The 55,040-nt window shown below is 72.3% G+C and carries 50 protein-coding genes and 7 tRNA genes; 19 read left to right on the top strand and 38 right to left on the bottom strand.

What is annotated here, in order from left to right:
- Positions 1-92: 92 nt before the first annotated feature.
- The 7 genes from ACFRU2_RS22050 to pgsA all read right to left on the bottom strand — a co-directional run bounded on the left by ACFRU2_RS22050 (position 93) and on the right by pgsA (position 8,105).
- Positions 93-632, bottom strand: coding sequence for a hypothetical protein (locus tag ACFRU2_RS22050; RefSeq protein WP_382974534.1), 540 nt, complete (start codon positions 630-632; stop codon positions 93-95).
- An 18-nt stretch (positions 633-650) separates the two neighbouring features.
- Complete coding sequence (locus ACFRU2_RS22045) at positions 651-1,679, bottom strand: aminoglycoside phosphotransferase family protein (RefSeq protein WP_382974532.1); 1,029 nt, start codon at positions 1,677-1,679, stop codon at positions 651-653.
- 2 nt (positions 1,680-1,681) lie between these two features.
- Positions 1,682-2,674 (bottom strand): phosphotransferase family protein, encoded by a 993-nt coding sequence (locus ACFRU2_RS22040; protein WP_382974530.1) that lies wholly within the window; start codon positions 2,672-2,674, stop codon positions 1,682-1,684.
- Positions 2,671-5,172: a hypothetical protein gene (locus ACFRU2_RS22035; protein WP_382974528.1), complete on the bottom strand. Its 2,502-nt coding sequence runs from the start codon at positions 5,170-5,172 to the stop codon at positions 2,671-2,673. Before ACFRU2_RS22035 ends, ACFRU2_RS22040 begins: the two co-directional genes overlap by 4 nt.
- Before the next feature lie 151 nt (positions 5,173-5,323).
- On the bottom strand, positions 5,324-6,487 hold the full coding sequence (locus ACFRU2_RS22030; RefSeq protein ID WP_382974526.1) for a glycosyltransferase family 4 protein: 1,164 nt from the start codon (positions 6,485-6,487) through the stop codon (positions 5,324-5,326).
- Positions 6,484-7,428 (bottom strand): phosphatidylinositol mannoside acyltransferase, encoded by a 945-nt coding sequence (locus ACFRU2_RS22025; RefSeq protein WP_382974525.1) that lies wholly within the window; start codon positions 7,426-7,428, stop codon positions 6,484-6,486. The genes ACFRU2_RS22030 and ACFRU2_RS22025 overlap by 4 nt, the downstream gene beginning before the upstream one ends.
- Positions 7,428-8,105: a phosphatidylinositol phosphate synthase gene (pgsA, locus tag ACFRU2_RS22020; protein ID WP_382974523.1), complete on the bottom strand. Its 678-nt coding sequence runs from the start codon at positions 8,103-8,105 to the stop codon at positions 7,428-7,430. The genes ACFRU2_RS22025 and pgsA overlap by 1 nt, the downstream gene beginning before the upstream one ends.
- Before the next feature lie 381 nt (positions 8,106-8,486).
- On the opposite strand from pgsA, the gene ACFRU2_RS22015 reads away from it, so the two are divergent.
- Both ACFRU2_RS22015 and ACFRU2_RS22010 read left to right on the top strand, forming a co-directional pair.
- A complete protein-coding gene (locus tag ACFRU2_RS22015; RefSeq protein ID WP_382974520.1) occupies positions 8,487-10,700 on the top strand; it encodes an elongation factor G-like protein EF-G2 in 2,214 nt (737 codons plus the stop codon).
- Positions 10,701-10,990: 290 nt separating this feature from the next.
- On the top strand, positions 10,991-12,661 hold the full coding sequence (locus tag ACFRU2_RS22010) for a hypothetical protein (protein WP_382974518.1): 1,671 nt from the start codon (positions 10,991-10,993) through the stop codon (positions 12,659-12,661).
- Positions 12,662-12,689: 28 nt separating this feature from the next.
- Here ACFRU2_RS22010 and ACFRU2_RS22005 read toward each other — a convergent pair whose 3' ends face one another.
- A complete protein-coding gene (locus ACFRU2_RS22005; RefSeq protein WP_274547960.1) occupies positions 12,690-13,250 on the bottom strand; it encodes an HIT domain-containing protein in 561 nt (186 codons plus the stop codon).
- 67 nt (positions 13,251-13,317) lie between these two features.
- On the opposite strand from ACFRU2_RS22005, the gene ACFRU2_RS22000 reads away from it, so the two are divergent.
- Positions 13,318-13,980, top strand: a complete 663-nt coding sequence (locus ACFRU2_RS22000) for a potassium channel family protein (RefSeq protein ID WP_382974516.1) — start codon at positions 13,318-13,320, stop codon at positions 13,978-13,980.
- A gap of 51 nt (positions 13,981-14,031) precedes the next feature.
- Here ACFRU2_RS22000 and thrS read toward each other — a convergent pair whose 3' ends face one another.
- Positions 14,032-16,008, bottom strand: a complete 1,977-nt coding sequence (thrS, locus tag ACFRU2_RS21995; RefSeq protein ID WP_274547962.1) for a threonine--tRNA ligase — start codon at positions 16,006-16,008, stop codon at positions 14,032-14,034.
- Between the two features lie 227 nt (positions 16,009-16,235).
- Between thrS and ACFRU2_RS21990 the strand changes: the two genes are divergently transcribed.
- The gene (locus tag ACFRU2_RS21990) at positions 16,236-16,859 is read left to right on the top strand and encodes a histidine phosphatase family protein (RefSeq protein ID WP_382974513.1); all 624 of its coding nucleotides are present in this window, start codon (positions 16,236-16,238) and stop codon (positions 16,857-16,859) included.
- Positions 16,860-16,889: 30 nt separating this feature from the next.
- Here the strand turns inward: ACFRU2_RS21990 and ACFRU2_RS21985 are convergent, their stop codons facing one another.
- Positions 16,890-18,110 (bottom strand): hypothetical protein, encoded by a 1,221-nt coding sequence (locus ACFRU2_RS21985; RefSeq protein WP_250744701.1) that lies wholly within the window; start codon positions 18,108-18,110, stop codon positions 16,890-16,892.
- On the bottom strand, positions 18,110-18,700 hold the full coding sequence (locus ACFRU2_RS21980) for a DUF4365 domain-containing protein (RefSeq protein WP_382974510.1): 591 nt from the start codon (positions 18,698-18,700) through the stop codon (positions 18,110-18,112). The genes ACFRU2_RS21985 and ACFRU2_RS21980 overlap by 1 nt, the downstream gene beginning before the upstream one ends.
- Positions 18,701-18,957: 257 nt before the next feature.
- Here ACFRU2_RS21980 and ACFRU2_RS21975 point away from each other — a divergent pair, with 257 nt between their 5' ends.
- Positions 18,958-19,683 carry a 3'-5' exonuclease gene (locus ACFRU2_RS21975; RefSeq protein ID WP_382974507.1) on the top strand — a complete coding sequence of 242 codons (726 nt, stop codon included), beginning with the start codon at positions 18,958-18,960 and terminating at the stop codon, positions 19,681-19,683.
- An 84-nt stretch (positions 19,684-19,767) separates the two neighbouring features.
- Here the strand turns inward: ACFRU2_RS21975 and ACFRU2_RS21970 are convergent.
- Positions 19,768-19,839: transfer RNA gene (locus ACFRU2_RS21970), tRNA-Val, on the bottom strand.
- Between the two features lie 38 nt (positions 19,840-19,877).
- Positions 19,878-20,423 carry an SRPBCC family protein gene (locus ACFRU2_RS21965; RefSeq protein ID WP_382974504.1) on the bottom strand — a complete coding sequence of 182 codons (546 nt, stop codon included), beginning with the start codon at positions 20,421-20,423 and terminating at the stop codon, positions 19,878-19,880.
- A 114-nt stretch (positions 20,424-20,537) separates the two neighbouring features.
- On the opposite strand from ACFRU2_RS21965, the gene ACFRU2_RS21960 reads away from it, so the two are divergent.
- A complete protein-coding gene (locus ACFRU2_RS21960; RefSeq protein ID WP_382974501.1) occupies positions 20,538-23,090 on the top strand; it encodes an SCO7613 C-terminal domain-containing membrane protein in 2,553 nt (850 codons plus the stop codon).
- Between the two features lie 84 nt (positions 23,091-23,174).
- Here the strand turns inward: ACFRU2_RS21960 and ACFRU2_RS21955 are convergent.
- Together ACFRU2_RS21955 and ACFRU2_RS21950 are read right to left on the bottom strand one after the other, a co-directional pair.
- A tRNA-Val gene (locus tag ACFRU2_RS21955) sits at positions 23,175-23,246 on the bottom strand.
- A 58-nt stretch (positions 23,247-23,304) separates the two neighbouring features.
- Positions 23,305-23,775: a TIGR02611 family protein gene (locus ACFRU2_RS21950; RefSeq protein ID WP_382974499.1), complete on the bottom strand. Its 471-nt coding sequence runs from the start codon at positions 23,773-23,775 to the stop codon at positions 23,305-23,307.
- Positions 23,776-23,952: 177 nt separating this feature from the next.
- Between ACFRU2_RS21950 and ACFRU2_RS21945 the strand changes: the two genes are divergently transcribed.
- The gene (locus ACFRU2_RS21945) at positions 23,953-24,366 is read left to right on the top strand and encodes an SsgA family sporulation/cell division regulator (protein ID WP_030011909.1); all 414 of its coding nucleotides are present in this window, start codon (positions 23,953-23,955) and stop codon (positions 24,364-24,366) included.
- 230 nt (positions 24,367-24,596) lie between these two features.
- Positions 24,597-25,223, top strand: a complete 627-nt coding sequence (locus tag ACFRU2_RS21940) for a CGNR zinc finger domain-containing protein (protein WP_382974496.1) — start codon at positions 24,597-24,599, stop codon at positions 25,221-25,223.
- On the opposite strand, the gene ACFRU2_RS21935 is transcribed toward ACFRU2_RS21940, so the two are convergent.
- Positions 25,164-25,337 (bottom strand): hypothetical protein, encoded by a 174-nt coding sequence (locus ACFRU2_RS21935; protein WP_382974493.1) that lies wholly within the window; start codon positions 25,335-25,337, stop codon positions 25,164-25,166. The genes ACFRU2_RS21940 and ACFRU2_RS21935 overlap by 60 nt on opposite strands.
- Positions 25,338-25,517: 180 nt before the next feature.
- Positions 25,518-25,961: a hypothetical protein gene (locus tag ACFRU2_RS21930; RefSeq protein WP_382974490.1), complete on the bottom strand. Its 444-nt coding sequence runs from the start codon at positions 25,959-25,961 to the stop codon at positions 25,518-25,520.
- Positions 25,962-26,171: 210 nt separating this feature from the next.
- On the opposite strand from ACFRU2_RS21930, the gene ACFRU2_RS21925 reads away from it, so the two are divergent.
- Complete coding sequence (locus ACFRU2_RS21925; RefSeq protein ID WP_382974487.1) at positions 26,172-26,669, top strand: DsbA family protein; 498 nt, start codon at positions 26,172-26,174, stop codon at positions 26,667-26,669.
- 47 nt (positions 26,670-26,716) lie between these two features.
- On the opposite strand, the gene ACFRU2_RS21920 is transcribed toward ACFRU2_RS21925, so the two are convergent.
- From ACFRU2_RS21920 to ACFRU2_RS21910, 3 genes are read right to left on the bottom strand one after another with little or no spacing between them, the layout of a single operon-like run.
- Complete coding sequence (locus ACFRU2_RS21920; RefSeq protein ID WP_382974485.1) at positions 26,717-27,541, bottom strand: GNAT family N-acetyltransferase; 825 nt, start codon at positions 27,539-27,541, stop codon at positions 26,717-26,719.
- A gap of 58 nt (positions 27,542-27,599) precedes the next feature.
- Positions 27,600-28,427 (bottom strand): aminotransferase class IV, encoded by an 828-nt coding sequence (locus tag ACFRU2_RS21915; protein ID WP_382974482.1) that lies wholly within the window; start codon positions 28,425-28,427, stop codon positions 27,600-27,602.
- A complete protein-coding gene (locus tag ACFRU2_RS21910; protein ID WP_382974479.1) occupies positions 28,424-29,545 on the bottom strand; it encodes a chorismate-binding protein in 1,122 nt (373 codons plus the stop codon). Before ACFRU2_RS21910 ends, ACFRU2_RS21915 begins: the two co-directional genes overlap by 4 nt.
- Before the next feature lie 180 nt (positions 29,546-29,725).
- On the opposite strand from ACFRU2_RS21910, the gene ACFRU2_RS21905 reads away from it, so the two are divergent.
- The 5 genes from ACFRU2_RS21905 to ACFRU2_RS21885 all read left to right on the top strand — a co-directional run bounded on the left by ACFRU2_RS21905 (position 29,726) and on the right by ACFRU2_RS21885 (position 30,210).
- Positions 29,726-29,798: transfer RNA gene (locus ACFRU2_RS21905), tRNA-Gly, on the top strand.
- A gap of 45 nt (positions 29,799-29,843) precedes the next feature.
- Positions 29,844-29,917: transfer RNA gene (locus ACFRU2_RS21900), tRNA-Cys, on the top strand.
- A 1-nt stretch (position 29,918) separates the two neighbouring features.
- A tRNA-Val gene (locus tag ACFRU2_RS21895) sits at positions 29,919-29,990 on the top strand.
- A 19-nt stretch (positions 29,991-30,009) separates the two neighbouring features.
- Positions 30,010-30,081, top strand: a tRNA-Val gene (locus ACFRU2_RS21890).
- A 54-nt stretch (positions 30,082-30,135) separates the two neighbouring features.
- A tRNA-Val gene (locus ACFRU2_RS21885) sits at positions 30,136-30,210 on the top strand.
- A 139-nt stretch (positions 30,211-30,349) separates the two neighbouring features.
- On the opposite strand, the gene ACFRU2_RS21880 is transcribed toward ACFRU2_RS21885, so the two are convergent.
- The 3 genes from ACFRU2_RS21880 to ACFRU2_RS21870 form a co-directional block, all read right to left on the bottom strand.
- Complete coding sequence (locus ACFRU2_RS21880) at positions 30,350-30,670, bottom strand: zf-TFIIB domain-containing protein (RefSeq protein ID WP_382974478.1); 321 nt, start codon at positions 30,668-30,670, stop codon at positions 30,350-30,352.
- A 65-nt stretch (positions 30,671-30,735) separates the two neighbouring features.
- Positions 30,736-31,899 carry a phosphotransferase family protein gene (locus tag ACFRU2_RS21875; RefSeq protein ID WP_382974475.1) on the bottom strand — a complete coding sequence of 388 codons (1,164 nt, stop codon included), beginning with the start codon at positions 31,897-31,899 and terminating at the stop codon, positions 30,736-30,738.
- 425 nt (positions 31,900-32,324) lie between these two features.
- Complete coding sequence (locus tag ACFRU2_RS21870; RefSeq protein ID WP_382757518.1) at positions 32,325-32,510, bottom strand: hypothetical protein; 186 nt, start codon at positions 32,508-32,510, stop codon at positions 32,325-32,327.
- 553 nt (positions 32,511-33,063) lie between these two features.
- On the opposite strand from ACFRU2_RS21870, the gene ACFRU2_RS21865 reads away from it, so the two are divergent.
- Positions 33,064-34,311, top strand: coding sequence for a serine/threonine-protein kinase (locus ACFRU2_RS21865; protein ID WP_382974472.1), 1,248 nt, complete (start codon positions 33,064-33,066; stop codon positions 34,309-34,311).
- A gap of 14 nt (positions 34,312-34,325) precedes the next feature.
- Here the strand turns inward: ACFRU2_RS21865 and ACFRU2_RS21860 are convergent, their stop codons facing one another.
- The 9 genes from ACFRU2_RS21860 to ACFRU2_RS21820 all read right to left on the bottom strand — a co-directional run bounded on the left by ACFRU2_RS21860 (position 34,326) and on the right by ACFRU2_RS21820 (position 46,526).
- The gene (locus tag ACFRU2_RS21860) at positions 34,326-35,138 is read right to left on the bottom strand and encodes an RNA methyltransferase (protein ID WP_250744686.1); all 813 of its coding nucleotides are present in this window, start codon (positions 35,136-35,138) and stop codon (positions 34,326-34,328) included.
- Between the two features lie 67 nt (positions 35,139-35,205).
- Positions 35,206-36,426, bottom strand: a complete 1,221-nt coding sequence (gene cobA, locus ACFRU2_RS21855) for a uroporphyrinogen-III C-methyltransferase (RefSeq protein ID WP_382974469.1) — start codon at positions 36,424-36,426, stop codon at positions 35,206-35,208.
- Between the two features lie 547 nt (positions 36,427-36,973).
- The gene (gene cobT / locus ACFRU2_RS21850) at positions 36,974-40,243 is read right to left on the bottom strand and encodes a nicotinate-nucleotide--dimethylbenzimidazole phosphoribosyltransferase (RefSeq protein WP_382974467.1); all 3,270 of its coding nucleotides are present in this window, start codon (positions 40,241-40,243) and stop codon (positions 36,974-36,976) included.
- Positions 40,244-40,471: 228 nt separating this feature from the next.
- On the bottom strand, positions 40,472-41,689 hold the full coding sequence (gene cbiE / locus ACFRU2_RS21845; protein WP_382974464.1) for a precorrin-6y C5,15-methyltransferase (decarboxylating) subunit CbiE: 1,218 nt from the start codon (positions 41,687-41,689) through the stop codon (positions 40,472-40,474).
- A gap of 107 nt (positions 41,690-41,796) precedes the next feature.
- Positions 41,797-42,558, bottom strand: a complete 762-nt coding sequence (locus tag ACFRU2_RS21840) for a GNAT family N-acetyltransferase (protein WP_382974461.1) — start codon at positions 42,556-42,558, stop codon at positions 41,797-41,799.
- 210 nt (positions 42,559-42,768) lie between these two features.
- The gene (locus tag ACFRU2_RS21835) at positions 42,769-43,632 is read right to left on the bottom strand and encodes a MetQ/NlpA family ABC transporter substrate-binding protein (RefSeq protein WP_382974458.1); all 864 of its coding nucleotides are present in this window, start codon (positions 43,630-43,632) and stop codon (positions 42,769-42,771) included.
- 100 nt (positions 43,633-43,732) lie between these two features.
- A complete protein-coding gene (locus tag ACFRU2_RS21830; RefSeq protein WP_382974455.1) occupies positions 43,733-44,401 on the bottom strand; it encodes a methionine ABC transporter permease in 669 nt (222 codons plus the stop codon).
- Entirely contained in the window at positions 44,398-45,477 is a 1,080-nt protein-coding gene (locus tag ACFRU2_RS21825) for a methionine ABC transporter ATP-binding protein (RefSeq protein ID WP_382974452.1), read from the bottom strand. The genes ACFRU2_RS21830 and ACFRU2_RS21825 overlap by 4 nt, the downstream gene beginning before the upstream one ends.
- Before the next feature lie 374 nt (positions 45,478-45,851).
- Entirely contained in the window at positions 45,852-46,526 is a 675-nt protein-coding gene (locus ACFRU2_RS21820; protein WP_382974449.1) for an HAD-IA family hydrolase, read from the bottom strand.
- A 68-nt stretch (positions 46,527-46,594) separates the two neighbouring features.
- Here ACFRU2_RS21820 and ACFRU2_RS21815 point away from each other — a divergent pair, with 68 nt between their 5' ends.
- Together ACFRU2_RS21815 and ACFRU2_RS21810 are read left to right on the top strand one after the other, a co-directional pair.
- Complete coding sequence (locus ACFRU2_RS21815) at positions 46,595-46,963, top strand: hypothetical protein (RefSeq protein ID WP_382974446.1); 369 nt, start codon at positions 46,595-46,597, stop codon at positions 46,961-46,963.
- Positions 46,956-47,390 (top strand): hypothetical protein, encoded by a 435-nt coding sequence (locus ACFRU2_RS21810; RefSeq protein WP_274552766.1) that lies wholly within the window; start codon positions 46,956-46,958, stop codon positions 47,388-47,390. Before ACFRU2_RS21815 ends, ACFRU2_RS21810 begins: the two co-directional genes overlap by 8 nt.
- A 3-nt stretch (positions 47,391-47,393) precedes the next feature.
- Here ACFRU2_RS21810 and ACFRU2_RS21805 read toward each other — a convergent pair whose 3' ends face one another.
- The 3 genes from ACFRU2_RS21805 to ACFRU2_RS21795 form a co-directional block, all read right to left on the bottom strand.
- Positions 47,394-47,900 (bottom strand): GNAT family N-acetyltransferase, encoded by a 507-nt coding sequence (locus tag ACFRU2_RS21805; protein ID WP_382974442.1) that lies wholly within the window; start codon positions 47,898-47,900, stop codon positions 47,394-47,396.
- Between the two features lie 37 nt (positions 47,901-47,937).
- On the bottom strand, positions 47,938-48,462 hold the full coding sequence (locus ACFRU2_RS21800; protein ID WP_382974439.1) for an RNA polymerase sigma factor: 525 nt from the start codon (positions 48,460-48,462) through the stop codon (positions 47,938-47,940).
- Positions 48,463-48,549: 87 nt separating this feature from the next.
- Positions 48,550-49,737, bottom strand: coding sequence for a glycerophosphodiester phosphodiesterase (locus ACFRU2_RS21795; RefSeq protein ID WP_382974437.1), 1,188 nt, complete (start codon positions 49,735-49,737; stop codon positions 48,550-48,552).
- Between the two features lie 306 nt (positions 49,738-50,043).
- Here ACFRU2_RS21795 and ACFRU2_RS21790 point away from each other — a divergent pair, with 306 nt between their 5' ends.
- Positions 50,044-50,673, top strand: coding sequence for a 1-acyl-sn-glycerol-3-phosphate acyltransferase (locus ACFRU2_RS21790; RefSeq protein WP_250744673.1), 630 nt, complete (start codon positions 50,044-50,046; stop codon positions 50,671-50,673).
- A 16-nt stretch (positions 50,674-50,689) separates the two neighbouring features.
- Here the strand turns inward: ACFRU2_RS21790 and ACFRU2_RS21785 are convergent, their stop codons facing one another.
- From ACFRU2_RS21785 to ACFRU2_RS21775, 3 genes are all read right to left on the bottom strand, one after another.
- Positions 50,690-52,168, bottom strand: coding sequence for a membrane-associated oxidoreductase (locus ACFRU2_RS21785; RefSeq protein ID WP_382974434.1), 1,479 nt, complete (start codon positions 52,166-52,168; stop codon positions 50,690-50,692).
- 69 nt (positions 52,169-52,237) lie between these two features.
- A complete protein-coding gene (locus tag ACFRU2_RS21780; RefSeq protein WP_382974431.1) occupies positions 52,238-53,782 on the bottom strand; it encodes an MFS transporter in 1,545 nt (514 codons plus the stop codon).
- Positions 53,779-54,330, bottom strand: coding sequence for a TetR/AcrR family transcriptional regulator (locus ACFRU2_RS21775; protein WP_382974428.1), 552 nt, complete (start codon positions 54,328-54,330; stop codon positions 53,779-53,781). Before ACFRU2_RS21775 ends, ACFRU2_RS21780 begins: the two co-directional genes overlap by 4 nt.
- An 85-nt stretch (positions 54,331-54,415) precedes the next feature.
- On the opposite strand from ACFRU2_RS21775, the gene ACFRU2_RS21770 reads away from it, so the two are divergent.
- A complete protein-coding gene (locus tag ACFRU2_RS21770) occupies positions 54,416-54,928 on the top strand; it encodes an HAD domain-containing protein (protein WP_382974425.1) in 513 nt (170 codons plus the stop codon).
- Positions 54,929-55,040 lie beyond the last annotated feature (112 nt).

Here is a 55,040-nt window from a genome sequence, read left to right as displayed (position 1 = left end):
TGGTACTCGACCGAGGAAACCTTCTGGACCAGTCCACGGCAAGGGCCAATGTGCAGCCGGTGGCCCTTTGCGATTTGGCCATTGGGTACAAGTTACGGCCGCTCGGCCAGATCCACCGGAGGCTCGTCGTCCATCTCGAAGGCCAGCGGGAACGCCGCGTGGCCCGCCAGCCGGAACCAGCGGACCTTGCGGTGGCGGCGCAGGGCACGGGCCGCGCGGACGGCGTCGTTGAGGAACCGCCGCGCCATCGGCACCCGGCGGACCGCCGCCGCGAGCTCCTCGGCGGCCTCCGCCCCGCCCGGGGCCGCCTTCAGCGCGTCGACCTGCCCGACATCGGCGAACACCGCACGCAATGCCTGACTGAGCTCGCTCTCGGCGACCTCCCGGTGCTCCTCCTCGGCCTGCCGGGCCGCGTGCGCGGCCTCGTACAGCACGAGCGAGGAGGCGGGGTCCAGCACCCCGGAGGTCGCGACCTCCAGCACCACGGAGGCCCGCCGCACGAGCTGCGCGTCGAGCGCGGCGCGGGCGGCGTCCATCCGCGAGTGCAGCCGGTCGAGCCGCCCGGCGGTCCAACTGAGGTACACCCCGACGAGGCCGAGGCCGAGGGCAATCCAGACAAGGGTTTCGATCACGGGCCGCGACTTTACCTCTCAGCCGATCTCCCCCGGCCTCCTGCCTCGCACGAGCCAGCGGTCGACCGCCTTCTCGATCTCCCAGGGCTCGGGCACACGGGGTGTCCCGGTGCTCCAGGATGCGCAACCGGCGGCCAGCTTCTCCGCCAGTTCCCGGCTGAGGGTGCGCCGCGCAACGCCGTCCTGTGTCGTGGCGATGCGCCGGCCCCAGCGCGCCGTGTCGACGACTGCGGACTTCACCGCCTCGTAGGCGGCGTAGTAGTCGAGATCGGCCCGCCATCCGGCCCGGCAGTCCGCAGGCGCCGACCGCTCCCATCCCTCCGTCACCGTGCGCCGCTCGGAGGGTGTGTAGGACATCTTGTGCAGATGGTCGGCGAGGTCGTACACGGGATCGCCCCACAGGGCGAGCTCCCAGTCCAAGAAGGCCACCCGCCCTTGGTCGGTCAGGATCATGTTCTTCCGGTGGATGTCCGCGTGCAGCAGCCGGAAGCTGCGCCCGGCCATCTCCCTTGCCCGGTCGGCGAGCGGGCCGCACGGGTCCCGGGGGACCCCGAGCTCGTCGTACAGGCCCTGGAGTCCCTCGTCCCCCCTCCCCCGGATCTCGCGCACCAGGGCGAGCAAGCGCTCGGCGAAACCCCTCGAGTCCCGGTCCGACGGCCAGTCCGGGGGGAGGGCGGGCAGCGTGGACAGCGGTACCCGCAGCAGCTCCGCAAAGAACCCTTCGATGCCCTTCAGGACGATCTCTGGAAGCGGCTGGCCGTCCGCGGCGATTGCGTCCGTCCTCCTGCCCGCGATGAAGCCGTGGATCTGGAAGTCGGGCTCCGTTCCCGCATAGAGCAGGCGCGGGGCGGACGGCACGAGGGGGCCGATCGCCTCCAGCACCTCGGCCTCCGGCCAGAGCGTCAGGTCCATGGCATCCGAGTCGCCCGCCTTGATCCGGACGATGACAGGACCGCTATCGGTCTCCACCCTCACGTTCCGGTTGTAGTACCCGGCCAGTGCGGTACCCCGTGTACAGGCCTCTTCGTACAGGGCGACGGCGTCCATGACTATCCCTCCCACCAGGCGGCAAGGCTGAGCGCGACCCGCTCGGGGGTCAGATCCGGAGGCGATCCCCATACCCGGCGGGCCGCATTGACCTTCTTGGCCAGGCGCCCGATGAGGAAGTCGCGCTCGGGTTGTGCTGCCGCCCGCAGCTGCTTCGAGTAGCGGACCGTGTCGACGATCGCCGACTTGATCCGCTCGTGCGCCACGTAGAGATCGAGGTCGTCGAGCGGCCCGTCGGTGAAGCGCGGCTGCAGTCTGTCCCGCCATCGGTTGAGCACCGCGGCCCGCTGGTCCTCGGGGTAGTCCATCTTGTGGAAGTGGATCCCGATCTCGTACATCGGATCTCCCCACAGGGCCAGTTCCCAGTCGAGGAACCAGGTGGCCCCGTCGGCCACGATCATGTTCTTACGGTGGAGATCGGCATGGAGCACGGCGAACGGGCGCGGCGTGAGGGTGCCCCACAGGGGTTCGACCACCGCCAGCGGATCGTCCGGAATGCCGAGCTCCGCGAAGACGTCCCGGTACTCGTCCGCGTACGTCGAGTGGACGTCCTGAGTAAGACCGGCCAGGAGGCGTCCGAATCCGGGGCTGTCGCCCGAAACGGGCCAGTGCGCGGGCACCTTGGGGGCCTTCTCCTGCGGGATGCGCGCCAGCTGATCCATCAGCGTGACCACGTCGTCCAGGACGTTCATGGGGACGGAACTGCCCCGGGGCGAGAAGCTGTCCAGAACGGGCCCCTCGATGAAGTGGTGCACCTGGAACCGGGGATCCTCGGACACGTGCCGCAGCTCCGGCACCCGGCCCACGTAGGGGCGGATGGAGGTGAGGACCTCCGCCTCCCTCCACAGGCGCAGATCCATGACGTCGGCGGCCGCCAGCGGGATGCGCACGTTGACCTTGCCGTCGGGCGTCGGCACTCCCACGTTCCGGTTGTAGTACCCGGCAGCGGACTCCGTCGCCGCGAGTGCGCGGTCGTAGAGCTCCAGCCATGTCACGAGGCCACCTCGATGAACATCGACAGGACGTCCTCCGTCCGCTGCTCGAGTTCCGCCGCCGTACCCGGCAGCCGGAGGGTGGGCTGGGCCCGTTCGGCCAGCGCCGCGATCTCCTGGTTCTCCAGTCCGATCCGTTCGGATGCGCGGTGGATGGCCAGGATCAGCGAAGGATAGACCTGGCAGGCCTCGAACTCGCGGGCCGCGTGGAGCAGGAGTTCCCGTGTCGCCTCCCGCTCCCCCCGCTGCAGAAGCAGGAACGCCCGGAACATGTCGGCCCTGGCACGGCCCGACCGGTAGCCGGCCCGGTCGAGCGCCGCATTGGCGTTCTCGAAGGACTGGTGCGCCCTGTCCAGTTGCCCCAGTCGGATCTGAGCGATGCCCATGGCGGTGTAGACCTTCCCGATCTCGTGTTGGGCGCCGAGGTCGCGTTGTACGTCAAGTGCCGCGCCCGCCTCCCTGACTGCCGCCTCGGGATCGGTGAAGGCGAGCAGCTCGGCCCGGTTCGTGCGGATGTTGGCCAGGCCCATGACGGCACCGCCGGCGCGGTACTCCGCTTCCGCCTGGTCCATGAGCTCCGCTGCGCGGCCGAAGTCCATCAGGAACCGGTGTCCGAGGTGCATCAGGCGCTTCAGATCGCCCCGGAGCACCCGCTCTTCGGGGGAAGACGTCCCGTGGACCTCTTCGGCCAGGGCGAAGGCTCCCTCGAAGTCGCCCTGCCACATCCGGATGTCCGCCACGCACAGGCCCGCCGAGGTCCGCGCCTCACCGTCGTGTTCCTCCCAGACCTGCTCGAAGATGCTCGCGGCCAGGCGGCTCTCCCCCGCGATGCGCCGCGCGTTGGCCCCGGCCAGCGCCAGCCGGGCCGAGACCACCGACCGGACGGGGGCGTCGCGCACCGGCGTGAGAGCTATCGCCGCGCTCGTGTCTCCGAGTTCCAGCCTGGACTCGGCGTCGAGGCAGTCGGCGGCGTCCCGGATTCCGGCAAGAGCGTCCGGGGCCGTGTCCGTGCCGCCGCCCGCCCCCAGGTGGTCCCTCAGATCCTTGACCATGCCGTCGACCGCCTGCCGGCTGCTCATGCCGATGGCGCGGTCGGCATGCTTGAAGATCTGCTCGGGGGACAGGTTCCCGGCGTGCAGGCCGTGGTAGACCGCCTCGTGCAAGGGGGAGGAACGGGCGACGCCCACGCTCTCCACACCAGCCTCCACCCGATCGGCAAGGCCCTCCCAATGCTGCCGCAGTACTACGTGGACCCGACGCTTGACCGCCGCAGAGAGATGCCCCTGAAGAGCCGCGATCATCAGCTGGTGCAGCCGGTACCAGCCCTGCGGCAGCGGGTACGCGAAGGAGTAAGCCGTCAGCGATTCCCAGGTCAGCAGGTTCGTCGGAAGATCGAAGTCCCTGCCGATGGTCCGGAACACTTCGAGGTCGAAAGTGCGCGCGATGCTGAGCAGCTCCAGGATCCTGACCTCGTCGGGTGCCACGTGCTGGAGGAACCGCTGGACGATCTCCTCCGACGTCCCCGCGTCCTCCATCCGGCCGGGGTTCTGCACATGGGTGTCCACAGCGAGGTGGAGGTAGAACGGAACCCCCGCGCTGGCCTCGGCGATGGACCGCTGCCGCGGGATTTCCGTGATCCCCGCCTGGCCCAGCAGGGCCAGGCGGGCCGCCATCGGCAGGCCCCCGACCCGGGCCTTGCGGATCACGGTCTCCCACTCCCTGTCGTAGGCCGCCCAGGGCAGGGGCTCCCTGCTCGCGAGCACGGTCAGCCCGCCGTGCAGCTGGCCGAGCAGATCGCGTACCCAGGCATCGGTGGCGAAGCTGCGCCCTCCGGGCAGTGGCGTGGGCACCATGGCCTCGTAGGCGTCCACGAACAAGACGTACCGCCGGTCCGCGGCCGACTCGCGCATCTCCTCCGCGAACAGGTACGTCACCGCGTGGCCCAGTTCGGCGTTCGACAGGCTGTCGAGCTCCTGGAGGGTCGGGTCCGCCTCGATCCGGTGCCGGCGCTGCCGGTTGGCCATCGCCCGTCCCGTGAGCCGCACGAGCCCCGTAGCGGTACCGATGACCGGGAGGCCCATCGCATCGTCCAGGACCTGCTTCAGGATCTCGCTCTCCTCCGCGAAGGGCGTGTTCTTCCGGTCCATCTGCAGTTGAGGGTGGACGCGCTGCCAGAGGACCGCGTAGGCGATGTCGAAGCGGTCGAACTTCACGCCCTGCGCCCCAAGCTCCGTGCGCAGGACGGCGAGGGCGTCCTCCTGCTGCCGGAGGGTGGGCAGCTGTAGATCCAGCCGGGCCGTCCGGAAGGAGTCCGGCGTACGTTGGCGCAGCTCCTGGAGCAGCCGCGATTTCCCGATCCCCCCGACGCCTACGAGGTTGAGGATCCTGGGCCCCGAGGAGATCCCCCGCAGTTCCTCGTCGTACGTGGCGAGCAGTCCCTCACGATTGAAGAACTGCCGCTGTAATGCCGAAACCCGTCGGTAACGCGGCCTGATGGACATGGCGACTCCCCCCGATACTCCTGTGGCACCGAGGCGAGGTTACCCACACTCCGCGAGCACATACGGGCGGCTTTGCGTACCGAACAGCCCTGTCTCGCACTTGAGTTCGCCCGCGCAGCGGAATACCGGCACCGTCCCGCGCCCCCGGGGGCTAGCCGTCGCGGGTGAGGCCCAGGCGGGTGCGGAGGGGGGCTCGTTCGTCTTCGGCCACCGCTGCCGCGCCGTCCGTCACCGTTTCGTAGACGGCCAGGATGTCCGCCGCCACCGTCGACCAGTCGAAGCGGCGCACGTGGGCGGAGCCGCGGGTGCTCAGTTCCGCGCGGCGGGCGGGGTCGCCGAGGAGGGCGATCGCCGCGGCGGCCAGGGAGTCGGGGTCCTCGTTCGCGAAGAGCTCCCCCGCCGCGCCCTGGTCCAGGACCTGCGCGAAGGCGTCCAGGTCGGCGGCGAGGACCGCCGCGCCTGCCGAGAGGGCTTCCACCAGGATGATGCCGAAGCTCTCGCCGCCCGTGTTCGGGGCCACGTACACGTCGACGCTGCGCAGCAGCCGCGCCTTGTCCTCGTCCGAGACCATGCCGAGGAACTCGACCCGGGAGCGGAGTTCGGGTGGGAGGGAGGCGACCGCCTCCTCCTCGTCGCCGCGGCCCGCCACGAGGAGCCGTACGTCCGGGCAGGCCTCCACGATCTTCGGGAAGGCCGCCATCAGGACCGGCAGGCCCTTGCGCGGTTCGTCGATCCGGCCGATGAAGCCGAGAGTCTGGCCCGACCAGGCCGGATTCGGGTCGGCCTTGGCGAAGAAGTCCACGTCGACGCCGTTGGGGATGACCACCGCGTCCCCGCCGAGGTGCTCGACCAGCGTGCGCCGCGCGTACTCGCTCACCGCGATCCGGGCGCTGATCTTCTCCAGCGCCGGCTGCAGGATCGGGTACGCCGCGAGCATGGCCCGGGAGCGCGGGTTGGAGGTGTGGAAGGTGGCCACGATGGGGCCCTGTGCCGCCCAGCAGGTCAGCAGGCCCAGCGAGGGGGCGGTCGGCTCGTGGATGTGGACCACGTCGAAGACCCCGTCGTGCAGCCAGCGCCGTACCCGGGCCGCCGACAGGAAGCCGAAATTGAGGCGGGCCACCGACCCGTTGTACGGCACCGGCACCGCCCGGCCCGCCGAGACCACGTAGGGGGGCAGGCCGGTCTCGTCGTCCGACGGGGCCAGGACCGACACCTCGTGGCCGAGGCCGATGAGGTGTTCCGCCAGGTCACGGATGTGGAACTGGACCCCGCCGGGCACGTCCCAGGAGTACGGGCAGACGATGCCGATCTTCACGCGGAGTGCTCCTCGGGCCGGCCGGCGCCGTGGCCGGCGGTCTCGCGCGGTTCCAGGTCTTCCAGCCACAGCCGCTGGAGCATGTGCCAGTCCTGCGGGTGTTCGGCGATGCCCTGCGCGAAGGCGTCGGCGAGCGCCTGCGTCATGACGGCCGTCTTCTCCTGCCGGGTGCCCTGCTCGGGCACCTCCACCGGGGAGTGGATCCGGCCGTACATCTTCGGCGCGTCCCCGTAGTACAGGGTGGCCGGGAGCAGGATCGCGCCGGTCTGCTGGGCGAGCAGCGCCGGACCGGCCGGCATCCGCGCCGCCGAGCCGAAGAAGTCCACTTCCACCCCGGAAGCCGACAGGTCGCGGTCCGCGACCAGGCAGACGAGCCCGCCGGAGCGCAGCCGTCGCGCGAGCGTGCCGAAGGCGGCGCCGCCGTTGTGCGGGAGCACCTCCATGCCCAGGCTCTCGCGGTAGGCGACGAAGCGGTCGTAGAGGGTTTCCGGCTTGAGGCGTTCGGCGACCGTGGTGAACGGCACTCCGATGTGGGTGACGGCCCAGGCGCCTGCGAGGTCCCAGTTGGCCAGGTGCGGGAGGGCCACCACGACACCGCGTCCGGAGGCCAGTGCCTCGCGCAGGATGTGGTCGTCCTTCATCTGCACGTCGGTGCCGAATCGTTCCTTGGCCATGGTCGGCAGGCGGAAGGACTCCATCCAGTACCGCATGTAGGAGCGCATGCCCGCGTGCGACAGCTCGCGCAGCCGCTCGGGCGTCGCGTCCGGCACCACCCGGGCCAGGTTCGACTCCAGGCGCAGCACGCTCTTGCCGCGCCGCTTCCAGGTGAAGTCCGCGATCCGCTGTCCGAGGGCGGCCGCGGCCGGCTCGGGCAGCTTCTTGACCCCGGCCCAGCCGAGCCCGTAGAGCCCGTCGACCAGCTTGTCCTGTGCCTTGCCCATCAGGGCGTACCGCCTTCGGAGGGAGCACCCGCGGCAGCGGCGGCAGCGTCGGCCTCTGCCGATTCGCGCCGTACGGTCACCACGCGCTGGATCAGGGTCACGAGCGAGCCCGCCGCGACCACCCACAGCGCGATCGGCAGCAGCACGCCGATCCACGAGGGGACGCCGAAGGTCTCCAGCCCGGACAGACCGGCCGCGACCAGCGTGATCACCAGGCGTTCGGCGCGTTCGATGAGTCCGTTGACGGCGACCGGCAGGCCGATCGACTCGCCACGGGCCTTGGTGTACGAGACCACCTGGCCGCTGGCCAGGCAGAAGATGGCGACCGCGCAGAGCGCGTTGTCGTTCCCGGAACCCGCGTACCAGAGCGCGAGCCCGCCGAAGATCGCCGCGTCCGCCACCCGGTCGAGGGTGGAGTCGAGGAAGGCGCCCCACCGGCTGGAGACGCCGGCCTGGCGGGCCATGTTCCCGTCCACCAGGTCGGAGAAGACGAAGAGCGTGATGGTGATCGTGCCCCAGAAGAACTCGCCCATGGGGAAGAAGACCAGGGCTCCGGCCACCACTCCGGCCGTGCCGATGAGGGTGACCGCGTCGGGACTCACTCCCATCCGGAGCAGAAATGCGGCGAATGGCGTGAGAACACGCGTGAAGAATGCACGCGCGTACTTGTTCAGCATGGCCTTCCCGGAGGGTCGCTGGGCCGCACGGCCACCACGGCCACCGGCTGGCCCATCGTAGCCAGGGCCCCGGGCCATCGGCGCCGCGCACCCACCGGTTCACACGACGTGGGCCGTTCTCGGGCCGTTCGCCACGTTCCGCACGCCCTGTCGGACCTGTTGCGGACCTGTTCCCGGACCTGTTTCCGGGCACGTTTCCGGACACCTTCCCCGGCGGGTCCCCCCGCCTCCCCCGGGCACGTTCCCGGGCCTCGCGCCCGGGCGCCGCCCCCGCCGCCCCACCGCCTCCGGTACGACGTATGGACGGGGTGTGACGGCAGTGCAAAGCTCGTAGAAGGAATTTTCCTCTCCATCCCCTCCAAGTCGGGAGGCACGAACATCGTGGGAGCCGCATCACACCAATCCGGAGCCGCCGGAAGAGCACCGACGGCCGACCACCCGGCCTCCGTACGGAACGTCGTGCTGGTCGGCCACAGCGGATCCGGCAAGACCACCCTGGTCGAAGCCCTGGCCCTGACCGCCGGCGCCGTGAAGCGCGCCGGGCGCGTCGAGGACGGCGCCACCGTCTCCGACTACGACGAGATCGAGCAGCGCCGCCAGCGCTCCATCCAGCTCTCCCTGGTCCCCGTGGAGTGGGCCGGAGTCAAGATCAACATCCTGGACACCCCCGGTTACGCCGACTTCGTCGGTGAGCTCCGGGCCGGACTGCGCGCCGCCGACGCGGCCCTCTTCGTGGTCTCGGCCGCCGAGGACGGCGACGGGCTCTCCGGGGCCACCCGGATGGTCTGGGACGAATGCGCCGCCGTCGGCATGCCGCGCGCCATCGTCGTGACCCACCTGGAAGCCGCCCGCGCCGACTACACGCAGATGACCACGGTGTGCGGAGACGCCTTCGGGGCGGACGATCCCGACGCCGTGCGCCCGCTCTACCTGCCCCTGCACGGCCCCGCCGGCCCCGACGGCCACGCCCCGGTGGCCGGACTGCTCGGGCTGCTCTCCCAGCGCGTCTACGACTACACCTCCGGCGACCGCGTCGAACGCGACCCGGACCCCGGCGAGCTCGCCCTGATCACCGACGCCCGCGCCCGGCTGATCGAGGGGATCATCGCCGAGAGCGAGGACGAGACCCTCATGGACCGCTACCTCGGCGGCGAGGACATCGACCTCAAGACGCTGGTCGACGACCTGGAGCGGGCCGTCGCCCGCGGCACCTTCCACCCCGTCCTGATGGCCGCCCCCGCCGCCGACGGCGCCCGCAAGGGCCTGGGCACCGTAGAGCTCCTCGAACTGATCACCGGCGGCTTCCCCACCCCGCTGGAGCGCGCGCCCGTCACCGTCACCACCCCCGACGGCGGGGCCCGCCCCGCGATCACCTGCGATCCCGGCGGACCGCTCGTCGCCGAGGTGGTGAAGACCTCCTCCGACCCCTACGTCGGCCGCGTCTCGCTGGTCCGCGTCTTCTCCGGCACCCTGCGCCCCGACGAGACGGTGCACGTGAGCGGGCACGGTCTTACCGGCCGTGGACACGAGGATCACGATGTGGACGAGCGCATCGGCGCCCTGACCTCCCCCTTCGGCAAACAGCAGCGCACCCTCGCCCACTGCATCGCCGGCGATCTGGCCTGCGTGGCCAAACTCACCCGTGCCGAGACCGGAGACACCCTCTCCGCCAAGGACGACCCCCTCCTCATGGAGGCCTGGTCCATGCCCGACCCGCTGCTCCCCCTCGCCATCGAGGCCCACAGCAAGGCCGACGAGGACAAGCTCTCCCAGGGCCTGGCCCGGTTGGTCGCCGAAGACCCGACCATGCGGCTCGAACAGAACCCGCACACCCGCCAGCTCGTCCTGTGGTGCCTCGGCGAGGCCCATCAGGACCTCGCCCTCGAACGGCTGCGCACCCGGTACGGGGTCCAGGTCGACCCGGTCGCGCACAAGGTCAGCCTCCGCGAGACCTTCGGCGCCAAGGCCGGCGGCCGCGGACGGCACGTGAAGCAGTCCGGCGGGCACGGTCAGTTCGCCATCTGCGAGATCGAGGTCGAGCCGCTGCCGCCGGGCAGCGGCATCGAGTTCGTCGACAAGGTCGTCGGCGGAGCGGTTCCGCGCCAGTTCATCCCGTCCGTGGAGAAGGGCGTCCGGGCACAGGCGGCCCGGGGGCTCGCGGCCGGCTACCCGCTGGTCGACGTACGCATCACCCTGCTCGACGGCAAGGCCCACTCGGTGGACTCCTCCGACGCCGCCTTCCAGACCGCGGGCGCCCTCGCCCTGCGCGAAGCCGCCTCCGGGGCCTCCGTCCAGCTCCTCGAACCGGTCGCCGAGCTCGCCGTACTCGTTCCCGACGAGTACGTCGGCCCCGTCATGAGCGACCTCGCCGGACGCCGGGGCCGCGTCGTGGGCACCGACGCGGCGGGCACCGGCCGCACCCGGGTCCTCGCCGAGATCCCCGAGATCGAGATCGGCCGGTACGCCGTGGAGCTGCGCTCCGTATCGCACGGCACGGGCCTTTTCAGCCGTACGTACGCGCGGCACGAGCCGATGCCGCCACAGATAGCGGACAAGATGCGCGAACAGACCGAGAAGGGGAGCCAACTGACATAGCGTCACCCGGGCCGCCCATCCAACCCGCTTGCGATGGGCGGCATTTACCTGTCCCATGACCACGGGGAGGAATCGGCCGATAGGCTCGTCCGCGCGTGAGACGGGCAGAACGAACGGGTAGACCAACCGGGCGGGCCCAGCAGACGGCTCAGCTGACGGGACCGGCAGTCGGGCCCGGCAGGCAGGTCGAGCGCACAGGGCGGGAACGCCGCACCGGGAACACCACCCGGAGCGGGCGGCATCGCGGGCAGGCCCGCACACGAGCACGACGCACAGCGATGGGGGCAGCGGTGGCGGACGACGGATTCGACTTCAGGCCCGGGGCACAGATCCCGCTCCAGGGCGGCGGCGGCCAGACCGCCGCGACCAACGCCCTCGCGTCCGCCGCCTACCGGGACGGCGGACGCGACACCAAGCTGGACGAGATACTCAAGGCCAACAACGAGTACCACGAGTCCGTCGTCAAACCCGCCAAGGTGTCCCTGCTCGCCCCCAACCTCGGCGAGGCCTTCTGCCGCGCCGTCGAGGCGCGCACCGTCCCGGCCACCCGCAAACCCCTCATCCAGTCCTTCGGCGCCGACCCGCAGACCGTCGTCGAGCACTGTCTGGCCGCCTCCCGCATCCGCAAGGAGCGTGACCGCAAGCTCCGCCTGATCATGCTCGTCTGCGGGGTCGTGTTCCTCCCCGGCCTGCTGCTGTGGCTCGGCCTGTTCTGGGCCCGCAAGGCCCTGGCCGACTCCGATGCCAAGCGGGCCTCCTGGATGGGCACGGCGCTCCTGGTGGGCGTGGGCCTGGTGGTCGCCGTACTCATGTTCCGGCTCCCCGTGACCGGCGCGGCGAGCATCTACGTCCGCGCCATGGTCATCGCCCCGGTCGCCGGCTGGTTCCTCGCCCGCAGGCTCTGCGAGGCCACCGCCGAAGACCTGCGCTCCCGCTGGGACGGGCTCCTCGCGGGCGGCGGCGGGGTGGCCGCCAAGATCCCGGAGGCCGTCCCCGGCAACCCCGACGAGAAGGCCCGCGAGGACCTGCGCCACTCCCTGGCCAAGCTCACCGCCGAGGACCGCAGCAATGCCGTCTTCTACGCCGGCCCCAAGGGCATACTCGGCATGGGCACGCGCTGGGGCAGCTGGCAGATGGCCGAGGAGCTCGTCCCCAAGAACGAGGGCTCCGAGATCCACCCGTTCCGCAGCTGGGACGTCATACGCGCGATCGACACCCAGCTGCGCAAGCTGGAGCGCGGCCCCCTGCACACCGGTGGCCTCCCGCCCGCGTCGATCCAGCACTGGATCGTCTCCCCGGTCGGCGAGGGCGCCAAGGAGGTGACCCGCCCCAGCGGAGCGGACGTGGACACCTTCCTGGTCAAGCCGCACGAGATCACCCGGATCTGCAACGAGCAGCAGTTCAGCGCCGGCAACCGGCACTACCTCGGCATCCAGTACCCGCTCTGGGACGGCCAGCTCGTGATCACCATGCTGGTCACGGTCACCGTGCTCTACAAGACCCTGCGCGTGGAGGTCACCGGGCACGCGCTCGGCCCGGTGCACGGCCTGTTCACCACCAAGTCGGCGGCGCCCGTCGACGAGGTCGCCAAATCCGTGCGCTTCTGGGAAACCGTGGAGCTCAAGCGGCCCGTGGTCGACACCAGCGAGGTCGTACGCCTCGCCGTGCGCGCGCCCTTCACCTGGTACCCGCCGCTCCTGGACTTCCTGGGCGGCAAGCTCGTCCTCCCGGAGCCCTTCGGCGTCCGCCACGTCTGGGCCGGCCAGCCGTGGCGCCACCGCTTCATGGCGGACGACGCGATGCGCGCCGCGACCCCGGTCCTGCGGGCGGTGCACACCGCCGCGCTGCGGGTCCTGGAGGAGAACGGGGTCGACATCGACCGCTTCAGCAACCGCTCGATGATCGTCAGCGGTCTGGTCCAGGACGCCGCACCGCGCAAGGCGGACGCCTACGACGCGTGAGCCCGCGCGGACGTCCGCCGGGCACGCCCTAGTCGGTGGGCCAGGCGTCGGCGAGCATCTGGCGGGTGTCCGCGAGGAGTTGGGGCAGCACCTTGGTGTGGCCCACGACCGGCATGAAGTTCGTGTCCCCGCCCCAGCGGGGCACGATGTGCTGGTGCAGGTGCGCGGCGATGCCGGCGCCGGCGGCCTGGCCCTGGTTCATGCCGATGTTGAACCCGTGCGCACCGGAGGCCTTGCGCAGCGCGACCATCGCCCGCTTCGTGAGGTCGGCGAGCTCGAGGGTCTCGGCGGCGTCCAGATCCGTGTAATCGGCGACGTGCCGGTAGGGCACGACCATCAGGTGGCCGCCGTTGTACGGGTAGAGGTTCAGCACGGCGTAGACGTGCTTGCCCCGGGCCACGACCAGGCCGTCCTGGTCCGACATCTCCGGAATCCCGCAGAAGGGACAGCCGTCCCCGGCCTCCGGCCCGGTCGGCTTGTTCTCCCCCTGGATGTAGGCCATCCGGTGGGGCGTCCACAGTCGCTGGAACGCGTCCTGCGTGCCCACACCGATCTGCTGCTCCGGCTCAATCGTCATGGGATGCAGCATATGACCTTGACCCCGAGCGGCGTGTCGGCGGGGCGAACACCGGTGTGCGGGACGCGATGCTGAGCCCATGGACGATGCGACCGAGACCCGTGACCAGGCCTGGGAGCGCCGGACCGAGCTGCCCCTGTTCTACGCTTCCCTGCTCTTCCTCGCCGGCTACACGGTCTCCGTGGTGGCCTACCGGGCCCACCCGCTGTGGCGGGACATCGGCCTCGGCGTGGTCATCCTGACCTGGGCCTGCTTCATCGTGGACTACCTGGCCCGGCTGGTCCTGAGCCGCATGCGGCCGCTGCGCTTCGTCCGCGTGCACTGGCTGGACACCCTGATCGTGCTGCTGCCGCTGCTGCGGCCGCTGCGCATGGTCAAGGTCCACGACGCGATCGAGGCCCGCCACAACCGCCCGCGCCGGAACCTGTACGCGCGCGTGATGTCGTACGCGGGCCTGTCGGCCGGGCTGCTCGGCTTCGCGGGCGCCCTCGGGGTCCACCACTTCGAGCGCCAGGCCCCGGGAGCCTCGATCCTCACGCTCGGGGACGCGGTGTGGTGGGTGTGCGAGACGCTGACGACGGTGGGCTACGGGGACATGGCCCCCGTGACGCCGGGGGGCCGGATCATCGCGGGGTTCATGATGGCCGGCGGGCTGGCGCTGCTGGGCGCGGTGACGGGTTCATTCTCGTCCTGGATGCTGCAGGCCTTCCGGCGGGAGGACGAGGAAGCCCCCGGGAAGTGAGACTTCCCGAGGGCCGGTCGCCGCCGATCCCCGCCGGGGCGGGGAGCACGATCACACCTGGACGCGGCGCTCCACGACGTCCACGAGCTTCGCCAGCGCCTGGTCGCGCGGGACGCCGTTCTCCTGCGAACCGTCGCGGTAGCGGAAGGAGACGGTGCCCGCGGCCATGTCCTCGTCACCGACGATGATCATGAAGGGGACCTTCAGCTTCTGCTGGTTGCGGATCTTCTTCTGCATGCGGTCGGAGGAGGCGTCCACCTCGACGCGCAGGCCCTTCTTCTTCGCCTCGGCGGCGAACTCCTGCAGGTACTCGATGTGCGAGTCGCCGATCGGGATGCCGACCGCCTGGACCGGGGCGAGCCACGGCGGCATGACGCCCGCGTAGTGCTCCAGCAGGACGGCGAAGAACCGCTCGATGGAACCGAACAGCGCACGGTGGATCATGACCGGACGCTGCTTGGTGCCGTCGGGGCCGGTGTACTCCAGGTTGAAGCGCTCCGGCAGGTTGAAGTCGAGCTGCACGGTCGACATCTGCCAGGTGCGGCCGATCGCGTCACGGCACTGGACGGAGATCTTCGGGCCGTAGAAGGCGGCGCCGCCCGGGTCCGGGACCAGGGGCAGGCCCTGCTTCTCGGCGACCTGCTGGAGGGTGGCGGTGGCCTCCTCCCAGATCTCGTCCGAGCCGACGAACTTCTCCGGGTCCTTGGTCGACAGCTCCAGGTAGAAGTCGGTCAGACCGTAGTCGCGGAGCAGGTTCAGCACGAAGGTCAGCGTGCGGTCGAGCTCCTCCGCCATCTGCTCCTTGGTGCAGTAGATGTGCGCGTCGTCCTGGGTGAAACCGCGCGAGCGGGTCAGGCCGTGCACGACGCCGGACTTCTCGTACCGGTACACGGTGCCGAACTCGAAGAGGCGCAGCGGCAGTTCGCGGTAGGAGCGGCCGCGCGCATCGAAGATCAGGTTGTGCATCGGGCAGTTCATGGGCTTGAGGTAGTAGTCGGTACCACCGTCGAGCTGCATGGGGGGGTACATGCCCTCCGCGTACCAGTCCAGGTGGCCGCTCTTCTCGAAGAGGGTGCCCTTGGTGGCGTGCGGGGTGTAGACGAACTCGTAGCCCTCTTCCTCGTGCCGCTTGCGCGAGTAGTCCTCCATGGTGCGGCGGATGACGCCGCCGCGCGGGTGGAAGACGGCCAGGCCGGAGCCGATCTCGTCCTGTACGGAGAACAGGTCGAGCTCGGTGCCGAGCTTGCGGTGGTCGCGCTTCTCGGCCTCCACGAGGAAGTCGAGGTGGGCCTTCAGCTCCTCCTTCGACGGCCACGCGGTGCCGTAGATGCGCTGGAGCATCGGGTTCTTCTCGCTGCCGCGCCAGTAGGCGGCGGCGTTGCGCATGAGCTTGAACGCGGGGATGTTGCGGGTGGTCGGCAGGTGGGGACCGCGGCAGAGGTCCTTCCAGCACAGGTCGCCGGTCTTGGCGTCGAAGTTGTCGTAGATGGTCAGCTCGCCGCCGCCCACCTCGACGTTCGCACCGTCGTCGGTCGAGGCCGAACCCTTGATGCCGATGAGCTCCAGCTTGTACGGCTCGTCCTTGAGCTCCTCGCGGGCCGCCTCGTCGGTGACGACGCGGCGGGCGAAGCGCTGGCCGCGCTTCTGGATCTCCTGCATCTTCTTCTCGATGGCCTTGAGGTCATCGGGGGTGAAGGGCTTCGCGACGTCGAAGTCGTAGTAGAAGCCGTCCCGGACCGGCGGGCCGATGCCCAGCTTGGCCTCGGGGAAGAGCTCCTGCACGGCCTGCGCCATGACGTGCGCGGTGGAGTGGCGCAGGATGTCGAGGCCGTCGGGAGAGGAGATCTCCACGGGCTCGACGGTCTCGCCGTCCTTCACCTCGTACGCGAGGTCCTTCAGCTCACCTGCGATGCGCGCGGCGACGATGGTGCGCTCGCCGGCGAAGAGCTCTGCCGCCGTAGTGCCCGTGGCCACCACGCGCTCGTCCCGCTCGGAATCGCGTTGGATGAACACACGGACGTCTGACACCGGTCTCTCCTGACTCAGGGGGTGCGCGAGCGAACACTGCGCGCCTGAATCGTACCGAGCGGATGGGCCGCGCCGCTAAACGGTTACCGCCGGGCCGGCGGGCCGCCCCGGAAAGCGGCACCCCACGGCACCGCCCGGGGCATCCCTTCGACGGCGGGGGAACCGGCGCAGCAGGACGCGGCGTCCCCCGACGCGGAAGATCGTCAGTGAACGCAGAGGAGATCGTGATGACCGGCACGGCTACCCGCTACCTCTATCTGGTGCGGCACGGCGAGGCGGAGTCGGAGGAGAGCGGGCTGACGGAAGCCGGCCGTCGGCAGGCCGTGCTGCTCGGCCGCCGCCTGCGCGACATCCCTCTCGCAGCCGTCCACCACGGCCCGCTGCCGCGGGCGGAGCAGACCGCACGTCTGATCGGCGACCAGCTGGAGGACGTCCCCCTGCACGTCTCGGACGTGGCCGGCGACTACGTCCCCTACGTGCCGCCGAGGGAGGAGCTTCCGGCGGAATCCGCGGACCTCTTCCTCCGCTTCCTCGCCACTGCCTCCGAGGAGGAACGGGAGCAGGGACCCGGGCTGGCCCGGCGGGCGCTCGAGCAGTTCACCGGGCCGGTGGACGGCGAAGAGGACCGGCACGAGCTGGTCGTCACCCACAACTTCCTGGTCGCCTGGCTCGTCCGGGACGCCATGGACGCGCCGCACTGGCGCTGGCTCGGTCTCAACCACGCCAACGCCGCGCTCACGGTCATCCGGTACGCGCCCGGCCGACCGGCCTCCGTCCTGGTCTCCAACGACATGCTGCACCTGCCCGCCGAGCTGCGCTGGACCGGCTTTCCCCCCGAGCTGCACGTCTAGGGGGTGTCCGCAAAGTCCCGCCAGGCCTTCCTAGTCGTCCGACGGCAGCACGTCCCCGGCGTCGAGGGATTCGTCCAGGGACTTCATGAGGCGGTCCCGTTCGACCTCGTCGAGCGGCACCGGCCGCACGTCCGCGGCGTCCGTGAGCCGACGGAACCCGCCCCGCCGCTGCAAGCTCCCGCTGACCCGGATCGGCAGTCCGACCAGGTGCGCGTGGCCCGCCACCCGGTACGACTCCTCGTCGAGCACGACCCGGACGTACGGGATCTCCGCCCCGGCCAGGACCCGCAGCCGGACCGTGCCCCCGCCGCCCGGGGCCGACCTCCGCATCCGGACCACCGCTCCCGCCACCCTGACCGGCACCGCGGGTTCGTCCCTCGTGTACCGCGCGGCCGCCTCCCGGAGCACCGGGAGGTCGCCGGGCGAGAACTCCACGGGCTCCGGCCGGGCAGCGCACCCCGCCGGGACGCCCGCCGCCGGGGCCCACGCCAGGGCCACCCGGGCGCCCTCCGAGCCGTGGACCAGCGAGATGAGCGCCTCGGCGAGCTCCCGGCTGACCCCTGCCTCGACCGCGGCGTCGAAGGCTTCCATGCCGCCGGTGGCCCGCTGGTAGTCCACGGCCTCGCGGGCGGCGTGCAGCGCGTGGTGGAGCCGGATCACCGTCCCGCGGCCCCCGTCGACGGGGACGTACGCGGTCAGCCGCCGGCCGCCCGGAGCCGGCCCGACCAGGACCCCGTCCAGCGCCCGCTCCGCCTGGCCGCGGTGCCGGGCTCCGTAGTACCCGGCCCGCGCCCGGTCGGCCAGTGCCCCGGCGAGGAGCAGCTGGCGGGCGGCCGAGCGGAGCTGTTCCTGGACCGTCCAGTCGGCCTCGCCCTGGAGTCCGTACGCCCCTCGCGGGATCTCGCGGTCCCAGCGGATCTCGTCGCTCGGCACGCTGAGCCCGTACAGCACCTCGCGCGCAGAGGGCAGCGCGCTGCGCGAGAGCGCGGTGAGCGCCTCTTCGAGGAGGTCGGCGCAGTCGGGGAAGGCCCGGCTCTCGGGGACGAGGAGGCTGGTGCCGCCGCTGCCCGTGGCGTACGGGGCGGGCGGCGTCCAGCGCCCGTACCGTCCGGCCGCGCCGCCGCGGCGCAGCCAGCCGTGCCGGTGCAGCAGGGCGCCGAGCACGAGCGGATCGACCTGCGCGGGATCGGGGGCTCCCGCGGCGAACTCCGGTGAGGAGAGCGGCTCCAGGTGCGGTGACTGCCAGTTCATCAAGGTGTCCCTCCCGACCCGACCCGGGTCATGATCTCGCAGAGCGCCCGGTCGTCGAAGATCCGCGTGGTCGGGATCCGTACGGTGGTCCGGCGCCGGCCGGTCACGGGGTGCCCGGCGAGATTGGTCCAGTAGCAGCAGTGCCGCAGGTCGAGCCGGTCGTGTCCGGCGCTCAGCCATTGGTCGCGTTCCCGCGGGACGAGCATCACGACGAGGATCTTGTGCACGGCGACCGGGGTGCGGGCCAGCTTCACCAGGTGCTCGTTGTCGAGGGTGAAGCCGAAGGTGGGCCCGGCCGGTCTGGGCGGTATCTGGTAGGTCGCCTTGAGCTGGACCTTGATGGTCACCTCGTCGTCGATGACGTGCTCGGGGGCGCCGTGGCTGACGTGCCAGTCGATGCCGTTGTCGGGAAAGGGCTGGGACAGCGAGCATCCGGCCGCGGCGACGACGGCGTGCAGGTATCCCACCTGAAGGGTTTCCATGCAGGCGGTGGTGGCGAGTGTGCCGCGCAGCGGTCCGCTCCGCGGGTCGGTCCGCGGATCGATCTGCCCCGCGAGCACCCCGCCCGGTTCGGGCTGCGCGAGCGCCATGGCAGGCTCCCCATGCCTTCCGGGCTGTCCCCGTTTTCGAGCGGCCGCGTAGGGGCCGCATCAGGTCCGTGTCAGGGTGTCGGGGTTGACGACCGGTCATGTGTGCGGTCCCCCAGTTGAGTTGTCTCCGCAGTCGGAGTCCCGCAAACGGCGTACGGGGCAAAGAGCCCGGGTATCACCGTTTCGGGCAAGGTGGCGGGGCCTGGGGCGCCGTGCCCGGGTGGGGCCATCTGCCGACGGGTGACGAGGAGTTCGCCATGACACGCTGGTACGAGGGCCCGCTGGCCGCATTCGACACGGAGACGACCGGGGTGGACGTGGAGCAGGACCGGATCGTGTCCGCCGCGCTCATCGTGCAGGAGTGCGCGGGCGGCCGGATCCGCTCGACGCGCTGGCTGGTCAATCCCGGCATCCCGGTACCCCCGGGGGCCACGGAAGTGCACGGTCTGACCGATGAGCACCTCCAGCGCAACGGGCGGTGGCCCGCGCCGGTGGTGGAGGAGATAGCCCGCGCGCTCGGGGAGCAGCAGACGGCGGGGAGGCCGGTGGTGGTGATGAACGCGCCGTTCGATCTGACGCTGCTGGACCGGGAGTTGCGCCGCCACCGGGCGTCCTCGCTGGCCCGGTACCTGGACAACCGGCCGCTGACGGTGCTGGATCCGCGGGTGCTGGACAAGCATCTGGACCGCTACCGCAAGGGGCGCCGGACGCTGACGGACCTGTGCGCGCACTACGGGATAGAGCTGGAGGGGGCCCATGACGCGGGCGCGGACGCGCTGGCGTCCCTGGAGCTCGTACGGGCCGTGGGGCGCAGGTTCGCGGGCCGGCTGGAGCGGCTGACACCGGCGGAGCTGCACACGCTCCAGCAGGTGTGGCACGCGGCGCAGGCGCGGGGACTGCAGGCATGGTTCGCGCGGCAGGGCACACCGGAGTCGGTGGATCCGCACTGGCCGCTGCGGCCGGAGCTGCCCGCGGCGGCGTGAGGGGCCGTGCGCGGGAATCCGTACGCGAAGGGGCCCGTACGTGCGGAAGGCCGGTCCGTCATAAGACGGACCGGCCTGTCCCGGTGGGCGATACTGGGATCGAACCAGTGACCCCTTCGGTGTGAACGAAGTGCTCTCCCGCTGAGCTAATCGCCCGGGAACGGTGTGAACAATACAGAAGGCTCGGGGCTGGTTCAAACCGCTTCGGGCCGGGCCGCCAGATGTGCGGCGAGCCCGCGCCGCCCGGCCCGCATCATCAGGGTGTGGTTGAGGCGGAACACCGGCCGCCCGGGGAACGCGAGAAGGCGCATCAGGGGGCGGCGCACCTCGACCTCCTGCTCGTACAGGGCCCGCGTGCCGCCGGGCCGCGACCGCACGGTCCAGCGGGCCCAGCCCTCCAGGTCGCCGAGCAGGGCGACCTCCAGGATGCCGCGCACGGGGTCCCGCAGGAGCTCGGCCGCGCTCACGCGCAGGGTGTACGGGAGGGCGGAGCGGATGAAGGCGGTGCCGCTGCTCCCGTCGGCGGCGGGGGCGACGGCGCGGATCTGGGGCCACCACAGGGGGTAGGAATCGGGGTGTTCCAGGGCGGCGTAGACGCGGGCGGGTGCGGCGTCGAGGTCCCACACGCTGCGGAAGCGGTAACGGGTCCACCGGTCGGCGGGGTTGGCGGGGGCGGCGCGGCCGGCGGGGCTGGCGCCCCGCGCGGCGCCGGGGCTGCCGATGCGGCTGCTTCGGTCCATGCCTCCAGTCTTGCGCGCGGCGGGTGCCCGCACCCGGTACTCAGCCGGAACTCACCCGGAGATGAGTACGCGCACCCATGTCCTGACGGGGTGACGGGCGCCACACTCCGAACCATGGACAACCCCCTGCCGCCGGCCGAGGAGCTCGTGCTCATCGACCGCGAACTGATCCAACTCGACGCCCGGCGCCACTTCCTGCTGAGTCGCCGTGCGTGGCTGCTGGGCGCCCAGGCCCCCCAGGCGTGGGGTGCGCCGGCCCGGCCGCCGGTGCCCGTGCAGGGAGCGGAGGCCTCGGCGCCCGGCGCGCAGAACGTGCTGCTGGTCCTGGGCGCGGTGCTGCTGGCCGTCGCCGCGCTGGCGTTCACGCTGGTCAGTTGGGGCTCCCTGGGGATCGCCGGGCGCAGCGCGGTGCTCGCCGTGGTGACCGCGGCGGCGCTGGGCGCCCCGGTGGCGCTGCTGCGCCGGGGGCTGCGCTCGACCGCCGAGGCGGTGGGCGCCGTCGGCCTGCTGCTGACGGTGCTGGACGCGTACGCGCTGTACGCCGTCGGCATGCCGGAAGTGGACGGCACGGCGTACGCCGCCGCTGCTGCCGCGGTCCTGGCGGCGGGGTGGGCGGGGTACGGGCGCTCCCTGCCCGCGCTGCGGATCCCGGTCCCCGCGGCGCTGCTGACGGCGCAGCTCCCGCTGCCGCTGGCGGCGCTGGCCGCCGGGGCGGCGGGGCTGGACATGGCCTGGGCTCTGCTGGGGACGGCGGCGCTGGACGCCGCGCTCGCGCTGCTGCGGCCGGGGCGCTGGACCCGCTGGGCGGGTGCGGCGGGCTCGGTGGCGGGCGGGGCCGCGCTGCTGACGGGCCTGGTGGAGTCCGCGGCGGCGGAATCGACGGGCGCGGCGCTGGCGCCTTCGGTACGGCTGGCGGCGGTGGCCGCGCTCGCGCTGGTGGTGGCGTGGCGCGCATCCGGCATGCGGGCCGCCTTCGCCACGGCCGGCGCCCTCGCGGCGGTGGCGGCGCTGGGCGGCCCGGTCCGGCCCGAGCTGAGCCCGTCCTGGGCGGCGGTCGCGTACCTCGTGGTGGCTCTGCCCCTGGTGGGAGCCCTACGGGTCTCCGCGCTCCCGGAGCCGGTCCGGCGCGGCCTCGCCCTGGCCGGTGCGGGGGTGGCCGTCCTGCAGGCGGTGGCCTCCGTGGCGTGGGTGGCGACGGTGCTGGTGGACCGGCTGCGGGTGCTGGAGGAGGTCTGGTCGGTGACGACCCCCGCTCCGGCGACCGCGGACGGCTCGGGGTTCGCGGCGCCGGTGTCGCTGCTGCTGACGGCCGGGGCCGCGTGGTGGCTGGTCCGGGTGCTCCCGGGGCGGCCGGAGCCGGGGGTGGTGGCGGTGGTCCTGGGCTGGGCGGCGCTGTTCACGGCCCCCGTGGTGCTCGAGGCGGCCCCCGGCGCGGTCTTCGCGGCGCAGCTCGCGGTGACGCTGGCGACGGGACTGCTCGCGCTGCGCTCCACGACGACGGCGGGCGCCGACGCCCCCGCGAAGGCCGCCGCGACGGCCGCGGCGGCCGGCGGCAGCCCGACCGGCGGCAGCCCGACGGGAGCCGGGACCGCGCCCGTAGGCGACGGCAACCCCGCGGGCGCCGGAACCGCGGCAGTCGGCGACGGCAGCCTCGCGGGCGCCGGAACCGTGCCCGTCGCCGGGACCGCGCCGGCCGCGCGTCGCGGCCTCGTGGGGGTCGCCGCGGGCGTGTGCGCGCTGGTGGGGGCCCTGAGCGTGTCCGTGGCGGCCCTGGACGGCCGTCTGGCGACCTTCGGGGTGCTCGGCCTGCTGGGGGCCGCCTGCGCGGCGGGAGCGGCGTACCGGCCCGCCCCGGAGTGGGCCCGCGCGGGGGCCGCGGCGCTCGCCGTCGGGTACGCGGCGCTGCTCGCGGTGGCGCTGGGCGCGCTGCTGGAGCGGCCGGTGGCCTGGTGGGCGCCGCCGGTGCTGGTGGTCCCGGCGGCGGTGGCGGCGCTCGGGCCGCGGCTCGGCGTCGTACGGGTCCCGGCCGAGGTCGCGGCGGCCGCCTCGGGCCTCCTCGCGGTGGCCCTGGCCACCGGGGACGCTCCGGTGCTCGCGCTGGTCCTGGCCCTGGCCGGGGTGGTGTGCGCGGCGGCGGCGGTGCGGCCCGAGCGCCGGTCGGCGGCGGGCTGGCCGGCCGGGGTGCTGTTCCTCGCGGCGACCTGGGTACGGCTGGCGGCTTCGGAGGTGACGGTGCCCGAGGCGTACACCCTGCCGGTGACGGCGGCGGCGCTGGCCGTGGGGTTCCTGCGGCGGCGCCGTGATCCGCTGGCCGGGTCCTGGACGGCGTACGGGCCGGGTCTGGCGGCGACCCTGCTGCCGAGCACCCTCGCGGTGTGGGGCGATCCGCACTGGCTGCGGCCGCTGCTGCTGGGGACGGCCGCGCTCGGGGTGACCCTGGCCGGTGCCCGCGGCCGGCTCCGCGCGCCGCTGCTGCTGGGCGGGGCGACGCTGACGGCGGTGGCCCTGCACGAGCTGACCCCGTACGTGATCCAGGTCGTGGACGCGCTGCCGCGCTGGCTGCCGCCGGCCCTGGCGGGGGTGCTGCTGCTGGCGGTGGGGGCCACCTACGAGAAGCGGCTGCGCGACGCCCGCCGACTGCGGGAGGCCATCGGCCGACTGAGGTAGCCCGGCGGGGGCGGAGCCGGGGCCGGACGGGTGAAAAAGCCAGAGGCCCGGAGACTGTGAAAGTCTCCGGGCCTCTGGTCCGGGTGGGCGATACTGGGTTCGAACCAGTGACCCCTTCGGTGTGAACGAAGTGCTCTCCCACTGAGCTAATCGCCCGGACGCACCGCAAACATTACCGCATGTCAGCGGTGCTCTCCGCCATGGTCGGGCGGGCTCACTTCACCTCGTGGTTCCAGGGCAGCTGGAGCCCGTACTTCCACAGGTAGAAGCCGATCAGGACGCCCGCGATCACGAGCCCGACGCTGGTCAGGATGATGTTGCGGCGGCGGACCTTCGGGTCCAGGGCCTTCTGGGCGGCTTCGCTCACCTTGCGCTTGGTCCAGCGCAGGGCGAGGTGGGCCCAGGCGAATTCGGTGGCCCAGATCGCGAGGCCCGCGAAGATCGCCACCCACCCCGGTCCGGGCAGGACCAGCATGGCGATGCCGGCGCCGATGACGGCGAGGCCGACGACGAAGACGCCGACCTGCCAGCTCAGGTGCAGACTCCGGCGGGCCTTGATGAAGGCCGGCGCCTTGGAAACGTGCGGCGCCTCCTCGGCGGCGGATCCCGCTGCGGATGCGGCTGCGGAATCGGTTGTGGATTCGGCTGCGGACTCGTTGGTCTCGCGGTCACTCCCCGTGTTCATGGGGTCGAATCTACCGGAGGTCCCAGCACACGTGAATGGTCGTTTGGATCCGCCGTCCGAGGGACCCAGAGGTCCGCAAAACGGTCAGAGGGGTTTACAACGGCACCGTAGGTGGCATGTCGATTTCGCCGACGTGCGAATCCCCGAGCGCACACTGAGCGAAAGGCCCTGGCGCTTATGAACACCACGGTCAGCTGCGAGCTGCACCTGCGCCTCGTTGTGTCGAGCGAGTCCTCACTGCCTGTTCCCGCGGGCCTGCGGTATGACACGGCCGACCCCTACGCCGTGCACGCCACCTTCCACACCGGCGCCGAGGAGACGGTCGAATGGGTATTCGCCCGCGACCTCCTCGCCGAGGGCCTTCACCGGCCCACCGGTACCGGCGACGTCCGTGTCTGGCCGTCCCGCAGTCACGGTCAGGGGGTCGTCTGCATCGCCCTGAGCTCACCGGAGGGAGAAGCACTGCTCGAAGCACCCGCCCGAGCACTGGAGTCGTTCCTCAAGCGGACGGACGCCGCGGTCCCACCCGGGACCGAACACCGGCACTTCGACCTCGACAAGGAGCTCTCCCACATCCTGGCCGAATCCTGAGCCAGGCCTACAGAGGGAACCCTCCCCCGGCTGAGCCCGGGGGCCGTACGACACCGTCCGACTCGGGGCGACGGTGCACGGCGGACAACCACATACGGAAGTACCGGCGCTGTTCATGCGGAAGCCACCCGCGTGGACGGCGCCGGTGCGCTTTGGGGTGACCCGCTAGAGTCGGCCACCAGCGGCGGCAGCAGCCCGTCACCGCAGGCCCGGCCCTTGAGGGAGACCCCGTGCAGATCCCCCACGACACCCGTCGCGCGCTCGACGTCGTCGTCGCGCTGGTGAACACCTCGGTCGAGACCGAGCAGCCCGACGGGCTGGCCGACGTGAACGCGCTGCGCGGCTTCGTCCACGAGTACGCGATCAGCGACGTCGGCGAGCTCAGCGCCCGCGATCTCGCCGGCGTGCGCACGGTGCGCGGCAAGTTCGCCCAGATCTTCGCGGCGCCCACCTCGCGCGCGGCCTCCGTGCTGATCAACGAGCTGGTCGCGACGGCAGGCACCACCCCGCAGCTGACCAACCACGACGGCTACGACTGGCACGTGCACTACTTCGCCCCGGGCGCCTCGGTGGGCGACCACCTGGCGGCCGACGGCGGCATGGCGCTGGCCTTCATCGTGGTCTCGGGCGAGCAGGAGCGGCTGCGCCGCTGCGAGGCCCCGGACTGCCGGCGGGCCTTCGTCGACCTGTCCCGCAACCGCTCCCGGCGCTACTGCGACAGCCGTACCTGCGGGAACCGGCTGCACGTGGCGGCGTACCGGGCCCGGCGCAAGTCGGAGCTGGGCGCGGAGCCGGGCTCAGAGCAGGAAGAGATCGTGCACGGCGGCGAGCAGCAGCAAGCCGCCGATCACGCCTAGGAAGATCATCAAGGGCGGCTGGGAGAGCGCGAAGAGGCAGCCTCTCGGCTCCTCGGCGACGGGAATGGTGGCCTGCGCGGGAACGGCGGGCTCACCCGATGAAGTGTCGGGCATGTCGGGGCGATGATGGCCCAGCGGGCCCCCGCGCGCCCCTCAACACGCCAGACGGAACGCGCGAGTTCACCGGATCCCGTCAGATCAGGTGGTTCCCGTCCCGGATCGCCGCGCGGACCCGAGGCCCGGGCCCACCCGCGGACCGGGGCCGTGCGGCCGGGGGTGACGGAGTCGGCCGGGTCAGATGCCGTGCTTCTTCAAGATCGCCTCGATGTCGGAGAAGTCCTCGGCGGGAGCGGCGGCCGGGGCGGGCCGCGAGCGGGCACCGTCGCCCAGCGAGGGCGCGGAGGCTGCCGGGGCGACGGCCTCCTGTGCCGGGCGGCCCTTGGCGGCCTTCGGCTGCTTCTGCCTTCCCTCCCCCGCGCCCGCTCCGCGCCGTTCTATCGCGCGGGTGGTCACGAAGAGGAGCCAGGCCAGCCCCAGCACGGCGAACCCGGCCCAGACGGTGGGCTTGAAGACGATCCCGGTCGCCCAGGCCACGACGCCCGTCATCACCAGGCCGACGGGCACCAGCGAGTACGCCGCGATCCGCGTGGCCGCGAGGAATCGCTTGCGGTAGGCGGTCAGCGCGGCGATGCCCAGGCCCGCCGCGGACACCGCGGAGCAAATGGTCTCGGCGAGCATGCGGGGCCTCCAGGGGCGGGACGGCCTCAGCGGCCGCGGCGGACCCGGCCGGCGGGCCGGGCGTTCTGTCCCCATCCATCCTGCACCGGAGACCCTCGCCCTGGCCACGGCCGGAGCCCCCCGCGGGCGGATCTCCGGGACATCTCCGGGTCCCGCCTCCTCCCGAGGTCCCGGTCCCGGCTCATCCCCGGGGACTGGGAGACTGTCCGCATGACCGATTCCGTGATCCTCGACGTCTGGTGCGAACTTCAGTGCCCGGACTGCCACAGCGCCCTGGACGACGTGCGCGCCCTGCGGGCCCGCTACGGCGACCGGCTGGACATCCGGCTGCGCCACTTCCCGCTGGAGAAGCACAAGCACGCCTTCGCCGCCGCGCAGGCCGCGGAGGAGGCCGCCGAGCAGGGGCAGGGCTGGCCCTACGTGGAGGCCGTCCTCGCCCGCACCGCGGAGCTCGCCAAGTCCGGCGAATCGGTACTGGTCGAGGTCGCGCGTGAACTGGGCCTGGACGCCGATGAGTTCGACACCGCCCTGATCGACGGCCGGCACATCCTGATCGTGGACGCCGACCAGGCCGAGGGCAAGGCGATCGGCGTGACCGGCACCCCGACGTACGTGATCGACGGGCAGCGCCTCGACGGCGGCAAGAGCCAGGAGGGCCTGCGCGAGCGCATCGAGGAAATCGCCGACCGGCTGCTCGGCGCCGCCTAGGCCATCTCCGCCATCTCGGCCGTCTCCGCCATCCCCGCCGTCTCGGCCTAGACGAGATCCTTGGCGTAGTTGAAGTTGGTCGTCCGGTAGCCGAGGGACTCGTAGAGCCGCAGGGCCGGGACGTTGTCCGTGAAGACGTGCAGGGCGAGCACCCGGTGGCCGGCGGCGAGGGCGGTGCCCTCCGCGAGGAGCATCAGGTCCCGGCCGTGCCCGCGGCCCCGGTGCTCCTCGGCGACCGCGACGTCGTAGACGTACGAGTCCCCGCCGTTCGGCGCGACCCATACGGTGCCCACGGGGACACCGGCCGCCTCCAGCACGGAGAAGCTGACGCCCGGGCTGGCCAGGCCCAGCGGGAGCATGGACGCGTGGTCGTTCACCGACTTCGCCCGTGCGGCCTCGGCCGGCATGCCGCGGCTGACCCAGTCCTGCGCGTAGCTCTCCAGCGCCGCCGCGTGCCAGCTTTCGAACTCGGCCTCCGTCATCGGGCGCCCGGCCACCCCCTCGGACAGGGCGGGCGGCCCGGCCGGGAGCTCCTTGGCCATGTTGCGGCTGTACTCGGCGTACCCGAGGGAGCCGGCCAGCCGCAGCCCGCCCTCCGAGCCGGCCGGGACCGAGACGCGGATCCGCCGGCAGCCCCAGCCGCGCAGCACTTCCTCGGCGGCGAGCGCGGCGACCGTGGCACGGCCGCGCCGCCGGTCGGGCTCCTCGACGGCGAGGTCGCGGATCTCGGCGACCGTCGGCCCGAAGGGGGTGTCCGCGGCGAGCAGCAGGGCGCCGACGCGCCTGCTGTTGACGCGGATCTCGTACGGGCGCGAGCGCGCCCCGCCGGTGCTCTGCTGAAGCGGCCCGCTCGGCCGCAGGGTGGTGGTCATCAGTACGAGTTCTACCCGCCCTGCGGCCCGAAGCACAGCAGATATGTCCGGCCTCCGGTCAGGAGCGGGGGTCGGCGTCCTCGGCGGAGCGGGCGTCGAAGATCCGCATGGCCTCGGCCGTGACGGGGCCGGGGGTGATGCCCAGCTCGCGCCCGTCGATCCGTACGACGGCCTGGACGTCGCGCAGGGAAGAGGTCAGGAAGACCTCCTCCGCCTGCTCCAGCGCTTCGAAGGGCAGGTCGGTCTCCTTGGCCCCGCACCATTCGGTGACGAGCGCCCGGGTGATGCCCGCGAGGCAGCCGGAGGCCACGGGCGGGGTGTGCAGCTGCCCGTCGAGGACGACGAACACGTTGGAGCCGGTGCCCTCGCAGAGCCGCCCGACGGTATTGGCGAAGAGGGCCTCGGAGGCGCCGGCCCGGTGGGCGGCGGCGAGCGCGACCACGTTCTCGGCGTACGAGGTGGTCTTCAGGCCCACCACGGCGGAGCGCTCGTTGCGCACCCAGGGCACGGTGACCACGGCGGTGGTGTCGGGGCGGCGCGTGGCCCCGGCCAGCGCGACGATCAGCGTCGGGCCGGCGTCGCCGCGGTCGGAGCCGAGCGGGGAGACGCCCCCGGTGTAGGTGACGCGCAGCCGGCCGAGCGGGACCGGGTTGGCCTCCAGTACGGCGGCGCAGGCGCGGCGCACCTCGTCCAGGTCCGGGTCCGGCAGGCCGAGCCCCCGGGCGGAGCGGGTCAGCCGCTCCAGGTGTCGGGTGAGCCCGAAGGTCGTGCCGTGCTCCGCCTTGAGCGTCTCGAAGACCCCGTCGCCGACGGTGAGGCCGTGGTCGAACACGGACACCTTCGCTTCGTCGGCGTCCCGCAGTGTTCCGTCGAGCCAGATCCTCACCGTACGGTTCTCCCTCTTTCGTCGGTCCGTGCTTCCGTCGTGCCCGTCGTGCCGCCCGCACCGGTGGGACCGGCTGCGTGCGCCTCGACGGCTCCCGACGCTACCCGCAGCAGCCGGGCGGCCTTCAGCTCGGTCTCCGCCCACTCGCGGTCCGGGTCGGAGCCCCAGGTGATCCCGGCACCGGTGCCGAAGAGCAGCCGGGGGCCGCCGGGGGCCGTGCGGTCGATCCAGAAGGTCCGGATGCCGACGGCGAGCTCGGCCGTGCCCCGGTCGGCGTCGACCCAGCCGATGCCTCCGCAGTAGGGGCCGCGCGGGGCGGTCTCCAGGGCCTCGATGATCCGCAGGGCAGAGGATTTGGGGGCTCCGGTGACGGAGCCGGGCGGGAAGGTCGCGGCGAGCAGCTCGGGCCATCCGGCGCCCTCGGCGAGCTCCCCGGCGACGGTGGAGACGAGGTGGACGAGGCCCGGGTGCTCTTCGAGCGCGCACAGCTCCGGGACGGTCACGGAGCCCGTGGCGCAGACCCGGCCGAGGTCGTTGCGTACGAGGTCCACGATCATCACGTTCTCGGCGTGGTCCTTGGGCAGCAGATCGGCGGCGGTGCGGCCGGTGCCCTTGATCGGGCCGGACTCGACGCGCCGGCCGGTGCGGCGCAGGTAGAGCTCGGGGGACGCGGTGGCGATCTCGACGCCGTGGGCCGGCAGCCGAACCGTTCCTGCGTACGGGGCCGGGTTGCCGCGGGCGAGCAGCGCGGTCAGGGCGTCCACATCGGCGCCCGCCGGATCGGGGAGCGGCGCGGACATCACGCGGCAGAGGTTGGCCTGGTAGACCTCCCCCGCCTCGATGTGCTCGCGGATGCGGCGTACGCCGGCGGTGTACTCGGCGCGGTCGAGGGAGGAACTCCACTCGTCGGCGTCGGGGCCGCGCCAGGCCCCGGAGACGGGGGTGGGCACCGGGTCGGGGCGTATGTCCCCGAAGCGCGCACAGACGAGACGGCCCTCGAAATCGGCCGTCACCGCCCAGAAGCCGGTGGAGTCGAGGGCACCAGGATCACTGGTGACATCTCGGAGGTCGGTCGCGAGAAGGCCGCCGAAGCGGGCGAGGGGAGGCAGGTCGTGCACGGCTGCGAGTCTATGACCGGTGACGCCCGGGCGCCGGTGAGGCGTCCGCCGGGTGACCGGCGGTGATCGGGCGGCAGCACGCTGCGGAAACGCGTTTTTGAGCTGGCCCGGGAATCCGCTAGAGTTCAACACGTCGCCAGGGAGCGAAGGGGGAAAACCCCGGAGCGAACACGGTGACCTGCGGACGTAGCTCAGTTGGTAGAGCACCACCTTGCCAAGGTGGATGTCGCGAGTTCGAGTCTCGTCGTCCGCTCTAAGGTGGGGGATCATCTTCCCGAGGACCCCCTGCTTGCTCCATGGTGGAGTGGCCGAGAGGCGAGGCAACGGCCTGCAAAGCCGTCTACACGGGTTCAAATCCCGTCTCCACCTCCAAGGACGATTAGCTCAGCGGGAGAGCGCTTCCCTGACACGGAAGAGGTCACTGGTTCAATCCCAGTATCGTCCACTGGTCCGCAAGGATCCCCGCGCGATTAGCTCAGCGGGAGAGCGCTTCCCTGACACGGAAGAGGTCACTGGTTCAATCCCAGTATCGCGCACGCAGTATGCTTCACACTTGCCACCTGCGGTGCTCGCACCGTGAACGTGGTCCCGCGCGATTAGCTCAGCGGGAGAGCGCTTCCCTGACACGGAAGAGGTCACTGGTTCAATCCCAGTATCGCGCACCAGATATCCGGAAGCCCCGGCCGTTCCCACGGCCGGGGCTTTCGCGCGTGCGGGCTGCGGTGCCCCGCGGGGCCCGGGTCCCCGGCGGGGAGGACGGGTGGGCACCGGGTCGGTTCCGGGCCCCACCCCGCCCCCTCGGACTCAGGAGGAGAAGAGCATCCGGCCGAAGCCGCCCTTGCGGTGACCGTGGCCGTGGCCGTGACCGTAGCCGCCGTGCTGCGGGGCACCCCAGGCGGGCGCGGGGGCCGCGTGCTGCTGCGGGTACGCGACGGGGGCGGGCGCCGGCGGGGCGGCCGGGGGCGGGACCTGGCCGTACTGGGCGGTGTACTGGGACTCCAGGCGGGTCAGCGCCTCCAGCTCGCCGTAGTCGAGGAAGATGCCCCGGCAGCCGCTGCACTGCTCGATCTGGACACCGTTGCGGTTGTACGTGTGCATCATCGCGTGACACTTCGGACACTGCATGACCGGATCAACTCCTCGCCGTTCGCGTCGACACCGGATGCGTACCCGGTGCCGTGAGGCTCACCCTACGACGGAGGCTTCGGCTCCAAGTCGGGCGGGAGGGAGGCAATTCGGGCACAGGCCTCCACCATCAGCCGCTCCACGTCGTCGAGTCGGCGCCGCTCGCGGGCGGCCTTGGTGAGGGCCAGTGCGGCCGTCTGCACGGTGAGCGCGCGGGCCGCGAGGTCGAGTTCCGGCCAGGGGTCGCTGCCGGGCGGACCGGCCGCCGGGCCGCCCGCGGCGCGGTAGGCGTCGAGGAAGCGCAGCCAGGTCCCGGTGTCCAGCAGTCCGGCGGCGTACCAGGCCGCGGGCCGGGCGAGGTCCCAGGCGGGCGTGCCGAGTCCCAGGTCGTCCACGTCGATCAGCCGCCAGCCCCCGGCCGGGCCCCGGACCAGCTGCCCGAGGTGCAGATCGCCGTGGCAGAGCGCCCCGCCCGACGGCGCCGGACCCTCCCCCCGGGCCCACCCGGGGAGCGTGGCCGCGGCGGCCCGTACGAGCCGCGCCAACTCCGGGGCGTCGGCATCCGTCCCCGCCTGCCCGGCCTGGACCGCCTGCCCGGCGGGGATGGACAGAACGGCCCGACGGGCTCGGTCGGCACGGCCGGAGGACGCCCCGGCGAGCGCGGCAGCGGCCTCGGCACGGGGCGAGGTGTCGCCGGAGGGGCCTTCCCCGGCCGGGCGTCCCGGACGGGCGCCGCTCGGGCCGACGGCTTCCCCACCCGCGGGCGCAGGCATGGGCGCGGCGCGCCCCGCCGCGACCGGGGCCTCGGGCGGGTGCGCCGCGGCGAGGCGGTGGAGGGCACGGGCCAGTTTCGCCGGGCCGCGCATCGGGGGGAGCGGGTACGGGAGGTGGTGGAGCGGGGTCCGGTGGAGGGCGGCCAGGAGCTCGGCGGCGGGCTCCCAGGGGGCCTCCTCGGGGCGGTCCGGAGCGACCGGAGCTCCGTAGGGCCACAAGGAGACGGGCCGGGAGCCGACCAGGCCGAGCCCGGTACGCAGCGGGGGCAACAGGACTCCGGCCAGCGCGGGGTCCCCGGCCACGCGGATCCGTACCGCCAGGGCGTCGGGATCGCTGTCGCCCGCGTGCGCCTTGGCCACGACGTCCCCGCACCGGACCACGGTGCCGTCGTCCCGGTCCGCGAGGAGCACGTACTCCACCGCACCCGCGTACGCGGCGAGCTCGGCCGCGCTCACTCGCTCCAGCGGAACCACGCCTCGGCTCTCCCCGTGCTCCGCACCCCGGCGGGTGCTCCTCGGGACGAGCGTACGCAGCGCCGGGCCGGGCGGCAGCGGCGGCACCGCCGTCCGGGCACCAGCCGGACCGAGTCCGGCACAGGGACCCGAAGCCCGGGAAACGCGCCGGCGCCGCCGGGCGGGCGGGCGCGGCACCGTCCGACGGAGCCCGGCGACCCGAAGGGCGGAATCGCGCCCGCGCGGAGCAGCGCGAGGGGCGCGTAGAGGAGGTGTGCGCGGGCATGAAAAAGGGTGCTGCGCGTCCGGCTCCCCAGCCGTACGCGCAGCACCCTTCACCTGCCGTCCGTCGACCGCTCCCCCGTCCCCACGGGGTTCGGTCGGTGACAGTCCCGGCCCAGGCCGCTCTCCTGGGCCCGGGGCGCCGCTCAGCGCCCCAGCATCACGCTTACGGACGACGCCTGCGCCGCCACCTGGTCGAAGCCTCCGAAGAGGAAGAGCAGGACGGCGGCCAGGGGGAGCACCATGGCCGCGGCCACCAGTGGATGGCGACGACCGGACTCATGGCTGTTGAACGCGAATGCCTTGCGTCCCTGCCGTGCGATGTCCGCCATGGTCCTCTCCCTGTCGTTTGGCAGCGGCGGGTTCATGACCTCGGGGGACGAGTGACTCCACCCGCCGCTTGTCTTCAACACTAGGCGCGGGAAAGGCTCCTGGCCTCATGCCTTCGTACCCATTGCCTGGCCTCCAGGAGGATGAGGAGCCCACCCCGCGCGTACTCCCCTGGGTGGAGACCCGCCCCCCGGTCTGAGGGTCATCCCGGAGGGGATGACCGGAGCGTAGTGACTTCGCTCACTTCCGTCACTCACCGCACACGTCCAGCCTCCGACCAGGTGGTCCCAAGATCAACCGGACGGGTCCGGTCCGACCGTCGGCCACCGCTCCCCCGCCACCCCGTACCAAACCCCAATTCCCTTGAGTCCGGCTCGGCTTGACCGAACGGCCCCGCTCCGCACATGCGTCCTACCGGTGGTCCCGCGCATCCCCAAGTGGACTGCCCCGTACTGACAATCGAATCCCCCGGCGAGGGCGCGGCCTCTGAGCGCGCATGCCGGATGGTCCGTAAGCTGTGCCACGTCAACAGGACGACCGGTCAGCGGGGTGGACATGGCGATGATGCGGCTCCGGCGCGAGGACCCGCGTGTCGTCGGCTCGTTCAGGCTGCACCGGCGCCTCGGCGCCGGCGGCATGGGCGTCGTCTATCTGGGCTCCGACCGGCGCGGACAGCGCGTCGCGCTCAAGGTGATCCGGCCGGACCTGGCCGAGGACCAGGAGTTCCGTTCGCGCTTCGCGCGCGAGGTCTCCGCCGCCCGGCGGATCCGCGGCGGGTGCACCGCGCGCCTGGTCGCCGCGGACCTGGACGCGGAGCGCCCCTGGTTCGCCACGCAGTACGTGCCCGGCCCCTCCCTGCACGACAAGGTGGCCGAGGAAGGCCCCCTGACGGCCGCGGCCATCGCCGCCATCGGCGCCGCGCTCTCCGAGGGACTGGTCGCCGTACACGAGGCCGGGGTGGTCCACCGCGACCTCAAGCCCTCGAACATCCTGCTGTCGCCCAAGGGCCCGCGCATCATCGACTTCGGGATCGCCTGGGCCACCGGGGCCAGCACCCTCACGCACGTGGGAACGGCCGTGGGCTCCCCCGGCTTCCTGGCTCCCGAGCAGGTGCGCGGCGCCGCCGTCACCCCCGCCACGGACGTCTTCTCCCTCGGCGCCACCCTCGCCTACGCGGCCACCGCCGACTCGCCCTTCGGACACGGCAGTTCCGAGGTCATGCTGTACCGGGTGGTGCACGAGGAGCCCCACCTCCAGGGCGTTCCCGACGCGCTCGCGCCCCTCGTACGGGCCTGCCTGGCGAAGGACCCCGACGAACGGCCGACCACGCTCCAGCTGTCGATGCGGCTCAAGGAGATCGCGGCCCGCGAGGCGCACGGGATGGGCGACATCCGCCCGCCCGCGCAGCGTGCGCGGACCGAGCGGCCGACGGGACGGCTGCCCGAGGGCTACCTCGAGGACGTCGAGGGGTACGCCGACCAGCGCACGGAGCGCCGCAGCGCCGGCACTCCCCTCCCGGGACGTCCGGGTACGGGAACCGGAGCGGGTCAGGGGAAGGCGCAGACCAAGGGTCAGGGACCGCGCGGCGGGCCGGACTCGCGGCCCTCCTCGGCCCGGAGCACCGGCTCGCGGGGACCCGGCTCCACCGCCGGGCGTACGGGCGGCCGCCCGGCTCCCCGTACGACGGGCACCGGGCGGCGGCCGTCCCGGCCGGACCCCAAGCTGATGCGCCAGCGCCTCATCGTCTTCGTCGTGGTGACGTTGCTCGTGGCGCTGGGCATCGCGCTGGCCCAGAAGCTCTAGGACGCGTCCGGACCCTACGGACGACCGCTGGCCACCGCGTAGAAGGCGACGGCCGCGGCCGCGCCCACGTTCAGCGAGTCCACCCCGGCCGCCATGGGGATCCGTACCCACTCGTCGGCGGCGACCAGCGCCTGGGTCGACAGCCCGTCCCCCTCCGCGCCCAGCATCAGCGCGACCCGCTCCAGGGTCTGCGGGGCGGCCTCGTCGATCGGCGAGGCCTTCTGGTGCGGGGTGAGGGCCAGCAGCTTGAAGCCGGCCTCGCGGACCGAGTCCAGGCCCTTGGGCCAGGCGTCCAGCCGGGCGTACGGGACGGAGAACACCGCGCCCATGGAGACCTTGACGGAGCGTCGGTAGAGCGGGTCCGCGCAGTCGGGCGAGAGCAGGACCGCGTCCATGCCGAGGGCGGCCGCGCTGCGGAAGATGGCGCCGATGTTGGTGTGGTCGTTCACCGCTTCCATGATGACCACGCGCCGGGTGGTGGCGAGCAGTTCCTCGGCCGTGGGCAGCGGCTTGCGCTGCATGGAGGCGAGGGCACCGCGGTGCACGTGGTAGCCGGTGACGCGCTCGGCGAGCTCCGGGCTGACGGCGTAGACCGGAGCCGGGAGCTCGTCGATGACGTCGCGCATGACGTCGACCCACTTCGCGGAGAGCAGCATCGAGCGCATCTCGTACCCGGCGTCCTTGGCGCGTCTGATCACCTTCTCGCCTTCGGCGATGAAGAGACCTTCCGCGGGCTCGCGCCTGCGCCGGAGTTCTACGTCGGTCAGGCCCGTGTAATCGCGCAGGCGCGGGTCGTCGGGGTCCTCGACGGTGATGAGATCAGCCACAGGGTGATACTGCCTTGTCCTGGGTGCGGTGCCAACGGCTCTGCCGGGTTGCGGGATTGCGGGGACGTCACTCGGCTTCGGGCCGGTGCACCTTCACCACGTCGCCGATCACGATGACGGCGGGCGGCCGCACGTCCTGGGCGAGGACGGTCTCGCCGACCGTGGCCAGGGTGGCGTCCACCCGGCGCTGGGAGGCGGTGGTGCCCTCCTGGATGACGGCGACGGCGGTGTCGGCGGGGCGGCCGTGGCGGACCAGCGCCTCGGCGATCAGGCCGATCTTGTCGACGCCCATGAGGATGACCAGGGTGCCGGTGAGCTTGGCCAGCGAGGCCCAGTCCACCAGCGAGCGCGGGTCGTCGGGGCCGACGTGGCCGCTGACCACGGTGAACTCGTGGGCCACGCCCCGGTGGGTGACCGGGATGCCGGCCGCGGAGGGCACCGAGATGGAGCTGGAGATGCCGGGCACGACGGTGCAGGGGATGCCGGCCTCGGCGAGGGCCTGGAGCTCCTCCATGCCGCGGCCGAACACGTACGGGTCCCCGCCCTTGAGCCGGACCACGGCCTTGCCGGCCTTGGCGTGGGTGATGAGGGCGTCGTTGATGGCCTCCTGGGCCATGAAACGGCCGTACGGGATCTTCGCGGCGTCGATGACCTCGACGTGCGGCGGGAGCTCGTCCAGGAGGTCACGGGGGCCGAGCCGGTCCGCGATGACCACGTCGGCCTCGGCGAGGAGGCGCCGGCCGCGGACCGTGATCAGGTCCGGGTCGCCGGGCCCGCCGCCGACGAGGGCCACGCCCGGGGTGTGCGGGCGGGCGGCGGTCAGGGAGCCGTCCCGCAGCCCCTCGACGACCGCGTCGCGGACGGCGGCGGAGCGGCGGGGGTCGTTGCCGCTCAGTACGGCGACGGTGACGCCCTCCACCCGGCCGGTGGCCGGGGTCCAGGCGCTCGCGGCCTCGGCGTCGTCCGCGCGGACGCACCAGATCCGCTCGCGCTCCGCCTCGGCGGAGGCGGCGTCGTTGGCGGCACGGTCCCGGGTGGCCACGAGGGCGTACCAGGCGCCGGCCAGGTCGCCGTCCTCGTAGCGGCGGCGCTCCCAACGGATCTCACCGGTCTCCGCCATGGCGTCCACGGAGGGGGTCGCGGAGGGCGAGATCAGGACGATGTCGGCGCCGGCCGCGATGAGCGCGGGCAGCCGGCGCTGGGCGACCTGGCCACCGCCGATCACGACGACGCGGCGGCCCGTGAGACGGAGTCCGACGGGGTAGGCGGGGTGTGCCGGGTGTCCCATGGCGGTTACGGCTCCTGATGCGGCGGTGAGGGCGGGCCGCTGCGTCGCTGGAGCGGCTGATCGGGCGGTGACGTGCGGTGGCCCGTCCGGGGTCCACGATACGACCCACCTGCGCAGTGGTCGCCTCGGGGGCCATTGCCCGGCCCCGCGAATCCCGGCTCTGGCCCGGGCCAGGGGGCTCCCGCCCCATGATCCCCGGCCCCCACGCGGGCTTCGCCCAGGGCTGGCTGCGGGGCCGACGCGGCCCGACCGGCCCTGCGGGGCTTCCCCACCCCGCCCCTTCCCGAAACCGGGGCTCCGCCCCGGACCCCTTCGGGGGCTCCGCCCCCGGACCCCCGCTCCTCAAACGCCGGAGGGGCTGGATTGTGCCGGAGGGGCTGGATTGGTGGCCGGTGACGGGGACGGGGTGGGGTGTCGTCCGGGACGTAAAACGTGATGCGTTGGCGCGGAAGAAGGCCGATCATGACGCAGCGCGCACAGGGCGCCATAAATCATGAGTCCCGGACGACACCCCACCCCATCCCCGGCACCGGCCCCGCAGCCCCCGCTACTTCTCCGTGACACCCGCCGAGTCGAACGTGGCCACCTCGTGCATCGCCCGCGCAGCGCTCTGCACCAGCGGCAGCGCCAGCAGCGCCCCCGTACCCTCGCCGAGGCGCAGGTCCAGGTCGACGAGCGGGCGCAGCCCGAGCTTGTTCAGGGCGGCCACGTGGCCCGGCTCCGCGCTGCGGTGTCCCGCGATGCACGCGGACAGCGACTCCGGAGCGATCGCACGGGCCACCAGCGCGGCCGCACCGGCGCTGACGCCGTCCAGGATCACCGGGGTCCGCAGGGAAGCTCCACCGAGGAGGAGACCCACGATCGCCGCGTGCTCCAGGCCGCCGATGGCCGCCAGGACGCCGATCGGGTCCGCCGGGTCCGGCTGGTGGAGTTCCAGGGCGCGGCGCACGACCTCGACCTTGCGGGCGTGCGTCTCGTCGTTGATGCCGGTGCCCCGCCCGGTGACCTCGCCCGGGTCCACCCCGGTGAAGACCGAGATCAGCGCCGCCGACACCGTGGTGTTGGCGATGCCCATCTCGCCCGTCAGAAGGGCCTTGTTCCCCGCCGCGACCAGGTCGCGGGCCGTCTCGATGCCCACCTCGATGGCCGCGACGGCCTCCTCGCGGGTCATCGCCGGCCCGACCGACAGGTCGGCCGTGCCCGCGCGGACCTTGCGCGGGAGCAGCCCCGGCGTGGCCGGGAGGTCGCCGGCGACGCCGACGTCGATCACGCAGACCTCGGCGCCCACCTGGTTGGCGAACGCGTTGCACACCGCGCCGCCGCCCAGGAAGTTGGCCACCATCTGCGTGGTGACCTCCTGGGGCCACGGGGTGACCCCCTGGGCGTGCACGCCGTGGTCACCCGCGAAGATCGCGACCGCGGCGGGCTCCGGGATCGGCGGCGGGCAGACCCGCGAGAGGCCGGACAGCTGGGCCGAGATGATTTCGAGCATGCCCAGGGCCCCGGCGGGCTTGGTCATGCGCTTCTGCCGCTCCCAGGCCTCGCCGAGCGCCTTCGCGTCGAGCGGGCGGATGCTGGCGACCGTCTCGGAGAGCAGGTCGTGCGGCTCCTCGCCGGGCAGCGCGCGGCGCCCGTACGTCTCCTCGTGCACGACCCAGGAGAGCGGACGGCGCTGCGACCAGCCGGCCTGCGCGAGCTCGGGCTCGTCGGGGAACTCGTCCACGTACCCGATGCACAGGTACGCGACGACCTCCAGGTGCTCCGGCAGGCCGAGCTCGCGGACCATCTCGCGCTCGTCGAAGAAGCTGACCCAGCCGACGCCCAGACCCTCGGCGCGCGCGGCGAGCCAGAGGTTCTCCACGGCGAGGGCCGAGGAGTACGGGGCCATCTGCGGCTGGGTGTGCCGGCCCAGGGTGTGGCGGCCGCCCCGGGTGGGGTCGGCGGTGACCACGATGTTCACCGGGGTGTCGAGGATGGCCTCGATCTTGATTTCCTTGAACTGCTTGGCGCGGCCCTTGGGCAGCGACTTCGCGTAGGCCTCGCGCTGGCGCTCCGCGAGCTCGTGCATGGTCCGGCGGGTCTCGGCGGACTTGATGACGACGAAGTCCCACGGCTGGGAGTGGCCGACGCTGGGCGCCGTGTGGGCCGCCTCCAGGACGCGCAGCAGCACCTCGTGCGGGATGGGGTCCCGGCGGAAGCCCTTGCGGATGTCACGGCGCTCGCGCATGACGCGCAGGACGGCCTCGCGCTCGGCGTCGGCGTATCCGGGGGCCGCCTCGGTGACCGGGGCCTCGGGCTCGGCTTCCGGCTCGGGCTGCGGTTCGCTTCCGGCCTCGGGAGCCTCGGGGGCCTCGGCCTCCAGCGGTACGTCGGCCTGCGCGACGGCGGCCGGCTCGGGCTCGGAGGCCACGACGACGGGCTCGGCCAGGGGCTCCGGCTCCTCGGCCCGAACCACCGTTTCTGCGGGCTGCGGCTCGGACTCCGGCTCCACGACCGGCTCGGGCGCGGGCTCGACGGCGGCCGGGGCCTCGGGGGCCGCGACGGGCTCGGGCTCCGGTACGACGGCGGCCTCGGGCTCGACGGCGACGACGGGCTCGGCGACGGCCTCCGGCGCGGGCTCCACGACCACCGGCTCGGCGACGGCCACGGCAGCGGGCACGGGCACCGGCTCCGCCGCGGGCACGGACCCGGACTCCTGTACGAGGCCCGGCTCGGGCTCCGCGAAGGCGACGGGCGCCGCACCGCTCTCGGCGACGGGCTCGGCCACGGGCTCGCCGACGGGCTGGGCCTCGTGCTGGGCCACGGGCTCGACGGCGGACGCGGACACGGACGCAGACGCGGACTCCGCCGCGGCTTCCGGAGCCGGCTCCGCGGTCCACGGCGTCCCGGCCTGCACCGGGATCTCGACCGGCTGCTGCGCCGGGTTCGGTACCTGCTCGGCCCCGGCCTGCGCGAAGTCGAAGTACTCGGGCCCCGTGGTGGGCGGCCCGGACTGGCGCATCGGGATGGCCATCGCCGGGGTGCTCAGGGCCGGGCCCACGGGCTCGGGGGCGGCGGGGGAAGAGGGCACGGAGGCGACCGGGACGGCAATGGGCGCGGCCGGCGCCGGGGCCTGCAGGGGGGCCTGCGCGGGCGCCGCGGCCGGGCCCCGGTCCGCGAGGGACCGTACGACTCCGCCGGTGGCCTCGGGCACGGGCGGGCCCATGTGCAGCGGCCGCCGCACCGGGGCCGCGGCGACGGGCGCCACCGGGGGCTGGGGCTGGGACATGGCCTGCGGGGTCACGAGGCCGCCGAGGTCGAGCGCGCCGGAATCCCGGCCGCCGGCCTCGTGCGCACCGGCGCCGTAGGAGGCGTCGGCGTAGGGGGCGTCGGCGAAGGACGGCTGCGGCTGCTCCGCGAACGACTGCCCGTCGAAGGACTGCTGCGGGTAGCCGGCGGTCTCGTAGCCGAGCGGCGCCTCGGGGACCGGGAGCCCGCCCGGGTGGGGCTGCTGGTACTCCGGGGCACCCGCGAAGTCGGCGTAGGGGCCGTCCGCGTACGGGGCGTCCGCGTACGCGGAGGGCTCGGGGAACTCGGGGAAGGCGGGCACCGGCGGGACGACCTGGGGGTCGCTCCACGCGCCCTGGCTGCTCGGCATCAGCAGCAGTTCCTCGTCCTCCGGCTCGGCCGGGTTGTCCACGAGGTCCTGGAAGGCGTAGCTCCCGGTCGCCGGGGAAGACGCGGGAACCGGGGGAACCGGGGCGGGGACGCCCTGCTGATCCACCATGCCCGTGCTGTCCGGGAGACCCTCGCCCGGAACCTGGCCGGTGTCAGTCATGCGTACCCCTCGCCCATCGGTGTTGCCTCTTCGACTGCCCGGTCGCCCACGAGGCCTCACGTACGCCCGCACGACAACCAGTAAGTATTGTCCTGCCCGTTCGCCACCGTGTCGGCCATAACCGCCACGGTCCTCTGTGGACTGCGCCACGTCGCGCGTCCAGCCGGAGCCGCGTGCCCGAATCGTCCGGGCGGTGTGACGATCGGCCAGCCTACCCCGGGCTCGCGGCTAGGTACGGTCCGGGCGGTGAACGGGGCGTTCGGCGGCCAGCAGGAACACCACGGAGCGCTGTTGTTCGGTCCACGTCCGGGTGTCCAGGCCGACGGACTGGAGCAGCGCGCACTCGACGGCGTACCCGCCCTCGGCCAGGACCCGGCCGATGGCCTCCGCCTCGTCGCGCGTGGAGGCGTGGCTGACGATCCGTTCGGGACGACGGTCGGCGACGGCGGCGACGACCGGGGCTCCGCCGCCGCCGACGCGGACGACGTCGGGTTCGGGCAGGGTCTCCAGGACGTGCGGGGCGCGGCCGTTGACGACCTGGAGCTGTACGCCCCGGGCTCGGGCGGCGGCGGTCGTGCGTGCGCAGGCCTGACGGTCGGCGTCGACGGCGATGACGGCGGCGCCGAGGGCGGCGGCGTCCACGGCGAGGGCTCCGGAGCCCGAGCCGATGTCCCAGACGAGGTCTCCGGTGCGCGGGCCGAGCCGGGCGAGCTGGGCCGCGCGCAGCTGCGTGGACTCCCCTTCTCCCACGTCGATCTGCGGGTGGGCCCAGCCCCGTCCGCCGGCCGGTGCCGTGCTGCGGCCGAGCAGCCAGGCCGGTTCGGCGGCGGTCGCGGCCGGTCCCGTACCGCCGATGACGATGACCACGTTGGGGTCGCGCCAGCTGTGGTCGGCGGCCTTGTCGGAGGTGAGGACCGTGACCTGTTCCTTGTCGGTGCCGAGTTCCTCGCAGATGACGAAGGTGCGGTGGACGCCTTCGAGCAGCAGGGCGAGTTCGGCGGGGCCGGCGCCGGGCGAGGTGATGACGGCGACCTTGGAGTGGGCGCGGCAGACGTTGACGGCGCGGCGCAGGGTGCGGCGGTGGGCGACGACGACCTGGGCGTCGTCCCAGGGCATTCCGGCGCGGGCGAAGGCGGCGGCGACGGCGGAGACGGCCGGTACGACCTCCACCTCCAGGCCGTGTTCCGGGGCCCGCAGGGTCCGTACGACGCCGAAGAAGCCGGGGTCCCCGTCGGCGAGGACGACGGCGGTGCCGCGGTGGCCGGCGATCCGGCGGGCGGCGAGGGGCAGGCTGCCCAGGCGCACGCGTTCGGCCGTGGGCGGGATTTCGGGGAGTGCGAGGTGGTGGGCGGCGCCGGCCACCAGGGTGGCGGCGGAGAGCGCCGACCGGGCTGCCGCGGTCAGGGGGGAGCCGTCCCAGCCGATCACCGTGACCCGGTCGGCCATCGTCGTCAGTCTCCTGGTGTGGGAGGGGGCCCTTCCCGGCGGTGGCCGGGGCAGGGCGAAGCTTCGTCGAGGGGGGTCGGGCTTCGTGAGACTACCCGGTCATCCGGTCAGTTCCGGTCCGAGAAGAGGGCGTAGCCGTTCGCGTCGTTCGCGTTGGCGCTCGGGATCCGGTGGCCGTCGCGTGCGTCGGCGCGGGGGTCCGCGTAGCCCACGGAGTAGCCGTCCGAATAGCCGTCCCCGTAGGTGTCGGAGTAGCCGTCGGAGTAGTCGCCATAGCCGTCGGCGTCCTCGTCGAGGTCCTCGGGGACCAGGCCCCAGACGATGAGGTCGCTGCGGGTGTCGGACCAGGAGCCGTCGGGGTTCTGGGTGCGCACTATGCAGGCGTTGCGCAGGACGCCTTCACTGATGCAACCGGTCTTCTGGGCCACTTGCTGCGAGGCCGTGTTGTCGGCGGCGGTGCGCAGTTCGAGGCGTTCGAAGCGCTGGTCGGTGAAGAGCCAGCGGGCCACGGCGCGGACGGACTCGCTGGCGTAGCCCTCGCCGCGGGCCCAGGGGGCGGTGACGTAGCCGACCTCGGTGGTGCGGGTGCGCCAGTCGGTGTCCTGGAGGTGCACGATGCCGACGAGCCGGTGGGTGAGGAACTCGGTGACGGCGAAGACGATGCCGCGGCCCTCGGTGCGCTCCGCGTGGGCGGTCTTCGTGGCCCAGGTGACCGCGTCGGCGTAGGTATAGGGGTGGGGGACGGAGGTCCAGGCGGTGACGTGCTCGTCGTTCATCATCTCGGCGAGCGCGGTGACGTCTTCTTCCTCGAAGGGGCGCAGCACCAGCCGGTCCGTGCTGATGGTGACGTCCGGGAAGGTGGTAGTCATGCGCAGCTCCAAGCCTGAGACCGTGGTGCGACCGTGATGCGAGGCGACCGTGGCGCGGGACGGTATGCGCGGGGCATGCGGTCCGCAGCCGCGGGTCGTAGGCCACAGCATGCAGCATCGGCCTGGTGATGTGCAGGGCCGGGCTGCCCGGAAGCGGGCAGCAGCAGGCCCCGTACACCGGTGGGGTGTACGGGGCCGGGCCGGCCTGATCTAGGCGGCCGGCTTGCCGAAGGCCGGGATGACCGAGCCCTGGTACTTGTCGTCGATGAACTTCTTGACCTCGTCGGAGTTCAGGAGCTTGGCGAGCTTCTGGATCCGCGGGTCGTTCTCGTTGCCCTTCTTGACCGCGAGGATGTTGGCGTACGGGTTGCCCTCGGCCTTCTCCAGGACGAGCGCGTCCTTGGCCGGGACGAGCTTGGCCTCGATGGCGTAGTTGCCGTTGATGACGGCGGCGTCCACGTCGTTCAGGGCGCGCGGGACCGTGGCGGCCTCCAGCTCCTTGAACTCCAGGCCCTTCTTGTCGGTGATGTCGGACAGCTTGGCGGCGGTGCCGACACCCTCCTTGAGGGTGATGAGCTTGTTCGCGGCGAGCAGCTGGAGCGCGCGGCCCTCGTTGGTGGGGTCGTTCGGGACGGCGATGGTCTGGCCGGCCTTGATGTCCGTGAGGGCCTTGACCTTCTTTGAGTACAGGCCCAGGGGCTCCAGGTGCACGTTCACGACGGGCACGATGTCGGTGCCGTTCTTCTTGTTGAAGTCGTCGAGGTACGGCACGTGCTGGAAGTAGTTGGCGTCGACCTGGCCCTGCTGGGTGGCGGTGTTCGGCAGGACGTAGTCCGTGAACTCCTTCACCTCCAGCTTGAGGCCCGCCTTGGCCGCGAGGTTGTCCTGGACGAACTTCAGGATGTCGGCGTGCGGGGAGGGGGACGCCGCGACGACCAGGGGCTTGCTCTCGTCGGTCTTGCCGCCGTCGGCCTTGGTGGAGGACGGGTCCGAGGAGCTGCCGCAGGCGGTGAGACCGAGGGCGAGCGCCGAGACGGTGGCGGCGAGGGCGGTGAGCTTGATGTTCTTGCGCACGAAGAGTGCCTTTCTTGCGTCTTGCTTATGGATGACGGCCCAAGCACGACAAGTGCGGGCTTTCTTGGGGAAAGTTGGTTTATGTCCGGCTCAGGCCGGTTCAGGCTGTCCGACCGCGCCGGGCGAGGAGGCGTACCACGCCGTCGCCGATGAGCTGGATCACCGTGACGAGCACGATCAGCACCACGACGGTCGCGATCATGAAGCCGGTCTCGAAGCGCTGGAATCCGTACGTGATGGCCTTGGAGCCGAGACCTTCTCCGCCGACCGCGCCGGCCATGGCCGAGTAGCCGATCAGCGTGATCACGGTGGTGGTGACGGCCGCGATCAGCGAGGGCAGCGCCTGCGGGAGGAGCACCTTGCCGACGAGGGTCGGAATGCCGCCGCCCATGGACTCGACGGCCTCGATCAGGCCGTGGTCCACCTCGCGGACGGCGGTCTCGACGAGCCGTGCGAAGAAGGGGATGGCGCCGATGGCGAGCGGGACGATCATGGCCGTGGGGCCGATGAACGTGCCGACGATCGCCGTGGTGACCGGGATCAGGAAGATCAGCAGGATGATGAACGGCAGCGAGCGGCCCATGTTCACGATCACGCCGAGGATCTTGTTGACCGCGCGGTTCTGGAGCAGGCCGCCCTTGTCGGTCAGGACGAGCAGGATGCCGATGGGCAGTCCGCCCAGGATGGTCACCAGGGCGGACCACAACACCATGTAGAGGGTGTCGAAGGTGCCCTGCGTGAGCAGCGGCTGCATTTCGGACCAGGTCACTTCGCACCGTCCTTGACCAGCTCGGCCAGTTCGCCGTCGACGTCCCCGACCACGGCTGCGTCCACGTCCCCATCCGCTTCCACGACGTCCACCTGCAGGCCCTGCTCGCGCAGGAAGCCGACGGGTACGACGTTGTCCTCGTAGCGCCCGGGCAGCTCGATGCGCATGCGGCCGATCTGCCGGCCCGCGACGGTGTCCATCGCGGCGCCGAGGATCGATATGTCGATGTTGTAGGTGCGTGCCAGCTGGGAGATGACCGGCTGGGTCGCGGTCTCGCCGTGGAAGGTGACGTCGATGACCGTGTGCTCCGCGGTGGTCGCGGACCCGGTCAGCGGGAACAGTTCGTGGGCGAGCTCGGAGCCGGGGGTGGCCAGCAGCTCGGTGACGGTACCGGCTTCGATGATCCGGCCCCCCTTCATGAGTGCGGCCGAGTCGCAGACGGACTTGACCACGTCCATCTCGTGCGTGATGAGCAGGACGGTCAGGCCCAGCCGGCGGTTGAGGTCGCGCAGCAGCTGGAGGATCTGGCGGGTGGTCTCGGGGTCCAGGGCGCTGGTGGCCTCGTCGGAGAGCAGCACCTTGGGGTCGCCCGCCAGGGCGCGGGCGATGCCGACGCGCTGCTTCTGTCCGCCGGAGAGCTGACCGGGGTAGGACTTGGCCTTGTCGGCGAGGCCGACGAGGTCGAGCAGTTCGGCGGCCTTGCGGGAGCGCTCGCGGCCGGAGATCCCGAGGATCTCCAGGGGCAGCTCGATGTTGCCCTGGACGGTGCGCGAGGACAGCAGGTTGAAGTGCTGGAAGACCATGCCGATGCGGCTGCGGGCCTCGCGGAGCTCCTTGCCGGCGCGGCGGCCCCGGCCGGCGAGGGCGGTGAGGTCGACCCCGTCCACGGACACGGTGCCGGCGGTGGGGCGCTCGAGCAGGTTCACGCAGCGGATCAGGGAGGACTTTCCGGCGCCGCTCTGGCCGATGACTCCGTAGACCTCGCCCTCGCGGACGTGCAGGTCGACGCCGTCCAGGGCGGTGACCTCGCGGCCACGGGACTGGTAGACCTTCGTGAGGCCCGATGTGGTGATCACAGGATTTCCGTCGCTGTCGAGTGCGCGGCGCAGCGGGTGCCGGGCACGGGGCAAACATCTGGGGACGCGATACGGGGTGAACCATCAGAAATCGACGGCTTCGGCGCATGCGCGGGGCAGGAGCGTTCCGGGTTCACACAGGGGTGCCGGGAGCTGCTCGGCCGGTCTCGCTTCGGGGCGTGAGACCTGGGGCAGGGGCCCTCAGAAGGCGCGCATTCGACACATACAACGAGCACCGGGCGTCATCGTCGCCTCGGTCGCAAGGGTGCGGCTGCTCGTCGTGGTCATGGGCCCAGTAAACCAGACGTTCCCCGTCACCGATCAAAGGCGTCCGAATAGCGGACGGATTTCGGCCGCATAGCGGACAACACCGGTCAGGGCCGATCGTCCGTCTCGATCCTCACGCCATCGGCTCCGACCAGCACGGACACGGCCGAGAGGTCCCGTACGACCACGTCCGCCTCGAGCTCGGCGACCGGGTGCGTTGTGGTCAAGGCCACGGTGGTCATCCCGGCCGCGCGGCCCGCGGCCAGGCCGGCGGGGGCGTCCTCGAAGACGACGCAGCGGGCCGGGTCCACCCCGAGCCGGGCGGCCGCCAGCAGGAAGGGCTCCGGGTCGGGCTTGCCCCGGGTGATGTCGTCGGCGGCCACCATCTCCGGGAAGTCGACGCCGACCTCCCGCAGCCGGGCCTCGGCCAGCGGCCGGGTCGCGGAGGTGACCACGGCCCAGCGGCCGACGGGAAGGGCCGACAGCAGCTCCTTGGTGCCGGGGAGCAGCACCACGCCGCCCGCCACGTCCTCGGTCTCCAGCACCTCGATCCGGGCGAGCGCCCCGGCCCGTACGTCCTCGGGCAGGAGGTCGGCGATGATCTCCGCGGCCGGGCGGCCGTGGAGTTCCACCGCGGCGAAGTCCTCGTCGGTGATCCCGTACTCCCGGGCCCAGCGGGTCCAGCAGCGGTGCACCGATTCCATCGAGGAGATGAGCGTGCCGTCGTTGTCGAACAGCAGCGCGTCGAATTGCGGGCCGAGCTTCCCGTGCAGCAGCTTCATGTCTTCAAGGAAAGCCCCGGGGCAGGGGTGAGCGCATCGGGTCTTTCGGCCCGTAATACCCTCGCTGCATGCTCACCGCCCTGACGGTCGCCATCGGCGTGGCCGCACTCGCCCTCGCCGCCTGGTGCGGCTTCGCCGCCTGGCGGGACCAGCCGACCAAGGACTGGCACTTCATCGGCATGGCCGTGGTGGCCGTCCTGGTCCTGGCCCAGCTGGTGATCGGCCTGGTCCAGCTCGGCCGGGGCGAGAAGCCCGGCCAGGGCACGGTGCTCTTCGTGTCCTATCTGCTGGGCGCCTTCGCGACCATCCCGGCGGCGGGGTTGCTCTCGCTGAGCGAGCGGAGCAAATGGGGTTCCGTGACGGTGGCCGCGGGAGCGGTCGTCCTCGCCGTGCTCGAAGTACGGCTCTACGACATCTGGGGAAACACCGGTGCCTGATACCGACACGGACGCCACAGCCGCCGCCACCCCGCCGGCCGGGCGCAAGCGCCTGGTGACCGGGCCAGGGGTGCTGCTGGTCTGGTTCTACGGAGTGATCACCGTCGGCGCGGTCTCGCGCTCGATCTACCAGATCTCCACCGAGTTCGACCGGGCCCCGCTCGCGTACTCGCTGTCGGCCGTGGCCGCGCTCGTCTACGCCTTCATCACGTACTCGCTCGTGCGCGGCGGGGAGACGGCCCGCAAGGCGGCGCGCATCTGCTGCGCCGCCGAGCTGGCCGGCGTACTCGTCGTGGGCACCTGGACCCTGGCCCGGCCCGAGGCCTTCCCCGACGCGACCGTGTGGTCGGACTTCGGGATGGGTTACCTGTTCATCCCGGTGATCCTGCCGATCACCGGGATGCTCTGGCTCAGGGCGAAGCGCTAGGCGTCAGGCGCTGACCGCGAAGTCGGTGGCCTCCTTGGCCTCCTTCTCCAGGATCACCAGACGGACGCCGTCGGACGCGGTGCGCCCGCCGACCTGGGTGTAGCCGGCCTTGCGGTAGAGCCGCAGGTTCGACTCGCTCTTGTGGCCGGTGTGCAGCCGGAAGCGGGTGGTCGCGTCGTTGCCGGACAGGGCCGCCTCGACCGCGTTCAGCAGCCGGGCGCCGAGGCCGTGGCCCTGGAGCCGGGGGTGCACGCAGAGCTTGGCGATCTTGCCGGTGCCCTCTTCGTCGACGGTTCCGCGCACGGCGCCGACGATCTCCTCGCCGAGCCGGGCCACCAGAACGGTGTCCGAGGCCAGTTCGGCCTTGAGGGAGTCCAGGGACTGGGTGAGCGGCTGGATGCGGTAGTTGCCGTACAGCTCGGCCTCGCTCTGGAACGCCAGATACTGCAGCTTGATGATCTGCTCGGCATCCTCGGCAGTTGCCGCCGAAATGGTCACGCTCATGCCCATGTGCGCATGCCTCCCGCTCACCTGGTGGCCTTTTGGTCTACCGCTCCATTCCCCGCAGGGCGGGAGCCGCAACCTCTACGGCCAGCATTCTGCGCAGACATCCCAGGCAACGGGAACGGACGGGCCCCAAACTTCCTTGTGAGATACCCAACTCTCCTGCGATTTCACGGTAAGTGAGGTCCCTGGGCGAAAGAAGTGCCCTCATGAGCTCCGGACACCTTCCGGGCAATCGGGCGACCGCCGATCGGAGGGCCCGGTTCTCCTCGCCGTGCAGGAGGGCGTCTTCCGGTTCCGCGCCCGTGCTGGTACGGGTCCCCGCGCCGTACGGGACTTCGCGCGAGGCCCGGCGCCTCGCCCGCCGGGCCTCCCCGCGCACCGCACGGCGCAGCCAGTCGGCGGGTTCCGCGGGGATGCGCCGGTGCTCCAGCAGCCTGACCCAGACGGCTTGTTCCACATCGTCGGCGTCCACCCCGGTGCCGGCGGTCTCGGCGGCGGCCTCGGCCGCGAGCAGCGGGCGGAGCGTTTCGAACAGGTCGGGAAGATCAGCCTTCAGCAGGTCCATGCCGGGCGGGACGCGAAGGCCGTGCCGGGCGGTTTCCCCGCCGGGCACGGCCCACTCGTACGAGAAGCTCCGGTCAGGCGTTGACGCCTAGCCCTTGTCCCCGCGGCCCGGACGGAAGGCCTCCGCGGCGAGCAGCCCGGTGTCGGGCTGGTCGGTGAAGATGCCGTCGATGCCCTGTTCGAAGTAGGCCTTGAAGGCGCCGAAGGCATCGCCGTACGCCGTCGGGTCGGTGCCCTTGCGGTAGTCGGCCGGCAGGAAGTTGTTCTCGTTGCGCGCGGTGTAGGGGTGCAGGATCAGCCCCTGCGCGTGGGCGTCCGCGACCAGGGTGGTCGGGGCACCGAGCTTGCCCGCGGCGTCGCGCGGAAGGATCAGGTCCATGGTCGGCCCGATGCCCTGGGCGAAGCCGGCGATCCACCGGAGCCCCTCGGGCTTGACCAGATCGGCGACCGTCCGCGGATCCTTGGCCAGCTCGAAGTCCCACGGGCGGGTGCCCGCCGCCGAGAGGAGCACCACCCGCGGAGCGGAGACCAGCCGGGAGAGCCGCTGGATGCTGGAGGGTTCGAAGGACTGCAGGAAGAGCGGGGCGCCCCGGCCGTCGCGCCCGTAGCGGCGCAGCAGTTTGGCGAGGGGCTCCTCCAGCCCGAGGCCCAGGCCCCGGAAGTAGCTGGGGTGCTTGGTCTCCACGTGCAGCCACACGCGCTTCCCGCGCCGGCGGCCCTCGCGGTCGGCCCAGCGGAGCACCTCTTCGAAGGTGGGGACGTCCCAGCGGCCGTCGTAGAGGGTGTTGCGCTGCCGGAGGGCGGGGATGCGTTCCTTGGCGCGCAGGGTCTTCAGCTCGGCGAGGGTGAAGTCCTCGGTGAACCAGCCGGTGACCGCGACCCCGTCGACCGTCTTGGTGGTCTTGCGGGACGCGAAGCCGAGATGGTCGGCGACGTCCGTCGTGCCGCCGATCTCGTTCTCGTGGCGGCACACCAGGTGGCCGTCCTTGGTGGGCACGAGGTCCTGTTCGACGACGTCGGCGCCGAGGTCGAGCGCGAGCTGGTAGGAGCCGAGCGTGTGCTCGGGCCGGTAGCCGCTGGCTCCCCGGTGGCCGATGACCGTCGGCACCGGCAGGTCCCGGTAACCGCCGCCCGGCCCGCCCCCCGGGCCTCCCCCGTGACCGCTCTCCGCCGCCGCGGCCGAACCGCCGCCCGCCGCGAGTCCGCCGAAGGCTCCGCCCGCCGCGACGACGGCCGCACCCAGTACCGTGCGCCGTGCTGCCCCACCCTGCGTCATGAGTCTCTCTCCCCCTCGGACAAGGGCCGGGCGTCCCGGGATCTCCGGGGCCTGCGGCCCGAATCCGCGTGCCGATGGTAGGCAAGCGTCGGTGGCGGGCGGGGGTGCGCGGGCGGAACGTGGCGGAAACGTGCGTCAACACTGCGTATCCACCTCGTGAACCCGATGTGCGATCAGAGCGGACCCGCGAGTATCGTCCTCACCTGCACTACCGCCGCGTGGTGGGTGCGAGAACCCTAGCTTTTCGATGCCGGAGGGCCCACGTTGTTCCGTACGCGCCTGATCAAAGCCACTGTCGGACCCGTCATGCGCCTGATGTTCCGCACCCGCGTCGAGGGCATCGAGAACATTCCGGGCACCGGCCCGGTGATCCTCGCGGGCAACCACCTCACCTTCATCGACTCGATGATCCTGCCGCTGGTGTGCGACCGCACGGTCCACTTCATCGGCAAGGACGAGTACGTGACCGGCAAGGGGATCAAGGGGCGGGCGATGGCCTGGTTCTTCACCGGCGCCGGCATGATCCCCGTGGACCGCGACGGGGCCAACGGCGGAGTCGCCGCCCTGATGACCGGCCGCCGGATCCTCGAAGAGGGCAAGATCTTCGGCATCTACCCCGAGGGCACCCGCTCCCCCGACGGCCGCCTCTACCGGGGCCGCACCGGCATCGCCCGCCTGACCCTGATGACCGGCGCGCCCGTCGTCCCCTTCGCGATGATCGGCACCGACAAGCTCCAGCCCGGCGGCGCCGGCATGCCGCGCCCGGGCCGGGTCACCGTCCGGTTCGGCGAGGCCATGGAGTTCTCCCGGTACGAGGGCATGGACCGCGACCGCTACGTGCTGCGCGCCGTCACCGACTCGGTGATGGCCGAGGTCATGCGGCTCTCCGGCCAGGAGTACGTGGACATGTACGCGACCAAGGCCAAGGCCGCGTGACGGCCTGACGGCCCGCCTACTGCCGTTGCAGTGACCGGCTGACGCCCGCCGCGGTCGTCGTGGCGAGGATCCAGCCGGTCACGATCAGCAGGTACGACAGCCACTGGTACCAGCCGTCGGGCGCGAACGGCGCCTCCTGCCCGAAGCCGATGATCGGCAGCATCAGGTCGATCGTGTAGAACACCGGGTTGAAGTCCGGCGCCTCCCCCTGTTTCAGTTCCCGGGGCGGGTGGAGCCCGTACGCGACGGTTCCCGTGATCAGCAGCGCCAGCAGCCAGCCCGCGGCCCGCAGTGGCCGGAACCCGTAGCCCACGGTGACGTCCTGGAGCAGGCCCCAGACCCGGGCGGCCCGGGGCAGGGTGCGGCGGTGCCGCCGCAGTTTGGCGAGCAGGACGGTCCGCGCCGCCGCCTCGTCGCCCGCCGTGCGGTAGGCCGTGGCGAGCTGTTCGTAGGCGTGCGGAAGGTAGCCCGACTCCTCGCGCTCCAGCACGGGCAGCCGCTGCTCGGCGGGAACGTGCGGGCTGAGGGCGCGGTAGACGAGTCCCGCGATGCGGATCTGCGGCGGCCAGGTCTCGGGCGTGATGTGGAGCAGGTCGAACTGGGAGCGGCGCAGGTTCACACCGCCCTGGATCGTCGGGCAGTTGCGCAGCCACACCTCGCCGGCCACACAGCTGGAGGCGCGCAGGGCGACCCCGCCGGGGTTGCTGAGGCGGGCGTAGGCGAGGTTGAGCTGGCCCGGTATCCGGGAGCCGGTGAGGTTGACCCGGCCGCGGGCCTCCAGCCGCATGGCGCGCAGGTCCGTGCCGACGGTGAGGATCTCGGCGTGCAGAGCGGTCGCGCCGGGGGCGAGGAGCCGGGCGTCGTCGAAGTTGATCTGGCCGCCGACGGTGGCGCCGTTGATGCGGGTCTGGCCGTGGACGGTGAGCTCCATGGCGATGACGTCGGTTCCGATGTCGGCGTGGTTGAACTGGAGCGCCGCCTCCTGGCCCTCCTCGGCCGGGCCCGCGATGCCGATGACCGCCTTCCGCAGGAAGAGCCCGCCGGCTATCCGGGCACCCGCGAGGCGCACCGGCCCGGTGATGCGGCAGCAGGACAGTTTCAGTGCGATGTCGACGGTGACGGTGGAGGCGGTCAGGCCGGGCAGGGCCGAGTCGCTCAGTGAGACGATCCTGAGCCGGGCCCCGTAGAGGAGGGGTTTGCGCTCGAACCAGCAGGCCCGCAGCCGGATCGCGTGCTCGATGTCGGCGTACTTGAGGTTGAGCTTGCCGGTGATCCGGGCGCCCCGGACGTTCAGCCCGGGCACCTGTCCGTCGAGCGGGACCGCGCCGCGCAGCAGCAGGTGGGCGAGGACTTCGGCGCGCACGGTCCGCTCGGGTCCCCACGAGGCGCCGTCGGTGGCCTCCTCGTCCCGGTCCTCCCGGAAATCGACGCCTTCCCCGCGGGGGAAGGCGTCCCATACGCGGCGCTCCGCCGGGGTCAGGTCGTTGATCTCCATCGCCGGGATGGTGTCCCGCGCGTCGACGGACTGTCAACTCCGCGCAGGGCGCCCGTCCCTGTCATGGCGTCAGTGCTCGATGCCCTCCTGGAGCTCCTGCCCCTTGAGCAGGAACCAGGCGGCCACCGCGGTGGCCAGCAGGACGGCCGCGCCCACTCCGGAGGCCAGCCGCAGGCCGTCCACGAAGGCCTCCTGGGCGGCGCCGACCATCTGCTCGGCGGTCTGCGGGTCCAGCGACTTGGCCGCTTCGACGGCGCCGCCGAGGGATTCGTGGGCGGCGTCGGCGACGGGGCCGCTGACGGAGGCCGGGGCGGTGAAGCCCTGGTAGACGCCGGTGACGACCGAGCCGAGCAGGGCGATGCCGAGGGCGGCGCCCAGTTCGTAGGCGGTCTCGGAGACGGCCGAGGCGGAACCGGCCTGCTCCTTGGGGACGCTGGAGAGGATCACGTCGGCGGTGACGGTGAAGGAGAAGCCTGCGCCGAGGCCGACGATGAGCAGGGCCGCGCCGAGCAGCGGATATCCGGTCTCCTTGTGGATCACGGTCAGCGCGGCCAGCGCGATGCCGATGGCGGCGAGGCCTCCGCTCACGATGGCCCGCACCCCGTACTTGCGGGCGTACCGGCCCGCGACCAGGCCGGTGACCACGGCGCCGATGGCGGCGGGCAGTTCCGCGAGGCCCGCTTCGAGCGGGTCGCGGCCCTGGACCAGCTGGAGGAACTGGGAGAGGAAGAAGACCAGTCCGGACAGGCCGAAGACGGTGAGCAGGTCGGCGAGGACCGCGCCGGAGAAGCCGCGGTGCTTGAAGAGCCGCATGTCGAGGAGCGGGGACGTCAGCGCGAACTGGCGTCGTACGAAGGTGTAGAGCGCGCCCGCTCCGATGACGGCGGCGACCCACACCTCCCAGCCCATGCCGTGGGTGGCGACCTGCTTGACGGCGTAGACCACGCCGATGATGCCGACGAGGGAGAGGGCGACGCTGAACAGGTCCCAGGGGCCGGCGACCGGGTTCTTGGACTCGGGCAGCAGCTTGATGCCGACGATGACCAGGACGATCATCACGGGAAGGTTGATCAGGAAGACCGAGCCCCACCAGAAGTGCTGGAGCAGGGCTCCGCCGACCACCGGGCCGACGGCCGCGCCGGCCGAGGCGGTGGCGCCCCAGATGCCGATGGCGAGGCTGCGCTCCTTGGGGTCGTGGAAGATGTTGCGGATCAGCGCGAGGGTGGAGGGCATCAGGGTCGCGCCGGCCACGCCGAGCAGGGCCCGGGCGATGATCATCATCTCGGGGCTGGTGGCGTAGGCGTTGAGGACCGAGACGGCGCCGAAGGCGGTCGCGCCGACGAGGAGGAGCTTCTTGCGGCCTATCCGGTCGCCGAGGGAGCCCATGGAGACGAGCAGGCCGGCGATGACGAAGGAGTAGATGTCGCCGATCCACAGGAGCTGGGTGCCCGTAGGCTTCAGGTCCTCGCTCAGGGCGGGCGTGGCGAGACCGAGTACGGTGGCGTCGACGGCGACCAGCAGGACGGCCAGCACGAGCACGGAGAGCGCGAGCCAGCGCCCTCGCTTCTTCCCCTCCGCCCCCTTCGCCTGCGTCAGCTGTTCGGTTCTGCTCATTTCTCCACACTCCGTCGTGCGCCACCGAGCAGCAACTCGGTGATCATGTACTGAAAGTCCTTGGCCGCGACCCGGCCGTCCATGACGGCCCAGGCGCAGGCGCCGATGAGGCTGTAAAGGGCCTCGGTGAGCCAGGCGGGGCTCAGGTCGATCCGGATGTCGCCCTCGCGCTGGCCGCGCCGGAAGAGGTCGCCGACGCGGGCGTCGAGGCGGGCCCAGCCCTCGTTGACCTGGTCCCCCTCGAAGAGCTGGTTCTCGGTGACGAGGAAGGCCAGCAGCTCGGCGTTGGGCTCCGCCTCGGCGACGAGCCTGCGGAGCGCGTCGATCGCCGTGCCCTCGTCGAGGCGGGCGTTGTCGAAGGCCACCTCGAACTCCCGGATGCCGAGCTCTTCGAGCGCCCGTACGAGGGCGTCGCGCCCGGCGAAGTGCCGGTGGAGGGTCGCGCGGCCGATCCCGGCTGCCCTCGCGACCTCGTCCATCGTGGCGGTCGATTTGCGGGAGAGCAGGGCGGCGGCGGCGCGGAGCACCTGATCACGATCCATGGCCATGAGACAAGCATAACCCAAATGAGACGTCGTCGTCTCATTCAATCATTGATGTGCCCTTCCGGGCACGGAGAGGAATCCTGCCGAGATGAACCCGAAGCCACTGCTGCTGATCGACGTGGACGGACCGCTGAACCCCTACGCGGCCAAGCCCCAGCGGCGCCCCGAGGGCTACCGCACGCACCGGATGCGCCCGACGGGCTGGACCGGCGCCGAGAGCGCGAAGCCGCTGCGGGTCTGGCTGAATCCGGACCACGGGACGGAGCTGCTCGCGCTCGCGGAGGCGTACGAGCTCGTCTGGGCCACCACCTGGAAGGGCGAGGCGAACGAGTGGATAGGCCCGCACCTGGGCCTGCCGGAGCTGCCCTGGATCGACTGGCCCCAGATGCACGGGCGCGCACCGCGCGGGACGTTCTGGAAGACCCAGTACATCCTGGAGTACGCGGGCGAGCGGCCCTTCGCCTGGATCGACGACGACATCACGGACATGGACCGCGCGTACGTGGAGCAGCGCCACCCCGCGCAGGCGCTGCTCCTGCGGATCGACGAGCGGATCGGGCTGGTCCGGTCCGACTTCGACGCGCTGGCGGACTGGGCCTGATCCCGGACACGCCGGAGGGGGGGGGGGGGGGGGGGAAAACCCCCCCCCCCCCCCCCCCCCCCCCCCCCCCCCCCTTTTTCCCCCCCCCCCCCCCCCCTTTCCCCCACCCCCC

It is taken from the genome of Streptomyces sp. NPDC056883, from assembly GCF_042788835.1.
GTDB lineage: Bacteria > Actinomycetota > Actinomycetes > Streptomycetales > Streptomycetaceae > Streptomyces > Streptomyces stoeckheimensis.
Note: the sequence above shows the minus strand (reverse complement) of the source record. Positions and strands in the feature narration are given on the sequence as shown.

What these genes read in the sequence shown, in the direction of transcription:
- ACFRU2_RS21870 (WP_382757518.1), bottom strand. Translation starts at nt 32,510, where the DNA reads ATGGCGGACATCGCACGGCAGGGACGCAAGGCATTCGCGTTCAACAGC.
- ACFRU2_RS21935 (WP_382974493.1), bottom strand. Translation starts at nt 25,337, where the DNA reads ATGCCCGACACTTCATCGGGTGAGCCCGCCGTTCCCGCGCAGGCCACC.
- ACFRU2_RS21945 (WP_030011909.1), top strand. Translation starts at nt 23,953, where the DNA reads ATGAACACCACGGTCAGCTGCGAGCTGCACCTGCGCCTCGTTGTGTCG.
- ACFRU2_RS21990 (WP_382974513.1), top strand. Translation starts at nt 16,236, where the DNA reads ATGACCGGCACGGCTACCCGCTACCTCTATCTGGTGCGGCACGGCGAG.
- cbiE (WP_382974464.1), bottom strand. Translation starts at nt 41,689, where the DNA reads ATGGCCGACCGGGTCACGGTGATCGGCTGGGACGGCTCCCCCCTGACC.
- ACFRU2_RS21980 (WP_382974510.1), bottom strand. Translation starts at nt 18,700, where the DNA reads ATGGCGCTCGCGCAGCCCGAACCGGGCGGGGTGCTCGCGGGGCAGATC.
- ACFRU2_RS21780 (WP_382974431.1), bottom strand. Translation starts at nt 53,782, where the DNA reads ATGAGCAGAACCGAACAGCTGACGCAGGCGAAGGGGGCGGAGGGGAAG.
- ACFRU2_RS21840 (WP_382974461.1), bottom strand. Translation starts at nt 42,558, where the DNA reads ATGACTACCACCTTCCCGGACGTCACCATCAGCACGGACCGGCTGGTG.
- ACFRU2_RS21805 (WP_382974442.1), bottom strand. Translation starts at nt 47,900, where the DNA reads ATGGGCATGAGCGTGACCATTTCGGCGGCAACTGCCGAGGATGCCGAG.
- ACFRU2_RS22035 (WP_382974528.1), bottom strand. Translation starts at nt 5,172, where the DNA reads ATGTCCATCAGGCCGCGTTACCGACGGGTTTCGGCATTACAGCGGCAG.
- ACFRU2_RS21930 (WP_382974490.1), bottom strand. Translation starts at nt 25,961, where the DNA reads ATGCTCGCCGAGACCATTTGCTCCGCGGTGTCCGCGGCGGGCCTGGGC.
- ACFRU2_RS21950 (WP_382974499.1), bottom strand. Translation starts at nt 23,775, where the DNA reads ATGAACACGGGGAGTGACCGCGAGACCAACGAGTCCGCAGCCGAATCC.
- ACFRU2_RS21820 (WP_382974449.1), bottom strand. Translation starts at nt 46,526, where the DNA reads ATGAAGCTGCTGCACGGGAAGCTCGGCCCGCAATTCGACGCGCTGCTG.
- ACFRU2_RS22045 (WP_382974532.1), bottom strand. Translation starts at nt 1,679, where the DNA reads ATGGACGCCGTCGCCCTGTACGAAGAGGCCTGTACACGGGGTACCGCA.
- cobT (WP_382974467.1), bottom strand. Translation starts at nt 40,243, where the DNA reads ATGACTGACACCGGCCAGGTTCCGGGCGAGGGTCTCCCGGACAGCACG.
- ACFRU2_RS22000 (WP_382974516.1), top strand. Translation starts at nt 13,318, where the DNA reads ATGGACGATGCGACCGAGACCCGTGACCAGGCCTGGGAGCGCCGGACC.
- ACFRU2_RS21985 (WP_250744701.1), bottom strand. Translation starts at nt 18,110, where the DNA reads ATGAACTGGCAGTCACCGCACCTGGAGCCGCTCTCCTCACCGGAGTTC.
- ACFRU2_RS21775 (WP_382974428.1), bottom strand. Translation starts at nt 54,330, where the DNA reads ATGGCCATGGATCGTGATCAGGTGCTCCGCGCCGCCGCCGCCCTGCTC.
- ACFRU2_RS21920 (WP_382974485.1), bottom strand. Translation starts at nt 27,541, where the DNA reads ATGACCACCACCCTGCGGCCGAGCGGGCCGCTTCAGCAGAGCACCGGC.
- ACFRU2_RS21785 (WP_382974434.1), bottom strand. Translation starts at nt 52,168, where the DNA reads ATGGAGATCAACGACCTGACCCCGGCGGAGCGCCGCGTATGGGACGCC.
- pgsA (WP_382974523.1), bottom strand. Translation starts at nt 8,105, where the DNA reads ATGCTGAACAAGTACGCGCGTGCATTCTTCACGCGTGTTCTCACGCCA.
- cobA (WP_382974469.1), bottom strand. Translation starts at nt 36,426, where the DNA reads ATGGGACACCCGGCACACCCCGCCTACCCCGTCGGACTCCGTCTCACG.
- ACFRU2_RS21960 (WP_382974501.1), top strand. Translation starts at nt 20,538, where the DNA reads ATGGACAACCCCCTGCCGCCGGCCGAGGAGCTCGTGCTCATCGACCGC.
- ACFRU2_RS22005 (WP_274547960.1), bottom strand. Translation starts at nt 13,250, where the DNA reads ATGCTGCATCCCATGACGATTGAGCCGGAGCAGCAGATCGGTGTGGGC.
- ACFRU2_RS21925 (WP_382974487.1), top strand. Translation starts at nt 26,172, where the DNA reads ATGACCGATTCCGTGATCCTCGACGTCTGGTGCGAACTTCAGTGCCCG.
- ACFRU2_RS21975 (WP_382974507.1), top strand. Translation starts at nt 18,958, where the DNA reads ATGACACGCTGGTACGAGGGCCCGCTGGCCGCATTCGACACGGAGACG.
- ACFRU2_RS21965 (WP_382974504.1), bottom strand. Translation starts at nt 20,423, where the DNA reads ATGGACCGAAGCAGCCGCATCGGCAGCCCCGGCGCCGCGCGGGGCGCC.
- ACFRU2_RS21815 (WP_382974446.1), top strand. Translation starts at nt 46,595, where the DNA reads ATGCTCACCGCCCTGACGGTCGCCATCGGCGTGGCCGCACTCGCCCTC.
- ACFRU2_RS21800 (WP_382974439.1), bottom strand. Translation starts at nt 48,462, where the DNA reads ATGGACCTGCTGAAGGCTGATCTTCCCGACCTGTTCGAAACGCTCCGC.
- ACFRU2_RS21770 (WP_382974425.1), top strand. Translation starts at nt 54,416, where the DNA reads ATGAACCCGAAGCCACTGCTGCTGATCGACGTGGACGGACCGCTGAAC.
- ACFRU2_RS21865 (WP_382974472.1), top strand. Translation starts at nt 33,064, where the DNA reads ATGGCGATGATGCGGCTCCGGCGCGAGGACCCGCGTGTCGTCGGCTCG.
- ACFRU2_RS21790 (WP_250744673.1), top strand. Translation starts at nt 50,044, where the DNA reads ATGCGCCTGATGTTCCGCACCCGCGTCGAGGGCATCGAGAACATTCCG.
- ACFRU2_RS21795 (WP_382974437.1), bottom strand. Translation starts at nt 49,737, where the DNA reads ATGACGCAGGGTGGGGCAGCACGGCGCACGGTACTGGGTGCGGCCGTC.
- ACFRU2_RS21880 (WP_382974478.1), bottom strand. Translation starts at nt 30,670, where the DNA reads ATGCAGTGTCCGAAGTGTCACGCGATGATGCACACGTACAACCGCAAC.
- ACFRU2_RS22025 (WP_382974525.1), bottom strand. Translation starts at nt 7,428, where the DNA reads ATGGGCAAGGCACAGGACAAGCTGGTCGACGGGCTCTACGGGCTCGGC.